Annotated in this window: 60 protein-coding genes (2 of these 60 running past the window's edge); 30 read left to right on the top strand and 30 right to left on the bottom strand. The window is 38.5% G+C overall.

The features are described from left to right. From DRF61_RS05800 to tpx (DRF61_RS05780), 5 genes are all read right to left on the bottom strand, one after another. Window positions 1–824 carry the 5' portion of a DUF763 domain-containing protein gene (locus DRF61_RS05800; protein WP_111954967.1) on the bottom strand. Its footprint begins 388 nt before the window's first position, so the window shows 824 of its 1,212 coding nt (coding positions 1–824); the start codon lies at window positions 822–824; its stop codon lies beyond the left edge, outside the window. 131 nt (window positions 825–955) lie between these two features. Next, complete coding sequence (locus tag DRF61_RS05795) at window positions 956–1,360, bottom strand: glyoxalase superfamily protein (RefSeq protein WP_111954965.1); 405 nt, start codon at window positions 1,358–1,360, stop codon at window positions 956–958. Between the two features lie 45 nt (window positions 1,361–1,405). Then, window positions 1,406–1,753 carry a VOC family protein gene (locus DRF61_RS05790; protein WP_111954963.1) on the bottom strand — a complete coding sequence of 116 codons (348 nt, stop codon included), beginning with the start codon at window positions 1,751–1,753 and terminating at the stop codon, window positions 1,406–1,408. Window positions 1,754–1,789: 36 nt separating this feature from the next. Next, window positions 1,790–2,497: a hypothetical protein gene (locus DRF61_RS05785; protein WP_111954961.1), complete on the bottom strand. Its 708-nt coding sequence runs from the start codon at window positions 2,495–2,497 to the stop codon at window positions 1,790–1,792. Between the two features lie 156 nt (window positions 2,498–2,653). Next, complete coding sequence (gene tpx / locus DRF61_RS05780) at window positions 2,654–3,151, bottom strand: thiol peroxidase (RefSeq protein WP_111954959.1); 498 nt, start codon at window positions 3,149–3,151, stop codon at window positions 2,654–2,656. A gap of 331 nt (window positions 3,152–3,482) precedes the next feature. Between tpx (DRF61_RS05780) and DRF61_RS05775 the strand changes: the two genes are divergently transcribed. Next, complete coding sequence (locus DRF61_RS05775) at window positions 3,483–5,702, top strand: NADP-dependent isocitrate dehydrogenase (RefSeq protein ID WP_111954957.1); 2,220 nt, start codon at window positions 3,483–3,485, stop codon at window positions 5,700–5,702. Window positions 5,703–5,809: 107 nt separating this feature from the next. Here DRF61_RS05775 and DRF61_RS05770 read toward each other — a convergent pair whose 3' ends face one another. Next, window positions 5,810–6,148, bottom strand: coding sequence for a winged helix-turn-helix transcriptional regulator (locus DRF61_RS05770; RefSeq protein WP_040994435.1), 339 nt, complete (start codon window positions 6,146–6,148; stop codon window positions 5,810–5,812). A 102-nt stretch (window positions 6,149–6,250) separates the two neighbouring features. Here DRF61_RS05770 and DRF61_RS05765 point away from each other — a divergent pair, with 102 nt between their 5' ends. The 7 genes from DRF61_RS05765 (at window position 6,251) to DRF61_RS05735 (ending at window position 11,906) form a co-directional block, all read left to right on the top strand. After that, window positions 6,251–6,997, top strand: coding sequence for an SDR family oxidoreductase (locus DRF61_RS05765; protein WP_167409399.1), 747 nt, complete (start codon window positions 6,251–6,253; stop codon window positions 6,995–6,997). 180 nt (window positions 6,998–7,177) lie between these two features. Further along, complete coding sequence (locus DRF61_RS05760; protein ID WP_111954955.1) at window positions 7,178–8,158, top strand: heme-binding domain-containing protein; 981 nt, start codon at window positions 7,178–7,180, stop codon at window positions 8,156–8,158. After that, entirely contained in the window at window positions 8,158–8,604 is a 447-nt protein-coding gene (locus DRF61_RS05755; RefSeq protein ID WP_111954953.1) for a hypothetical protein, read from the top strand. The genes DRF61_RS05760 and DRF61_RS05755 overlap by 1 nt, the downstream gene beginning before the upstream one ends. 206 nt (window positions 8,605–8,810) lie before the next feature. Next, window positions 8,811–9,827 (top strand): sensor histidine kinase, encoded by a 1,017-nt coding sequence (locus tag DRF61_RS05750; protein WP_111954951.1) that lies wholly within the window; start codon window positions 8,811–8,813, stop codon window positions 9,825–9,827. Then, window positions 9,808–10,569 carry a LytR/AlgR family response regulator transcription factor gene (locus tag DRF61_RS05745; protein ID WP_111954949.1) on the top strand — a complete coding sequence of 254 codons (762 nt, stop codon included), beginning with the start codon at window positions 9,808–9,810 and terminating at the stop codon, window positions 10,567–10,569. Before DRF61_RS05750 ends, DRF61_RS05745 begins: the two co-directional genes overlap by 20 nt. 116 nt (window positions 10,570–10,685) lie before the next feature. Beyond that, window positions 10,686–11,459 carry a DUF1223 domain-containing protein gene (locus DRF61_RS05740; RefSeq protein WP_111954947.1) on the top strand — a complete coding sequence of 258 codons (774 nt, stop codon included), beginning with the start codon at window positions 10,686–10,688 and terminating at the stop codon, window positions 11,457–11,459. 54 nt (window positions 11,460–11,513) lie between these two features. Next, window positions 11,514–11,906 carry a DoxX family protein gene (locus tag DRF61_RS05735; RefSeq protein ID WP_111954945.1) on the top strand — a complete coding sequence of 131 codons (393 nt, stop codon included), beginning with the start codon at window positions 11,514–11,516 and terminating at the stop codon, window positions 11,904–11,906. A gap of 304 nt (window positions 11,907–12,210) precedes the next feature. On the opposite strand, the gene DRF61_RS05730 is transcribed toward DRF61_RS05735, so the two are convergent. The 4 genes from DRF61_RS05730 to DRF61_RS05715 form a co-directional block, all read right to left on the bottom strand. Beyond that, on the bottom strand, window positions 12,211–13,203 hold the full coding sequence (locus tag DRF61_RS05730; RefSeq protein WP_111954943.1) for an MBL fold metallo-hydrolase: 993 nt from the start codon (window positions 13,201–13,203) through the stop codon (window positions 12,211–12,213). Window positions 13,204–13,267: 64 nt separating this feature from the next. After that, window positions 13,268–14,269 carry an aldo/keto reductase gene (locus DRF61_RS05725; RefSeq protein ID WP_111954941.1) on the bottom strand — a complete coding sequence of 334 codons (1,002 nt, stop codon included), beginning with the start codon at window positions 14,267–14,269 and terminating at the stop codon, window positions 13,268–13,270. A gap of 87 nt (window positions 14,270–14,356) precedes the next feature. Next, the gene (locus DRF61_RS05720) at window positions 14,357–15,262 is read right to left on the bottom strand and encodes a helix-turn-helix domain-containing protein (RefSeq protein WP_111954939.1); all 906 of its coding nucleotides are present in this window, start codon (window positions 15,260–15,262) and stop codon (window positions 14,357–14,359) included. 112 nt (window positions 15,263–15,374) lie between these two features. Further along, window positions 15,375–15,803, bottom strand: a complete 429-nt coding sequence (locus tag DRF61_RS05715) for a hypothetical protein (RefSeq protein ID WP_111954937.1) — start codon at window positions 15,801–15,803, stop codon at window positions 15,375–15,377. A gap of 424 nt (window positions 15,804–16,227) precedes the next feature. Between DRF61_RS05715 and DRF61_RS05710 the strand changes: the two genes are divergently transcribed. Continuing rightward, window positions 16,228–16,515, top strand: a complete 288-nt coding sequence (locus DRF61_RS05710; protein ID WP_111955085.1) for a GNAT family N-acetyltransferase — start codon at window positions 16,228–16,230, stop codon at window positions 16,513–16,515. Here DRF61_RS05710 and DRF61_RS05705 read toward each other — a convergent pair whose 3' ends face one another. Further along, window positions 16,516–17,610 (bottom strand): MBL fold metallo-hydrolase, encoded by a 1,095-nt coding sequence (locus DRF61_RS05705; RefSeq protein ID WP_111954935.1) that lies wholly within the window; start codon window positions 17,608–17,610, stop codon window positions 16,516–16,518. A 166-nt stretch (window positions 17,611–17,776) separates the two neighbouring features. On the opposite strand from DRF61_RS05705, the gene DRF61_RS05700 reads away from it, so the two are divergent. Further along, window positions 17,777–19,309, top strand: a complete 1,533-nt coding sequence (locus DRF61_RS05700) for a S41 family peptidase (protein ID WP_111954933.1) — start codon at window positions 17,777–17,779, stop codon at window positions 19,307–19,309. A 36-nt stretch (window positions 19,310–19,345) separates the two neighbouring features. Here the strand turns inward: DRF61_RS05700 and DRF61_RS05695 are convergent, their stop codons facing one another. From DRF61_RS05695 to DRF61_RS05685, 3 genes are all read right to left on the bottom strand, one after another. Continuing rightward, window positions 19,346–19,942 (bottom strand): hypothetical protein, encoded by a 597-nt coding sequence (locus DRF61_RS05695; protein WP_111954931.1) that lies wholly within the window; start codon window positions 19,940–19,942, stop codon window positions 19,346–19,348. A gap of 17 nt (window positions 19,943–19,959) precedes the next feature. Beyond that, window positions 19,960–20,460: an RNA polymerase sigma factor gene (locus tag DRF61_RS05690; RefSeq protein WP_111954929.1), complete on the bottom strand. Its 501-nt coding sequence runs from the start codon at window positions 20,458–20,460 to the stop codon at window positions 19,960–19,962. A gap of 173 nt (window positions 20,461–20,633) precedes the next feature. Then, window positions 20,634–22,262, bottom strand: coding sequence for an NADP-dependent glyceraldehyde-3-phosphate dehydrogenase (locus DRF61_RS05685; RefSeq protein ID WP_111954927.1), 1,629 nt, complete (start codon window positions 22,260–22,262; stop codon window positions 20,634–20,636). A gap of 176 nt (window positions 22,263–22,438) precedes the next feature. Between DRF61_RS05685 and tpx (DRF61_RS05680) the strand changes: the two genes are divergently transcribed. Beyond that, entirely contained in the window at window positions 22,439–22,996 is a 558-nt protein-coding gene (gene tpx / locus DRF61_RS05680) for a thiol peroxidase (protein WP_174772306.1), read from the top strand. A 111-nt stretch (window positions 22,997–23,107) separates the two neighbouring features. Here the strand turns inward: tpx (DRF61_RS05680) and DRF61_RS05675 are convergent, their stop codons facing one another. Further along, complete coding sequence (locus tag DRF61_RS05675; RefSeq protein WP_111954925.1) at window positions 23,108–23,674, bottom strand: HMG-box domain-containing protein; 567 nt, start codon at window positions 23,672–23,674, stop codon at window positions 23,108–23,110. Between the two features lie 128 nt (window positions 23,675–23,802). Here DRF61_RS05675 and DRF61_RS05670 point away from each other — a divergent pair, with 128 nt between their 5' ends. Further along, window positions 23,803–24,327 carry a hypothetical protein gene (locus DRF61_RS05670; protein WP_111954923.1) on the top strand — a complete coding sequence of 175 codons (525 nt, stop codon included), beginning with the start codon at window positions 23,803–23,805 and terminating at the stop codon, window positions 24,325–24,327. 273 nt (window positions 24,328–24,600) lie between these two features. Continuing rightward, complete coding sequence (locus tag DRF61_RS23095) at window positions 24,601–24,777, top strand: bacteriocin-like protein (RefSeq protein WP_157963365.1); 177 nt, start codon at window positions 24,601–24,603, stop codon at window positions 24,775–24,777. A 32-nt stretch (window positions 24,778–24,809) separates the two neighbouring features. Here DRF61_RS23095 and DRF61_RS23010 read toward each other — a convergent pair whose 3' ends face one another. Further along, complete coding sequence (locus DRF61_RS23010) at window positions 24,810–24,941, bottom strand: hypothetical protein (protein ID WP_262510821.1); 132 nt, start codon at window positions 24,939–24,941, stop codon at window positions 24,810–24,812. Window positions 24,942–25,252: 311 nt separating this feature from the next. On the opposite strand from DRF61_RS23010, the gene DRF61_RS05665 reads away from it, so the two are divergent. After that, window positions 25,253–26,542: a DUF6119 family protein gene (locus DRF61_RS05665; RefSeq protein ID WP_111954921.1), complete on the top strand. Its 1,290-nt coding sequence runs from the start codon at window positions 25,253–25,255 to the stop codon at window positions 26,540–26,542. A gap of 504 nt (window positions 26,543–27,046) precedes the next feature. On the opposite strand, the gene DRF61_RS05655 is transcribed toward DRF61_RS05665, so the two are convergent. Then, window positions 27,047–27,760, bottom strand: a complete 714-nt coding sequence (locus DRF61_RS05655; protein WP_228452599.1) for an XRE family transcriptional regulator — start codon at window positions 27,758–27,760, stop codon at window positions 27,047–27,049. Between the two features lie 80 nt (window positions 27,761–27,840). Between DRF61_RS05655 and DRF61_RS05650 the strand changes: the two genes are divergently transcribed. The 6 genes from DRF61_RS05650 to DRF61_RS05625 are packed head-to-tail and all read left to right on the top strand — an operon-like array spanning window position 27,841 to window position 32,692. After that, complete coding sequence (locus DRF61_RS05650; RefSeq protein ID WP_111954917.1) at window positions 27,841–28,035, top strand: hypothetical protein; 195 nt, start codon at window positions 27,841–27,843, stop codon at window positions 28,033–28,035. Window positions 28,036–28,066: 31 nt separating this feature from the next. Continuing rightward, window positions 28,067–30,118 carry a hypothetical protein gene (locus DRF61_RS05645; protein WP_111954915.1) on the top strand — a complete coding sequence of 684 codons (2,052 nt, stop codon included), beginning with the start codon at window positions 28,067–28,069 and terminating at the stop codon, window positions 30,116–30,118. Between the two features lie 24 nt (window positions 30,119–30,142). Beyond that, window positions 30,143–31,081, top strand: a complete 939-nt coding sequence (locus tag DRF61_RS05640; protein WP_111954913.1) for a TniB family NTP-binding protein — start codon at window positions 30,143–30,145, stop codon at window positions 31,079–31,081. Further along, window positions 31,081–31,707, top strand: coding sequence for an AAA family ATPase (locus tag DRF61_RS05635; RefSeq protein ID WP_111954911.1), 627 nt, complete (start codon window positions 31,081–31,083; stop codon window positions 31,705–31,707). The genes DRF61_RS05640 and DRF61_RS05635 overlap by 1 nt, the downstream gene beginning before the upstream one ends. Window positions 31,708–31,714: 7 nt before the next feature. After that, complete coding sequence (locus DRF61_RS05630; protein ID WP_111954909.1) at window positions 31,715–32,011, top strand: hypothetical protein; 297 nt, start codon at window positions 31,715–31,717, stop codon at window positions 32,009–32,011. Window positions 32,012–32,032: 21 nt separating this feature from the next. Further along, the gene (locus tag DRF61_RS05625; protein ID WP_111954907.1) at window positions 32,033–32,692 is read left to right on the top strand and encodes a DUF3164 family protein; all 660 of its coding nucleotides are present in this window, start codon (window positions 32,033–32,035) and stop codon (window positions 32,690–32,692) included. 252 nt (window positions 32,693–32,944) lie between these two features. Here the strand turns inward: DRF61_RS05625 and DRF61_RS05620 are convergent, their stop codons facing one another. From DRF61_RS05620 to DRF61_RS05595, 6 genes are all read right to left on the bottom strand, one after another. Beyond that, entirely contained in the window at window positions 32,945–33,292 is a 348-nt protein-coding gene (locus DRF61_RS05620; RefSeq protein WP_157963364.1) for a DUF2750 domain-containing protein, read from the bottom strand. 38 nt (window positions 33,293–33,330) lie between these two features. Beyond that, window positions 33,331–33,912, bottom strand: coding sequence for an SMI1/KNR4 family protein (locus DRF61_RS05615; protein WP_111954903.1), 582 nt, complete (start codon window positions 33,910–33,912; stop codon window positions 33,331–33,333). Window positions 33,913–33,974: 62 nt separating this feature from the next. Next, entirely contained in the window at window positions 33,975–34,358 is a 384-nt protein-coding gene (locus DRF61_RS05610; RefSeq protein ID WP_111954901.1) for a DUF2750 domain-containing protein, read from the bottom strand. Window positions 34,359–34,372: 14 nt separating this feature from the next. After that, complete coding sequence (locus DRF61_RS05605) at window positions 34,373–38,038, bottom strand: DUF6443 domain-containing protein (RefSeq protein ID WP_167409398.1); 3,666 nt, start codon at window positions 38,036–38,038, stop codon at window positions 34,373–34,375. A 10-nt stretch (window positions 38,039–38,048) separates the two neighbouring features. Further along, window positions 38,049–41,348 (bottom strand): hypothetical protein, encoded by a 3,300-nt coding sequence (locus DRF61_RS05600; protein ID WP_146897014.1) that lies wholly within the window; start codon window positions 41,346–41,348, stop codon window positions 38,049–38,051. A 10-nt stretch (window positions 41,349–41,358) separates the two neighbouring features. Beyond that, window positions 41,359–42,945 carry a T9SS type A sorting domain-containing protein gene (locus DRF61_RS05595; RefSeq protein WP_111954895.1) on the bottom strand — a complete coding sequence of 529 codons (1,587 nt, stop codon included), beginning with the start codon at window positions 42,943–42,945 and terminating at the stop codon, window positions 41,359–41,361. A gap of 484 nt (window positions 42,946–43,429) precedes the next feature. Between DRF61_RS05595 and DRF61_RS05590 the strand changes: the two genes are divergently transcribed. The 4 genes from DRF61_RS05590 to DRF61_RS05575 are packed head-to-tail and all read left to right on the top strand — an operon-like array spanning window position 43,430 to window position 44,711. Then, window positions 43,430–43,702: a hypothetical protein gene (locus DRF61_RS05590; protein WP_167409397.1), complete on the top strand. Its 273-nt coding sequence runs from the start codon at window positions 43,430–43,432 to the stop codon at window positions 43,700–43,702. Continuing rightward, window positions 43,671–43,946, top strand: coding sequence for a hypothetical protein (locus DRF61_RS05585; protein WP_111954891.1), 276 nt, complete (start codon window positions 43,671–43,673; stop codon window positions 43,944–43,946). Before DRF61_RS05590 ends, DRF61_RS05585 begins: the two co-directional genes overlap by 32 nt. A gap of 3 nt (window positions 43,947–43,949) precedes the next feature. Continuing rightward, window positions 43,950–44,474: a hypothetical protein gene (locus tag DRF61_RS05580; RefSeq protein ID WP_111954889.1), complete on the top strand. Its 525-nt coding sequence runs from the start codon at window positions 43,950–43,952 to the stop codon at window positions 44,472–44,474. 24 nt (window positions 44,475–44,498) lie between these two features. Continuing rightward, the gene (locus DRF61_RS05575) at window positions 44,499–44,711 is read left to right on the top strand and encodes a hypothetical protein (RefSeq protein WP_111954887.1); all 213 of its coding nucleotides are present in this window, start codon (window positions 44,499–44,501) and stop codon (window positions 44,709–44,711) included. Here the strand turns inward: DRF61_RS05575 and DRF61_RS05570 are convergent. From DRF61_RS05570 to DRF61_RS05540, 7 genes are read right to left on the bottom strand one after another with little or no spacing between them, the layout of a single operon-like run. Beyond that, a complete protein-coding gene (locus DRF61_RS05570) occupies window positions 44,701–45,246 on the bottom strand; it encodes a hypothetical protein (RefSeq protein WP_111954885.1) in 546 nt (181 codons plus the stop codon). The genes DRF61_RS05575 and DRF61_RS05570 overlap by 11 nt on opposite strands. Continuing rightward, window positions 45,243–45,752 carry a phage virion morphogenesis protein gene (locus tag DRF61_RS05565; protein ID WP_111954883.1) on the bottom strand — a complete coding sequence of 170 codons (510 nt, stop codon included), beginning with the start codon at window positions 45,750–45,752 and terminating at the stop codon, window positions 45,243–45,245. The genes DRF61_RS05570 and DRF61_RS05565 overlap by 4 nt, the downstream gene beginning before the upstream one ends. Beyond that, window positions 45,745–47,661, bottom strand: a complete 1,917-nt coding sequence (locus DRF61_RS05560; RefSeq protein ID WP_111954881.1) for a tape measure protein — start codon at window positions 47,659–47,661, stop codon at window positions 45,745–45,747. The genes DRF61_RS05565 and DRF61_RS05560 overlap by 8 nt, the downstream gene beginning before the upstream one ends. Further along, a complete protein-coding gene (locus DRF61_RS05555; RefSeq protein ID WP_111954879.1) occupies window positions 47,658–50,108 on the bottom strand; it encodes a phage portal protein family protein in 2,451 nt (816 codons plus the stop codon). The genes DRF61_RS05560 and DRF61_RS05555 overlap by 4 nt, the downstream gene beginning before the upstream one ends. A 21-nt stretch (window positions 50,109–50,129) precedes the next feature. Next, window positions 50,130–50,564, bottom strand: coding sequence for a phage protein Gp36 family protein (locus DRF61_RS05550; RefSeq protein ID WP_111954877.1), 435 nt, complete (start codon window positions 50,562–50,564; stop codon window positions 50,130–50,132). 12 nt (window positions 50,565–50,576) lie between these two features. After that, window positions 50,577–52,127, bottom strand: a complete 1,551-nt coding sequence (locus DRF61_RS05545; RefSeq protein ID WP_111954875.1) for a hypothetical protein — start codon at window positions 52,125–52,127, stop codon at window positions 50,577–50,579. Then, window positions 52,127–52,558, bottom strand: coding sequence for a phage terminase small subunit-related protein (locus DRF61_RS05540; protein ID WP_111954873.1), 432 nt, complete (start codon window positions 52,556–52,558; stop codon window positions 52,127–52,129). The genes DRF61_RS05545 and DRF61_RS05540 overlap by 1 nt, the downstream gene beginning before the upstream one ends. 167 nt (window positions 52,559–52,725) lie before the next feature. On the opposite strand from DRF61_RS05540, the gene DRF61_RS05535 reads away from it, so the two are divergent. The 6 genes from DRF61_RS05535 to DRF61_RS05510 form a co-directional block, all read left to right on the top strand. After that, complete coding sequence (locus DRF61_RS05535) at window positions 52,726–53,886, top strand: head maturation protease, ClpP-related (protein ID WP_111954871.1); 1,161 nt, start codon at window positions 52,726–52,728, stop codon at window positions 53,884–53,886. A 2-nt stretch (window positions 53,887–53,888) separates the two neighbouring features. Further along, entirely contained in the window at window positions 53,889–54,827 is a 939-nt protein-coding gene (locus DRF61_RS05530) for a hypothetical protein (RefSeq protein ID WP_111954869.1), read from the top strand. Window positions 54,828–54,838: 11 nt separating this feature from the next. Continuing rightward, a complete protein-coding gene (locus DRF61_RS05525; RefSeq protein WP_111955079.1) occupies window positions 54,839–55,294 on the top strand; it encodes a CHAP domain-containing protein in 456 nt (151 codons plus the stop codon). A gap of 108 nt (window positions 55,295–55,402) precedes the next feature. Then, window positions 55,403–55,942 (top strand): hypothetical protein, encoded by a 540-nt coding sequence (locus tag DRF61_RS05520; protein ID WP_111954867.1) that lies wholly within the window; start codon window positions 55,403–55,405, stop codon window positions 55,940–55,942. After that, a complete protein-coding gene (locus tag DRF61_RS05515) occupies window positions 55,911–57,167 on the top strand; it encodes a DUF2586 family protein (RefSeq protein ID WP_111954865.1) in 1,257 nt (418 codons plus the stop codon). The genes DRF61_RS05520 and DRF61_RS05515 overlap by 32 nt, the downstream gene beginning before the upstream one ends. Window positions 57,168–57,171: 4 nt before the next feature. After that, window positions 57,172–57,409, top strand: the 5' portion of a protein-coding gene (locus DRF61_RS05510; protein ID WP_053326930.1) for a hypothetical protein. Its footprint extends 197 nt past the window's final position; the window shows 238 of its 435 coding nt (coding positions 1–238); its start codon is at window positions 57,172–57,174; its stop codon lies off the right edge, out of view.

The raw sequence follows: 57,409 nt of genomic DNA, 5'->3' as shown, positions 1-57,409 counted from the left end.
CCTACTCCTTCCAGCATTAAAAGGTCTTCAAAATTCTGAGGCTGCTGCTCACGGGTCACATATAAGAGTGCTCCAAGGCGTTTTAAATCAACATCTGAAGCCTGCACATCATGATGAGCCGGAAGAATTAATCTTGAAAAATCTTTCATTACATCAATAGAATCAGTATGGGAAATATCCAGAATTCCCTGGCGGTTTTCTGAGGCATGGGCATCCGTAAGATTGAGGATTCTTCCTCGTGAGATACCATTGATTCCTGTGTGCGGCTCTTCTATAAATGATTTGATATTCCCTGAATGCCAGTGATACCGCCTTGCAGTACCATCAGTTTCATGCATTCCCTGCTGCACTACACTCCAGCTTCCGTTGTCTGCCAAAATAAAATTATGGAGATAGAGCTGGTAACCATCCTGAATAGCCGTATTGTCTACTTTTGCAGAAAGTTTACTGGCTCTTACAAGTTCATGGCCATTCAGGCCTGTTTTATCAGCAATCTGAAGAAGCTCTGACGGAGTTTCTCGTGAGAATTTACCCTTTCCACCACAGATATAAAGTCCCAGTGATTTTGAATTGGGATTAATGGACCGTTTCAAAGCGCCCATGACAGAAGTTGTAATCCCTGAGGAATGCCAGTCCATGCCCATCACAGCTCCAAAACTCTGGAACCAGAACGGATCTGCAAGCCTACGGAGAACCTCATCTTTTCCGTAATCCATCAGGATCACTTCAATCATGGAAAGCCCGAGCACAGACATACGTTCGTAAAGCCACGGCGGGACTTTTCCGTAATGTAAAGGCAGATCTGCTGTTCCTGAACGTTTCATTCTACAAAGGTAGTTATCGTATTATTATCTTTTGATGATTAGGATCATCTGTTTGATTAAGTTTTTGGCTAAAGCCACAGGAAGATTATTTTTTTAGAACGGGCTGAAGCCCGTCCCTATTGATAAATTTATTAGTGTATTGAAAAGAATTCCAGATTCTGATGCTTCTTTTCGTCAAATTCTTCATTGAAGATTATTTTATTTCCAAAAGGGTCGTCTACAGTAAATGAAACTGCTCCATAAAATGTTTTCTCCAATCCGGGACGATTGTATTTATACTTCTTATCCAGGAGCTCTTTATGGTATTCCGCAACTTCCTGCCCCCAAATAAATACCCGGCTTCCGGGGGTTCCGTCTCCGTGATGTTCACTTAAGTGAAAAACTATATCTCCTTTTTCCACTTCCATGTAAACAGGGGTATTTTCTTCAAAATAATGTTCCCATACTATTTTAAATCCTAACCAGTCCACATAAAACTCTACGGCTTTTTGATAGTCGAAGATTCTGAGAATAGGAATAATCCGTGTTGCTTTCATAATAAAATTCTATAGTGAAAATGATAATTTCTGCTGACAAACAAGCTATTGATGCGAGAGTATATTGATTAAATTTCCAAACGGATCTTTTACAAAAAACCTTCGTACTCCCCAATCTTCATTGGTGATCCCGTAAGTGATTTCAAAACCGGCCTGCTGCATTTTTTCGTAGAGTTCATCTACATGATCAACTTCCATCGAAAGTAGCGGAACCTCCGTATCATTTCCGCCCTGGGTGGCAAAACTTACCTGAACCTGCGCTTCTTCATAGTTTCCGAAAGTCTTGATCCAGCCATGATCCATCAGGATTTCGAGACCCAAAATATCTTTATAAAAGCGATCTGCATCAGCTAAATGATCTGTTTGTATGTTGGCTACAATTCTCTTTACCATTTTATACAAATTAAGAGTTTACAATATAGATTACTGTTAATAATAAGTGATTGTTCTTACAATTTTCTGTATAATTTCTTTATCATCCGGAGTTTCTGAATCATAAAACTCTTCAGATAAGATACGCTCTACCCAGTTGCCTTTTTCATCATATTTATATGCAAATTTAAAATATCTCGGGGCTTCATCTTTTCCGGCAGTAATGATATAGTCCTGCAAGTCACCATATTTATTATAGTAATATTTAATATATTTATTTTCAGCAATAAGCTTATTGGTCCCGGGATCTACCTTTGATGAATAAGCCAGATAGTCAATACTTATGTCCTCAATAGATGAAGATGTTAAAAGGATTACAGGTTCTTTCTCATATACTATATTTTCTATTTTATTATCACGGGGCTGCTGATAGGCTTTTATAGATTTACTTACAAGTTTCACCAAAAAGGGTTCTCCTTCTTTATTGAAATTTAAATCAATCTGGTCAGTATATCCCTTATAATAATATGTATTCGTATTTCCTGAAGTATCATAGTTGAAAATTTCCCATTGGGTCGTTTTAACATTACCAATCAGATCATAATTTTCATATTTCTTGTTTTGAAATTTTTTGGGTGTACTGGTTTCTGAACGGAATTCTGTCTTCTTTTTCTCCTGCCCGTTGCAGGCAATAAAGAAAAGTAAAAGCAGAAGCGTTGAAAAGCGTAAGTAGTAAACTCTCCTGTTAAATTTAATTATTTTCATGGTATTAATTTTTTAATGCGGTTAATAAGATAACTCGAAGCTCAATTATTCAACCATGGGTTAGAGTTGTTGTAACTCGTTTATTTATTCTCCAGAGTCAAAAAAAGCCTTGTGAACGGGTTTTCCACAAGGCTTTATACAATCTTACTATTATAATTACTTCAATGCATCAATTGCTGCGCTGTAATTAGGTTCGGTCGTAATTTCCGGAACCTGCTCTGTATAGACAACCTTGTTGTTTTCGTCCGTAACAATTACGGCGCGGCTCAGCAGTCCTTTCATAGGTGAATCTGTAATAGTTACTTCATAATCATCTCCAAAACTGCTTCTGAAATCTGAAAGTGTTTCTACATTGTTTAAGCCTTCAGCTGCACAGAATCTTCCCAATGCAAAAGGAAGATCTTTGGAAACATTAATCACTACCGTATTATCAAGTTTTGAAGCTTCTTCATTGAATTTTCTTGCAGATGCGGCACAAATCCCTGTATCAATACTCGGGAAGATATTGAATACTTTCTTTTTTCCATCAAAATCTGAAAGAAGTTTCACGTTCAGACCGGAATCCACCAACGCAAAATCTCTTACGGTGGTTCCTACTGATGGAAGGGTTCCTATTGTATTTACTTCGTTTCCTTTAAGGGTAATCGTTGACATAATTTTATTTTTTTAGTTTTTCAAATTTACTTAAAATAGAAAGTCTTCTGAGTCAAATAAAGGTTAAATAATTCTTAAAGTGAAAAATAAACATCCTAGACTTAGAAGCATTATTTAAGTTCCTATTCCGGAATTATGAAGCTGATTGGAAACACTATTACATTTTTATTCTCTGTTTAAAGGTAGTATTTCGATTACAAAGTAAAATTAGAGATAAACAATTGTTTAAAAAGAGATGCTGGCCTCTTTTTTTATTTAAAATACCTTCATAAAACAATCATATTTAGTAAATTTGTGATTCTTAAAAATCAAATAATAAATACACAGTATAATGTCAGACAAATCAAAAATCTATTACACTCTTACGGATGAGGCTCCAATGTTGGCAACACACTCGTTTTTACCTATTGTAAAAGCTTTTACAAAATCGGCAAACATTGAAATTGCAGTTCCGGATATTTCTTTGGCTGGAAGAATTTTGGCCAACTTCCCTGAGTTTTTGAAAGATGACCAGAAAATCGGTGATGCATTGGCTGAATTAGGTCAATTGGCAACTCAACCCGATGCAAACATTATCAAATTACCCAATATTTCAGCTTCAGCTCCTCAGCTTGATGAGGCTATTGCTGAATTACAGTCTAAAGGTTTCGCAGTTCCAAACTATCCTGCAGAGCCTAAAAATGACGAAGAAAAAGCCATTAAAGCCAAATATGCCAAAGTTTTAGGAAGTGCCGTAAACCCTGTGCTAAGAGAAGGAAATTCTGACAGACGTGCTCCAAAAGCTGTTAAAAACTATGCAAAAGCCAACCCTCACAGAATGGGTGACTGGGCTTCTGACAGCAAAACTGATGTTGCTCACATGGAGGGAGGAGATTTCTACGGAACTGAAACTTCAACCACTGTAGAAAACGCTACAAAATTCAAAATTACGTTCAAAGGTAATGATGGTGCTGAAACTTTATTAAAAGATTTCGCAGGTCTTCAGGCCGGAGAAGTAATTGATTCTTCTGTAATGAATTTAAACTCTTTGAAAGCATTTGTTCAAAAAGCCATTGATGAGGCTAAAAACAAAAACGTACTTCTTTCTGCTCACCTGAAAGCGACGATGATGAAGATCTCTGATCCTATTATTTTCGGGGCTATCGTAGAAACTTATTTCAAAGATGTTTTCACTAAATATGCAGAGACATTCAAGTCTTTAGATGTTAACCCAAATAACGGTCTTGCCGATCTTTTCGAAAAAATTAAAGGCAATGCTCAGGAAGCTGAAATCAAAGCTGATATTGAAGCGGCTTTAGCTAACGGACCAAGAGTGGCTATGGTAAATTCCGATAAAGGTATTACCAACTTCCACGTTCCTTCTGACATCATTGTTGACGCATCTATGGCTGCACTGGTAAGAGGAGGCGGTAAAATGTGGAACAAAGACGGAAACGAAGAAGATACAGTTTGTATTATTCCGGACCGTTCTTACGCAGGTTTCTATCAGTCTGTTATTGATGATATGAAAGCTCACGGAAAACTGGATCCTACGACTATGGGTTCTGTTCCAAACGTAGGTTTAATGGCTCAGAAAGCTGAAGAATACGGTTCTCACGACAAAACTTTCCAGGCAACAGCAGACGGAACTATCGAGGTTCAGGATGAAGCCGGAAACGTTCTTCTTTCTCAGAAAGTGGAAAAAGGAGATATCTTCAGAATGTGTCAGACTAAAGATGCTCCCATCCAGGACTGGGTAAAACTGGCAGTAAACAGATCAAGATTATCCGATACACCTGCTATTTTCTGGTTAGACAAAGGAAGAGCACATGACAGAGAGATTATCAAAAAAGTAGAAAAATACCTTAAGGATCACGATACGGCAGGTCTTGACATCAGAATTCTTGATGTAAAAGATGCCATGACTGAAACGCTGAAAAGAGCAAGAGAAGGAAAAGACACCATTTCTGTTTCAGGAAATGTATTGAGAGATTATTTAACGGATCTTTTCCCTATCCTTGAATTAGGAACTTCTGCTAAAATGCTTTCTATCGTTCCATTGATGAACGGAGGAGGTTTATTTGAAACAGGTGCCGGAGGTTCAGCTCCAAAACACATCGAGCAGTTCCTGGAAGAAGGTTATCTGAGATGGGATTCTCTAGGGGAATTCCTTGCACTTCAGGCTTCTTTAGAACATTTGGCTCAGACACAGGGAAATACAAAATCTCAGGTTTTAGCTGATGCACTGGATGAAGCTAATGCTAAATTCTTAGCTACCGATAAATCTCCTGCAAGAAAAGTAGGCCAGATCGACAACAGAGGCTCTCACTTCTATTTAGCAATGTACTGGGCAGAAGCTTTAGCTAACCAGACAGCAGACGCTGAATTGGCAGCTCATTTTGCTCCGGTTGCAGCAGCATTACAGGAAAGTGAAGCTGTTATTAACGAAGAATTAATCAGCGCTCAGGGTAAACCTCAGAATATTGACGGTTACTACAAAACGGATACCTACAAAACGTATGCAGCCATGAGACCAAGCACTGTTTTAAATGAAATTATTGACGGAATTTAATTTCTGAATTGATATAAATAAAAGCTCCTTTCTATAAGGAGCTTTTTTTATTTTAAACACTTTTCAATACAGATAGTATTAATTTTTTTAGACTGAATGTCAATTTTTTAAATTTTATCCTCCACAATCACCCTCCTGTGCTCTCTTCCCCAATTGATCATTTCTGCAATGATTTTTCCAAATGTTCTGCAGTATTCTGTAGGTTCATATTCTATTAAAACCGGAGTATCGGGGTAAACATTTCGTTTGACCAATTTATTCAGCTCCATGTCTTTTAATTCTTTTGAAAGCATTCTTGTGGTAATTCCCGGTATACTACGTTCGATCTCGCGAAAACGTCTGTGTCCGTTACAGATTGAGTTGATCACAGGAATTCTCCATTTTCCTCCAATAAAATAGAGGGTATCCTGCAGGGCTCTTAGTTCTTCGGTTTGGTCTCTTTCCATAAATGCAAAGTTAAATGATATCATTAATGATACTGATATACTCTGTGATACTGATTACAAAAGTATATCAATTTGAAATAACTTTGTCAAAAAATTTTAGAAATGAATACATTTAAGAACAAGCTAGCTATTGTGACCGGAGGAAACAGTGGAATTGGCTATGCAACTGCAAAGGAATTAATAGCAGAAGGTGCAACAGTGATTATTACCGGAAGAAGAAAAGAGGCTATTGAAAAAGCAGCTGAAGAATTGGGAGCCATCCCGTTTGTAGCAGATCAGGGAAAATTAGAAGATATTGAATCTTTAAAATCAAAAATCGACAGTCAGTTTGAAAAAGTTGACATCTTGTTTATTAATGCAGGAATCACAGGAACATTAGGCTCAATTGAAAATATGAGCTCAGAGAATTTCGACCAGGTAATGGATATCAATTTTCGGGGAGCTTATTTCACATTAAGCAAATTCATTCCTTTATTAAATACCAGTGCTTCGGTTGTTTTTTTATCATCGGTTGTCGCATCCACTTACAAACCCAACAGTTCGGTTTACCAGGCAAGTAAAGCAGCTTTAAATTCAATTGCAAAAACAGCTGCTGCAGAACTAGCACCAAGAAAGATTCGTGTCAATATGGTAAGCCCGGGACCTACGAAAACAAACATCATGACCAAGGCAGGTCTGGATAAAAAGACATTGGAAGGACTTGATGAATGGTTGATTGATCAAATTCCTTTGAAAAAAATGGGAACTGTGGAAGATATTGCAAAAGCCGTCCTGTATTTATCAGACAATAATTTGGCAAGCTTTATAACAGGTACGGAAATTATCATTGACGGAGGAATGGCGCTGTAGTTGGAAGTAAGGAGGCTGGGAGTTAGTATTAAAACATCATAAACTTTCAGCTTCCATCATCCAACTTTCTTTTTACCCTTAAAAATTCCATTTTCACCTTTTGATTTGTCCGGTTCACCCAGCTTTATATTTCGATTCTTTTTTTAAGCGTATACTTTTGAGCCATAAAAATAAATCATTATGGACTCAGTACATAAAAAAAGGAATGTAAAACCTATTGCCATAGTATTTCTGGTAGTTTTAGGAATCTTTGCAGGATTGCAGTTTTCCAATCAGCCTTTAGAAGGACAGCCTGTTTCTAAAAAAATTGAAGCACCGCGCGAAGTTCTTGCCATTTTGGAAAACTCTTGTTTTAATTGTCATTCCAATCAGCAGAATTTAAGCTGGTACGACAAAATTGCTCCGATTTCCTGGGCGGTAAACAAAGATGTAGAAAGAGCCAGAGAAGTTTTAAACTTTTCAGAGTGGAATTATTCGCCGGCTGAACATCAGGGAAAGATGTATGCCATTTTGAACATGATGCAAAGTGGAAAAATGCCCCTTAATGAATATACACTGCTCCATCCAACAGCCAAAATCACGAAAAAAGATATTGAAACGGTTAAGAAATACACCCTTTCCTTATCCGGATTGTCTCCTGTAAAACAAGAAAAAGATCTTCATCAAAACATTCAGACTAATCACAGCCCTGATCCGGCAAAATTTCCGGTTTCCCCCAATGGGATCCGATATACAGACGAGTTTAAAAACTGGAAAGTGATCAGCATGAGTACTCTTTTTGACAAATCAATTCGTGTAATTTACGGAAATGATATTGCAGTAAAAGCCATTGAAACAGAGAATTTTCATCCGTGGCCGGATGGAAGCATCGTTGTAAAGTCAGTTTGGAAGCAGGAAAATTTTGCAGACGGAGAAGTGAGAGCCGGAGAGTTTATCAATGCTCAGTTTATGGTCAAAGATTCTAAAAAATATACAGATACAGAAGGTTGGGGATTTGCCAAATTTTCAGGAAACGATCTTCATCCCACAGGAAAAACAGCCTCTTTCGCGAAAGAATCCTGTATCGCCTGCCACCGTCAGTTAGCCGAAAAAACAGGTTATTTATTTGATGTCCCAATGAAAGCCAATACCGAAAGATTAATTAAAAACCTTGAGAAATAATGAAAAAAATACTGTTTATAATCCTGTCAGTCTGTGCCTTATTCACTGCCTGTAAAATTGATGAACCGGACAAAGATCTAAAACGTCTTGTTTTCGATCCTGGAGATTTAAAATTTATTTCCACATCACTCAATACAAAAAAAGAAACTTCATCTGCTTTGTATGGAAACCGGGAAGCCTTAATCTCTCTGCCAGGTGAAAATAATCAACTTCAGAATGGCTCTGTTATAAAATTAGTCACGTGGAAATACCATGATAATCCACAATACATAGGAGGAACCATTACAGGTGAACTATTAAGTATAGAAACCATTCAGACTGATCATAACGGAAATGTTTCCTATCAGATAAAAAACGCTTCAGAAAATCAAAACATTAACATCAATAAAAATAAAGAAGAAAGAATACAGTATATCATGAGCTATAAACCTGTAAAAAGACCTTAAAAAAATACTCAGAAGCTGATTTTCAGTTTCTGAGTGTTTTTTGTGAATGATCCATTTTGCTACGCAGAGTCAATAGTCAATTTATAGGAAAAATTCACCGGCAAAGTAAATTCACAATTGACGATTCACCTTTTCACTATTCATCACCAATACCATTCTTTTTACAAATAAAAAACCTAATTTCACTTCTCAAAACCACTGTTCCCATGCAACAGCAAAAAATAAAAATTTCACAGGCCACCATCTGGATAAGCTCTCTTTTTCTGGGTATTTTATCTTCTGTACCTCAACTGGCCTCCCATGAATTCAACTGGAAAGAGGCCACTGTAAATTCAGCAATAACAGCCGCATTTTCCGTGATCATGTGGTACCTCAACATTTATTTGCTTAACCGCAGTGCAGGAAAGCGGAAACAGAATATTTCATATTCAAGATTATTAACTGCTCTGGCATTCGGAATGGTGATTATGTTCGGGTTGGCCTGGATCCAGCAGCTCATTTTATCTCACATCAATTTCGGTCCGGTTATGCTGATGGTGGAAGTCCGGGGAATCCTGATCAACCTCGTTTGTTATATGTTCCTGACATTACTTCAGAATAATTATGCAGGACAGCAGGTACAGTTGGAACTGGAAAAGGTAAAAAGTGATAATCTGGGGGCCCAATACGAATTATTAAAACAACAGGTGAATCCCCATTTTCTTTTCAACAGCCTGAATACTTTAAAATCGATGGCGGAAACCAACGATTCTGAAACGGTTGATTTCATTATCAAACTTTCTGACTTTTACAGATTTACACTTGAAAGCAGAAAACTAGACCTCATTTCAGTTCAGGAAGAAATGAAGATTATTGATGCTTATCTTTTTCTTCAAAAAGCCCGTTTCGGCGAAGGAATTACATTTACCAACGAACTCAAAAGTGAAGATCTTAAAACACTTATTCCACCTTTTACCATTCAGCTTCTGGTAGAAAACTGTATCAAGCACAATATTGTATCCCGCAGTAAGCCCCTGCATATCAGAATTTACAGTTCTGAAGACAGGATCATTATAGAAAACCCTGTCCAGCGAAAAATTGCCACGGAAGAATCCCTTGGCGTAGGCCTTGACAATATTAAAATGCGGTTCAGGCATCTGTTGGAACAGGAAATAGAAATGTATTCAGACGAAAAAATTTTTCAAATAAAACTACCTTTAATCCATGAATATCATCATCATTGAAGACGAATTCCGAGCAGCAAAGTCTCTTCAAAACCTTATTTTAGAGTTAAGACCTGAGTCCAAAATCATGGGCGTCTATGACAGTATTGAAACCAGTGTTGAAGCTTTATCAAAAGAAATAATGCCGGATCTTATTTTTATGGATATCCAGCTTTCGGACGGGCTGTCGTTCGAGATTTTCAAAGCAATAGATATCACTTGCCCTATCATTTTCTGTACAGCTTTTGATCAGTATATGCTGGATGCATTCAAAAGCAAGGGAATCGATTATATTCTGAAGCCTTTTTCGCGAGATGATATTTCCGAAGCGCTGAAAAAAGTGGATGAACTAAGAAAATTCTTCCGTAAAAATGAGCTTCCTGATATCGAATCTCTTTTGCAAAAGATCAGCCAGCCTGCCGGAAAAACCAGTTTTTTAGTCTTTAAAAATCAGAAATATACCACGATCCCTACAGAAAGTATCGCTTATTTTTATATCCACAATGAAATCACGCATCTGGTTACTTTTGATAAGGAGCAATTTCAGCTTTCACAGCCACTTGGCCAGGTTGCAGAACAGGTTTCCGGGAAACAGTTTTTCAGGATCAACAGACAGTACCTGGTGAGTTTTAAGGCTGTCAAGGAGATGGAACATTATTTCCAGCGGAAAATTCTGGTTAAGCTTGTTATTGAAACTCCTGAAAAACTGTTGATCAACAAAGATAAAACGCACAGTTTCTTCTCCTGGCTGGAAGATCGTTAATATATAAATTTTCAACCTTTATATTTTCCGGGTTCACCTTTCAATTTGTCCGGCTAACCCTTTTTTATATTCTTTTGCGCTTACGAGGTTCCTACTTTTGAATCAAAATTAAAGACATGATTCTAAAAAATCTAACCATCGTAAGTGCCTTCACGGCTTTTATATTCGCAGTATCTGCATTTATGCAGAAAGATAAGATAAACACAAGAAACACTGCTGTTTTACCTGACAATGGTTTTGCTGTTCTGGAACTGTTCACTTCAGAAGGTTGCTCAAGCTGCCCACCCGCAGATGAACTGATGGGACAGATTGAAAAAGAGTACAAAGACCAACCGGTTTACATCCTCTCCTACCATGTAGATTACTGGAACCGGCTCGGGTGGAAAGACAGATTCAGCAGTGCTGAAAACTCCCGGCGGCAGCAGATGTACAGCAGTCTGCTCAGATCACAAACCTATACTCCACAATTGGTGATCAATGGGAAAACAGAATTGGTAGGTTCTGACAGAGATGCCATAGAAAATGCCATTCAGAATGTTATTCTCAGCTCTAAAACCGCCTCTATAAGACTTTCAGCTGTAGCTTCACAAAAAACAATCACCATCAGTTATAAAACGGCTGAAACTGATCCTCAAAATCAGCTGTTTATCAGCTTAGTGGAAAAGAAATCATCTACTCAGGTGGCAGGAGGTGAAAATGAGGGTCACCATTTGCAGCACTGGCAGATTGTGCATAAGCAGAAACAAATCTCAGTGAAAGATCATCCGGAAGGAACTGAAGATTTTAAACTCCCGGACAATTTCACCAAGGACAATTGGGAGGTCATTGGATTTATTCAGAACTCAAAGACAGGAAAAATGTACGGGGCCTCTAAAGCTGTCATTCAATAACATTTAGAGGAATAGCTTATAAAAAATTCAACAAAACTTTAAATAATAAAAACAATGAAAACAAAAACAACAAAAATCATCTATTGGTCAGGAATCATTTTTATATCATTATGGTTCGGAGCGAGTGGCTTCTTTGAACTTACTAAAAATCCAGTGGTATGGGACATTACCCAACAGCTTGGTTATCCTCCTCACTTTATTTACATTTTAGGTGTTTTTAAATTATCCGGAATTCTGGTACTTCTTCTTCCCAACCGTTTATTACGATTAAAAGAATGGGTGTTTGCAGGAATGTTTTTTGATATCATCTTCGCCTTCTTCTCAAAAATTGCAGTGTTGGGCTTCGCTGCCACTATAGATGCAGTGATCGCATTTACCATTCTTTCTGTAACGTATATCATGTTCAGGAAGCTGTATTCTTCTGAACTTATTTTTGGAAAAGCGTAGCAGCAGCCGGTCTTGAAGTGTTTAATTGGAGGTTCGAAATTCTGAATCCCTTACATGTTCTGTTTCTAATTCAGTAAAAATATAATCACCTTTGCAAAAAAAAAATTCAGACGATCAATTTTTATGATCTGATCCTATTTAAAAATTCTATTTATGTTTCCCCCAATCAGGTAATATTATTTTTCATTTTCTACGATTGTATTCCTTTGATTGGGGATTTTAATAATAAATCCTCCCGGAAATGAGAGGATTTATTATTGAAACTATGTCGTAGAAAATTTAAGGTGTATCCGTTAGCAAACCGTTAATTCATAAAACTTTCCGGAATCCATTCATAGGCAGCATCTTTTTTCCTTGTAAAGCCAAGGCCCGGCCATGGAAGATGATAAGCAAAAGCTTTAGCCTTGGTTTCTGCCAGCTGATTAAGTAATTTCTTACGGGATTCTGTAGCAATATCCAGGTCTGTATCCCCTGAAAATCCCCATTCGGGGTGTGGAAAGAGAATAACATCGGAATGGATCAGATCTGCAATATACATGAGTTTCTCGTTGCCCGATGAAATTGTCGTGACGGTAAGACCTGGCGTATGCCCCGGAGCCAGCTGAAAACTGAAATGATCAAAAAGAGGTTTTTTAAAATCATAAAATTTCAGTTTCGGGCGGATTGTTTTCAGAATATTCTGGATAGGCGGAATAATCTGGTTAAGAAATTCCGGTTGGTTCTTCAGAAAGCTGTTTTTAAAATCTTTGATGGAAGCCTGCAGCCAGAAGTCATGCTCGATCTTTGAAATATAAATATCCGCATTGGGGAAAACCAGGTTATTCTGTTTGTCGACTACCCCACCAATATGATCCGGATGAGCATGAGAAATGAAAACATCTGTGATATCTTTTGGAGAGAATCCGGCTTTCTGTAAGCTTTTCAGAATAAATCCCGTTCTTTCATCTGCAAAAATCCCCATTCCGGCATCCAGTAAAACAAGCCTGCTTTTGGTCTTGACAAGCATCAGGTTCATTGCCATATCAACATAATCATCCGGACGGAAATTGTCTCTGAGAAGAGCCTTTAATTGAGTGATGTCCGCTCTCGGAGCAAATGTATCGATGTTTTTCTCATGAATATATCCGTCCGTAAGAATGAACAGCTCCAGTTCTCCAAGTTTTATCTTTTTGAACCCTGCAAGGTCTTCTCCAGAACGTAGTGAAAATGTTTTGGCACCGGCAAAAACATCAGTAAACGGAACGAAGCTTAATGCTCCGGCCATGAGTCCGCTTTTTAAAAGCTCTCTTCTGTTCATAATCAATATGTGTTTTTTATACTCCGGATTCCTACTGACTATTCGGGATCCGGAATATGATTTTTTAATTGTTTACTAATTTCATAGAACCTTCAGTATACCTTTCGCCTACGTTGGGGTACTTTTTAAGAAGCGAATCTATTGTTTCCAGATCAGAAGGCGAAAGATCAATATTCACGGCAGCAATATTCTCTTCCAGATACTTAATACGTTTAGTGCCCGGAATAGGAATGATATCGTCCCCCTGGTTCAATACCCAGGCTAATGCTAGCTGAGTTCCTTTTACGCCTTTAGACTGTGCAAATTCATTAATTTCTCTCGCCAGGTTTTTGTTATTTTCCAGATATTCTGCCTGGTAACGCGGCAATGTTTTTCTAAAATCTTCATCCCCAAAATTCTGCACTTCATTGATATTGGCAAAAAGTCCTCTTGCCAGTGGAGAATAAGGCACCAGGGTAATCCCCAGCTCTCTGATGGTTGGAAGTATTTCTTTCTCTACATCTTTAGTTAAAATAGAATATTCTGACTGCAATGCTGTAATGGGGTGAATTTTATTCGCTTTTCTGATGGACTCGGCAGAAGCTTCTGATAATCCAAGGTATTTTACTTTTCCTTCTTTTACCAGTTCTGCCATTGCGCCAACTGTTTCTTCTACGGGAATATTTGGATCTACCCTGTGGGCATAATAGAGATCAATTGTATCGATCTTAAGTCTCTGAAGACTCAGATCGACAGCCTGTCTGATCCACTCCGGTGAACCGTCAAAATAAGTTCCGGGAGCCCCGCTGTGACTTGGTTTTCCATCTTTAAACCTGAATCCGAATTTGGTGGCAATAAAGATTTTGTCCCTGTTCGGAACCAGAACTTTAGAGATCAGCTTTTCATTTTCTCCGGCAGCATACATATCTGCGGTATCCCAGAAGTTAACTCCCAAGTCCAATGCTCTATGTAAAGTATTGATGCTTTCCTGTTCGTCGGCCGGACCGTATGCAAAGCTCATTCCCATACATCCTAAACCTACTGCAGATAACTGCTCTCCTGTGTTTCCTAATTGTCTGAATTTCATAATTGCTGTGATTTTTAATTGATAGAACAAAATTAGAACAAGAATTGGCCGGATACTCTATAGAATTCAAACTAAGAATTATAAAATTCAAACAATTTCTGTTCTGACTGCATTGGGAGCTATACCGGTCTGTTTTTTAAAGAAATTGGTAAAATAAGCAGGTTCTTCAAATCCTAATCCATAGGCAATCTCAGAAATATTCCAGTCCGTATGTTTCAGTAAAGCATTGGCTTCCTGAATGATCCTGGAAGTGATCTGCTGACTTGTTGTTTTTCCGGTCATTTCTTTCACTGCACGGTTTAAAGAATTTACGTGGATAGAAAGATTCTGTGCATAGTCATTAGGTGTTTTTAATTTCAGGAATGCTTCGGGGCTGTCGATGGGAAACTGCCTTTCCAATAGCTCCATAAACAGCGATGCTACCCTCTGAGAAGCGTTCTGATAAGGCTCAAAGCTTTCTGCAGGCTGCATTTTCATCGTTTCATGAATCAGAAGATGGAGACATGCCCGAAGCATATCATATTTATGCATATATTCCGTTTCAATCTCTGTCATCATCTTGGTAAAGAGGTCCGAAATGGTTTTTTGCTGTTCTTCGTCCACAAAGAAAACAGGGGTTCCACCAATTTTAAAAAGCTGGGAATCCTGAAGGTTTCCAAGGCGTATCCCGTTTTGAAGGAACTGGTCTGTAAAAAGGCAGAACCAGCCTTTTTGGTCTTCATCATCCGTTTCCCAGGAATAAGGAACAACAGGATTGGAGAATAACAGTGCAGGACGGTCTACATAGATCCATTTGTCTGCATAATGAAGCTTTCCTTTTCCTATAATGAGTGAAATTTTATAATAGTCTCTTCTGCTGTAAGGTGATATCAGTGCACAATTTTCGCGTGAAAAAACATTGAAATGTCCCACGCCGGGAGCTGTCACAACATCCTGTCTTTCCATAGATGCATTCCGCAGATAAAATCCGTTTATTGTTTCTTTAGATTCCATATAGCTAAGTTATAAAATTCAAACAAATAAAAATAATCTGATTATTGATAAAATAAAAATGGCCGGCAAATGCCGGCCATTTAAAATTGAATATATAGTTGATATTTGAGACTTAGTGATGTCCCTTTTTGTGTTCTTTTTTATATTCCTTTCTATACTCTTTGTATTGTTTGGACTTGTATTTCTTGTAATTATTTTTGTTACGGTTATAAACTGCTACAGGGTTCTGACCTTTATAGTATTTAGTTTTAAACTTAGTATACTTTTCACGTCCAAGTATTCTTTCTATTTCATAATATCTGTCTTCTCTCCATCGGTCGGGATTACTTACGTATACCCTGTTCCAGGAATCATAATCACGGTATCTGTCATTTAAAGCATTCAGCTGGTTGGTCTGTGCCACAGAAAGCAAAAGATCTGCAGCTACTGTTTGCCAGTTGACATCTGTTATACTTCTTCTGTAATCGTTATAATAATCTGATTGTGCATATGTGAGGCCAAATGTGCCTGCAAGCATTAATGCGATTAATATTTTTTTCATCTTTTAATTTGTTAAGTTAAACTGTTCTAGTATAGCCAATTAAAATGCCAAGCTTTCTACAGCTATTCACAATTTTTGTTAAATAAAGCATAACTAGTTGATAATCTGCACCAAAAAATTACATTCATCTACCTGTTTTTACAAAAAAATATTTATTTTGAGATGTTTTTGAATAATGGATTATTAATTATCTGTTATAAAATAATACGATTTAAACCTATTTCACCGCCATTTTCCACTTTTAAACTTCAAAATAGCTTAAAATTCGTTAAGTTTCGGAAAACTCATGTTTCGTATTATTTTAATTTGTAATTTTAAGAGTGGGAAGTATACATCCGGAAGGATTTTATGTCGCCAGATTGTTAAATGCTTTATGGATTGAATGAAGCAGGTCATTAATATAACTCATCAAATCTTAATTATTATGGAAAATATAAAGTTTGAAATCTCGCCATATCAGGACGAACTACAGCTATTAATTGACGGGGAAAAAGCAGGATATATGTCTATAAAAATTGACGGCAGGTTGCTGATTGTATATTACACTAAAATTATTGAGGAACGTGAAGGCCACGGATATGCAAAAATGCTTCTTGACGAACTAGTCCGCTATTCCGAAGAAAAAGACCTTCTGGTAGATCCCGAATGTGATTTTGTACGCCAGCAATTTGAAAACCATCCTGCAAGATATAAGGATATCTGGCACGCCTGATTATTCTTTCCACCATTCTCCGAACTGATGCTGAGAACGGTTCATATCTACCACTTCTCCAATCATCGGAGTGAGTATACTGAGTCCTTTTTCTTTTCCCAAAGTTGTTATTTTCTGAAGCGGTTCATCCCAGGGATGGAGAGCCAGGGCAAATTTTGAGGAGTGAACAGGAATAATATGTTCAGCTCTAAGATCAACAGCCGCCTGAATGACGTCTTCCGGCAGAGTGTGGATGTACCGCCAGGCTTCGCCATATTGCCCATTCTCAAGAACAGCATAATCAAAGGGGCCAAACTGTTCGCCAATTGTTTTAAAATGGGAATCGTAGCCGCTGTCACCCCCCAGGAATATTTTTTTTGTGGGAGTTTCCAGAACATAGGAAGTCCACAGCGTATTATTCTGTTTTATTTTTCTTCCCGAAAAATGCCTTGCCGGGGTAAAGGTAATTTTCAGACTGTTTTTTAAAAGGACCTCTGTTCCCCATTCCTCTTCAATTAAATTTTCTTCACGATAGCCCCATCTTTCTAAATGTGCCCCCACTCCTAATGGAAGAATAGCCATTGCTGTCCGGTCTCTGATTGATTTCACTGTTGGATAATCCAGATGGTCAAAATGATCGTGTGTAATCACCAGGTAATCCAGATCGGGAATATCTTCCGGTTTGAATATATCCGAGCCTTTAAAAGCTTTATTGAAATATTTAAACGGGGAACCATATAAGCTCAGGACAGGATCTACGAGAAAAGAAACACCATCCGTCTGCAGATAATAGGATGAATGCCCCAGCCAGATGAAAATATCCTGATCTTTCCGAATCTTTTTTAAATCTGTATGAATGGACGGAATATTTTTCAAAGGTTTCAGCAATGGGTGTTTTTTACCTAAAATGAAATCGCAGGTAACTTTTATTGTACTGTAGCCTTCAGCAATAGGTGGGGTATGGCTGATGTTCTGGAATTTCCTGTTTTTATATAATTCAGACTTTCTGATACGTTCCAGTCTTCTGCCTTTTGGGTCTGCACCAAAAGCAGGCATATTCATTACCATCAGGTAAACTGCCACTAAAAGTCCAGCCAATAAAATCAAATATATCATCTTCAGTAAAATAGGCAGCAAAGGTATTGACTTTTAATCTGGCATAGAAAATTCAGTATTTTTTTTAACTTAATTTATAAAGCTTTCTGAATATTTTATTATTTATTTAAATCAGAATAATTTGAAACTTTTTAACTTAGCCGATTGAAAAAAAATTCAAAGTACGTTGAAAAATTATTCGATCATACTGCTGGCTGCAGCACTCTCTTCATGTACATCTATCAGAAGGCATAATGAGCAGAGTACAGCATGCATAAGCCCTGAAGAGCTTAAGGAAGACATAGACTATGCCTACTTAAAGCTCCAAAAGATGCATCCCCAGCTTTACTGGTATATTTCCAAAAAGGATCTTGACCATAAATTTGACAGTCTTAAACAAACGATCAACCAGCCTCTAACTTCGCTTCAGTTTTATTTTAAACTCCAGCCTGTAATTGCAGATATTCGTGAAGGCCATCTGGCATTGAGAATTCCCAGAAAAAAGTTTTCTAAAAAGGAAATTAAATCTCTTGAACATAAAAAGGGGATGTTCAGCCGTTTCGAATATTATATAAAAGACAATCGTCTGTTTATTGTTCAAAATAAAGATTCTATAGCCCATATAAAACCGGGAACTGAAATTTTATCAATCAACCATATTCCTGTATCCGAATATATAAAGAAATACCGTTCCCTGATTAGCAGTGACGGATATAATGACACTTTTCAGCCTTATTTTTTAAAGGATGTTTTTTTCAATTTTTATACGGCAGAAAACGGCTTTGCAGACAAAGCCTATTTAGAAACCCTTTACAACGGCAAAAAACAAGTATATATTCTCTACCGGGAATCTAAATCCAAAATTGATCTGGAAAAAGATAAGGAACAGGAAAAGCGAAGTCCGGAAAAGAAAGTCAATGATTATGTAGCCTTCACTGATTCTTATAACCGGAATTTTAAATTTCTGGATAAAGACAGCACAACAGCTTACATAAAGATAAAAAGTTTTTCAAGTGATTATTCAGATAAGTTTTACAGGGAAACATTTGCAAAAATAAAAAATGCAGGATCTAAATATTTAATCATAGATGTCCGCAATAATTACGGTGGATCCCTTCACGAGATCAATAACCTGTATTCATACCTCGCACCGGCACCGTATGTTCTGATCAAGCCATCACAGCTTACCTCAAGGATTACTCCGCTTAAAACCAACTATTTCAGGAAAAGTTCTCCTTTCCAGTATGCTTTTAAAAGTCTTGCCTATCCCACTTATGTTTTTGCACAGACTTTCAGCACTTATAAAAAGGATGGAAAAGTGTATTACAAAATGAAAGCAGCTAAGCCTACAAAACCTAATAAGGATGCTTTTCAGGGAAAAGTATTTGTCCTGATTAACGGTGGAAGCTTTTCTGCGTCGTCGATTATTACAGCAAAGCTGAAATATGATAAACGGGCAGTCCTGGTTGGCGAAGAAACAGGTGGTGCCAATGACGGAACTGTAGCCGGATTTTATTCTTATCAGAAGCTTCCTAATTCGAAAATCAACCTTCCTATCGGGCTCCTGCTGGTACAGCCCAACATCGATTTTTTAAATACAAAAAGAGGAGTTGTTCCAGATGTTACTGTCACGGAAAGTATGCAGGATATTATGAACAAAAAAGATCCGCAACTGGACTGGGTGAAAAATAAGATTGCAGAAGACAGAAAAAATAAATAATTTATAAGGTTTCGGCGGGCTGAAAGCCCGCCGAAACTATTTTGATTCTTTTAATTCCTTTAAAAGATCTTCTATATGTACGATGTATCTTCCATAATAACGGTAAAACCAGAATTTCCCACTGATAAAGAGTACGAACAGCCCTACTGTAACAGAGCTTATCAGGATCACGGCGATTTTCATCTCACTCATTGGTTTAGGCCACGGTATAAATTCTATAACGATGATCATTTCGCAGACAATAAAAGGAACAAAGCTCAGATAATAGGACAAATAGTACTGCTTATTGAGATTGAACTGCATAACCATATCTTTTAAAGAATCATAGGTTTTGAGCATCGGATCGCTGATATCCTTATAAAGCCTGAAAAATTTACTGAAAAAGAAGATGGTGACAAGAAGCATTGAGGCGATAAGAACTGTAATATAAAACTGGAGTTTAAACGGCCTGCAGAAAGCACATACTATAAATGAAAAAATAAAGACCCCGATCATAAACCAAAATTCCATACGCATATTTTTGCGGACTTTTTCCAGCGGCAGATTAATCTTATTTCTTTGTTCAATACTTATTTTCGGGGTGTCTTCCGAAGTATCTTCATTCCATATATTTTTTAATTCATCTATATTCATTGGTATTGATTTAAAAATTATGATTTATTTGAGTTTAAAACATCCTTCAGCTTATTTTTAGCGCGGTTCATTCTTACTCTTGCATTGCCTTCAGAAATACCCATCTGTTCTGCAATTTCTTTTCCCGAAAAATCTTCCAGATAATAAAAAATGAATGCCTTATCGATGGAGTTTAGCTTTCGGATTGCTTCATACATCTGGATTAATTTCTCTTCCTTTTCATCGTCATAATCATCCTGAATGATTTTATATCCGGAGAAATCTTCATTAGAAATAAAACTTCTTTTTTTCTCTGTTTTCAGAAAAATAATAGCTGTATTAAGTGCAATTCTGTACAGCCACGTAGAAAATTCACTTTGCCCTCTGAAATGCGGATATCCCTTCCAGATTTGGTAGGTTATTTCCTGGAAAAGATCGTCGCGGTCATCTTTTTCGGACATATACATTTTGGAAATCTTAAAAATGATTCCTTTATGTTTTTCAATTTTATTTAAAAATTCCTGCTCTAATGAGTTCATGATTCCGGGCTCTATAGAGTTAGTTTGAAATGCAAAGAAATGTTACAGATTTTTAATACAATTATATTTCTGACTCAAAGTTTACTCAATCAACTTTACTACTCATATAAAATCCTCAAAAAACAAGAATTTCTTGAGGATTATTATTTTATTTAAATAGAATTAAAAACTGTCTAAAAAATGTAATCAGTGCTTAAAAAGTTAGAATCATGTTCTCTTACAATTGTATTTAATAATTTTTTATTGGAATCTGTCAGTTTTGCAGCTACCAGAGACCTGATTGAAAATGAGCGGAGCGCATCAAAAACAGAAAGCGTTCCCTCTGCACTGTCTTTTCTTCCTGTGAATGGGAAAACATCCGGCCCACGCTGTGCCTGGCAATTGATGTTGACACGGCTTACGAGATTCACAAAAGGATCAATTAATCTGGAAACTTCCTGCGGATCTTCACTGAAAATGCTCACCTGCATTCCATGAGAGGCATTTACCTGATAATCTATAGGCTCCTCAATATCTTCAAATGGCACCACAGGAATCACCGGTCCGAACTGTTCTTCATGATACAACTTCATATCGCTGCTGACAGGATAAACCACTGCAGGAAAAACAAAAGATTCCTCAGTAAAGCCGCCGTTTTCATTTAAAACTTTCGCACCTTTTGCCAACGCATCTTCTATACATTCTTTAAGGTAAGGCGGCTTATTAACTTCCGGCAGCGGAGTCACTTTTACGTCTTTTTCCCACGGAAGGCCTGGCTTCAGTGCAGAAACAGCGGCACTTAATTTCCGGGTAAATTCTTCGGCTATTTCTTTTTGCACAAATATAAGCTTCAGTGCCGTGCACCGTTGCCCGTTGAATGACAATGCTCCCAGGATACATTCGCTTACTGCGACATTCAGATCGGCATTTTTAGTAACAATAGCTGCATTTTTAGCATCAAGGCTGAGAATGGCGCGAAGACGGTTCACTTTAGGGTGCAGCTTCTTTAGTCCGTTAGCTACTTTACTGGACCCGATAAAGGCCAGAACATTTACTTTTCCGCTTTCCATGATCGGGGTAATGATTTCCGAACCTTTTCCGTAAAGGGTATTGACCGTTCCTTTCGGGAAAGCTTCTTTAAAGGCATTCAATAATGGATAATGAGCAAGAACCCCATGCTTAGGAAGCTTAAAGAGAATGGTATTTCCCATAATGAGAGCCGGAATCAGCGTAGTGAAAATCTCATTTAAAGGGTAATTGAAAGGTCCCATGCTCAGAACCACCCCTAGTGGAGCTCTTCTTATCTGTGCTATGGTTCCTTCCGCCTCCTGGAAACGGGAAGATTCTCTATCCAGGTCTTTCAGCGCATCAATGGTTTGATTGATGTAGTCTACAGTACGGTCAAATTCTTTGGTTGAATCCGCTAAGGTTTTCCCGATCTCCCACATGAGTAATTTAATCACCAGATCCCGCTGTTCGATCATCAGGTATACAAATTTCTGCATACATTTAATTCTTTCTTCCACAGACATGGTAGGCCATTCTCCCAGACCATTATCATAGGCTTTAACGGAAGCTTCAAGGACATCCATCGCTTCTTTTGGGCCAATATTAGGAACACTCCCCAGAAGTTTTCTTTCCAACCCATTTTCTGTAGGAATACAGACGGGCGAATAGATATTCTGAACTTCCCCCTTCCACTCTACCAGTTCTCCGTTCAGAAGGTAAACCTTCTGGTGGATCTCGGGAACTTTATATTCTTCAGGAATTTCATTTTCACTTTTAAAGATATCCTGCAATGACAGCTTGTTTACTGAATCCATAAATTTTATTTTTTTGATAATTTGAATGTAAAATTGCCTTTTACAGAATAAAGGTAGATGTTACAATTGGTAAAAAAAATAGGCTGCCGATAGATTTGCTCTATTTGACGGGTATTTGAATTAAAATTAATGAACGAGTACTAAAAAAAGAATAATTTTGTTTAAAAATAAAATTCATGGTATCAAGATTAATTTTCAGCACAGTATTCCTTTTCTCAGTATTCAGTTTCGCCCAGAATACTGTTCTGATGGGAGGAAAGCCTGTGCACACGTACTCCAAATTACCTGCAGTGAATAAAGCTGCACCCAAGTTTACGCTTACGGATGTGACGATGAAAGATCAGACTCTGGATTCGTATAAAGGAAAATATGTTATTCTTAATATTTTCCCAAGTGTTGATACAGGGGTTTGCTCGGCTTCTGTACATCATTTCAATGAAGATGCAGGGAATATTCCGAATACAGTGGTTCTTTGTATTTCCAAAGATCTTCCTTTTGCCCAGAAAAGATTCTGCGGTGCGGAAGGGATCAAGAATGTGGTGATGCTTTCGGATTTCCGTTCAGATTTCGGGAAGACGTATGGAGTAGAGATCACAGATTCTGTAATGAAAGGCCTTTTGAGCAGAGCTGTAGTGGTTATTGATCCTTCGGGAAAAATCATTTATGAAGAGCAGGTGGATGATATTTCACATGAACCTAATTATGAAGCCGCTATTGCAGCGGTGAAAAAATAAGACTTTCTTTTTAGATTCATATAATAGCTCCGGCAATCTTCGATTGCCGCAGCTATTATTTATCACTCACCCTGTAAGAGTTTTAAGGAAATATTTTAAAATGAATACTTCTCAATTTTTACCTTCAATAACAATGACTCCGTTTTCGCCTTCCTTTCCATAAAGCTTTACGGCTCCTTCTCCTGAGAGAATATTAATCCTTTTAATTTTATCTGGGTTTAGCTTCTGCATTTCAGCCTGGGAAATCCTCTTCTTATTAAACAGGATAATAGGCTTTGCTGCCGGTTTTGAAAGCGGCGCTCCCAAACGGATGGTTTTATTCCTGTATATGGAATCATCTGTCTGCTGATTTATATTAAGCCCTCTCAGCTTATCAACGCTTTTCATGTTTTCATTTTTAACCTCCTGGGCATTTGCTGTTGCCAAAATTCCACTGACGCCCAATAGGCCTAATGCAATTTTACCGGTAATTGAAAAATTCAGGTTCAGCCCCAGCTGATCATCTCTGAATCTTCCACAAATCTTATCACCAGAAGTAAGGCCGCCGATAAGCTCTTCATCTGAGGAATTGGTAAAATCGTGGACTGTCTTGGAACAAACGGAGCAAAATCTTCCTTTTTCGTCAGGAGTCATGGTTTCCCAGTTTTCATGACATGGCTTTGGTATGGTAATTTTCATAGGGATCTTTTATAGTAAAGATGCTTTGTTTTGGAAAAAGGTTGGAAACTCTTTGATTATGGTCTCCGCCGTTTATAATTATCTTCCTTTTTTATATATATTTGGTCAGTAATTTTATAAAACAAACCATGAAAATTTTCAGATTTCTTTTACTATTGGCAGCAACAATTGCTTTAACAGCTTGCGGAACATCCCACAATTACACGAATAACAGTTTGAACAAAAATTTCTATGCAGAAAAACCTATCTATTTCAAACTGAATCCTAAAAGCCAGACCCTGATCAACTTTACGGGAATGCATGGAACTGTACTGGGCGGTGTGGTTCAGCCCAACGTAAAAGAAACCTTCCAGTTATCTTTGAATGAACTTGCCAATGAGACCAATGTAAAACTAAAATTCATTGAAAATTCCGAAGAAATCACGGATAAAGATGCTCTGGTATTCGATGCTGATATTTCGGAAATAAACTGGCATTTCGGTTTTTCTGTAGCGACCCTGAAAACAGTGGTGAACTATAAAAACATCAGCAACAACAAAGAAATACAAACCACAGGAATCCGTAAAAGCGGTGGCGGAGACGAAAAGAATAATCTAAAAAAATCTTTAAAAGATGCCACGTATAATTTTCTGAAAGAATACGAGAAATTATAGAAAATAAAAGCTTTAAACTCTATTTTGAACCATTAAGAAGGTTTAAGGTGTTAAGAATAGTAAGCAGTAGGCTTCACAAAACATCAAAGAGGTTTTCTTAACTACTCTTGATTACTTAAATCCTCTTAATGGTTCAAAAAATAAACTCGGCGGTATGCTGAGTTTTTTTTGTGATCAGGCCTAAAAGTTAAGGTTTACTTAAAAAGTAAAAAAATAAATCTTCACATAGGGAATATTGTTATATTTGAAATTCAAACAAATTAAACAATTACTATGAAAAATTTAAAAAAGGTTTCGAGAGAACAGTTAAAGCAGGTAAATGGAGGTAGCGGTACCCCAAGATGTAAGATTGGATTCATTTACAGATGTGACGCAATAGGGGTATGTGATGAGTTGTCCGGCCTTGAAGACTGCTTATGTGGATGTAAACCTGTAATTTCTAATCCTTAATGATATAAACCCTCTTTTTAGAGGGTTTTTTATTATATGTATTCTCTGCCAATCCGGGACTGTTCAGGTAATAACAGATATTTTCCGGTTTGGGAATTGGCAATAATTCTCTGAGCCAAAGTCGCAAAATCTTTAGTACTCAGTTTCGTGAGTGCAATTTTCATTTGTTTGTGTTTTAGTTAATTAAGAACCAAATATATAAAAAAGTTGTTTACTTACAAACACCCTCGAAATAAATCTCCGAAGCTATACGGAAATCCCCCGCAACTTGTAGGAGACTTCCGGAGATCTCTGGAAGTGGTAAACAATAGTGTTTGGAACCACTGGAGAAGTCGGGAGGTTTGTTTTGCAAATGTTTTAGAGGTGCGGAGGTGTTGGGGAGGTTGTAAGCAGGATGTTTGAGACTACGGTTTCCCGTAAGTGTGAGTAAATCCTTTTTTATATATTTGGTTCTTAATTAACTAAAGCCATACAAATGTCAGAAAAAATTCAAAATAGCATTTATTTGTTAAAGAAACAAATAAGAGAAAAACATCCAAGAACAAAAAAAGTATTAATAAAAGATGTAGACTTTACATATTTATCTAAATTCTTTAAATCTAGGAAATTTAAAGAGCAAAAGGTAAAAAATGATATTAGCGATTCATTTGATATAAAAGTATTTTATAAAAAAGCAACTAGCGATGTCAAATGGAAAGATTTTATAAAGAATGTTGTAGAAGCAGAACAGGAAATATTAAATTTAAATAAATCAACTTCGGAAAGTTATATTATTTTATTCCAAAATATTAAAACAAAAAAAATATTTGCTTCTACAGGAGGATATGCACATGTAACTGTTCAGGAAGTTGCAACAAATGATTTTGGAATAGAAATTTTAGCTAGAATAGTAAAGGTTGATGATAAGGCTTTAAAATCAACAAAAGAAAGAAATTTAACGGGGGGAATTCAAGGAGAAGTTAAATTTTTTAGAAATGATTATAATTTATATGAAAATGATAATTTTGGAAAGATATATAATGAACTAAATGCGTTACTCACTAAAGAAAGTTTAATAAAAACATTTGGATTCAAAGCAAAAGATCTTAAAAATGATAGTATATGCATCGCAAAAAATTCATTTTCATTAAAAAAATCTATTTCTTTCCAAGAGCTTTTAAATATTATAAAAAAATGTGAATATTTATTGACAAAGGATTATACTGTTGAAATAAATAGTGTTAATAAAGTTCCGAAATCAGAAAATATTCTAATAGAAAACTTGTTTGAGGACTTAATAAAATTAACATATAAAAATTATTGTGATACCAAGGATTTCTACAGCATCGAAATAAGTAATAAGGAATTTGATAAATATTTTCAAGCTTCTACCTCAAAACTAAGCTTTTATTATAAAAGAAAATTACAAGAAATTTCGTTGGATGGTACGATTAGGGAAATACAACAAGTAATATTAACAATTGTAGAAATATGTGGAGGTTTGTTAACATTCGAAGAGTTTAAAAAAATAATAGATTCTGCAAATCTAGAAACACTTGATGAAAACGAACAACTACTAACCAAAGATAAACTGTTAAATCATTTTTGTTCTGAAATAATATATAATAAGGAAACATATTTCTTAATTGAGAAAGACTGGTATCAGATAAAAAAGACTTTTATTGATAACATCAATGATCAAACTTCTTATTTTCTCAATGAAAATATTTATACTGGACCAAAACTTGAAAAATGGAAAGACTTATCAGAAAATTACTCCCCTTAAAACGAAAATGCAAAATTAGTTAGAAGTTAAAAAAGGTCCAAAACGCCTATTAATAAAAGGTTTTCTAATATAACATTAACTCGAAATAAGAAAAAACGAAACGCCGAAAATTACCATTTATTACCATTTTAATACTATCGAAATAAGATTTTAACTATCATTCAGCCCCTTTTCGGGGCTTCTTATTTCCCTAAAAATGAAAAATTACCATTTCACTTAAAAAGCTTGCTATAAAGCGTTTCTGGATATTAGAAAAGGTTTTAAAATTATACAAATAAAAAAAAGACAACGGATTTTCTGTATTCCATTCTTTTACATCTAAAAATGCTATTTTTTGATTTGGAGTCGCATTTGGGGTCGCATTTGGGGTCGCAAATCTATGTTTTTGATGTTCGATCCATGCATATATAAGGGCTAAAAAACACCTAAAAAGCATCAATTTGAATTATTCAGGTATATATAGGGACATCGGCACATTAGCTCACTCTACTGGATACCAGCAGTTTAAAACATTGTGTTGAATCGAACACTTGCTTTCACCAAAGCTATGGCTGAAATTTCGCTTACTTTAAAGTCTCTTGGTTGGTGGTGTTGGTTTTGGCTGACAAGCTTTACATATTCATTTCCCAAATCAGATTTGTGTACATATTTGACAGTGACATACTCTTCACGCCCCTTAGTCAGAATACTTAACAAATACATTTCACCAAAAAATATATCGTCAACGGTGATCTGTTTATATAAGATAATGTCCCCAGACTTTAACAACGGATACATACTGTCACCGGTTACATTAATGGCTCCGTCACATTTTGGAAGGTTCGGAATTTTAATGGTTTGTAGCACCTTATGTGGAGTACCACTGTCAAATAATTCCTGAAGGCCAGCCACGGCTGAAAAATCATAAAACGGAACTTCCTGACTTTCAATAATACCGTCTTTTGTTTTCCGGTTAATATTGAAAGGGATTATGACAGTGTTGTGTTTCAGCATTTCACCTTTCCCTCCTATAACCCATTTGTATTCGAATGTGTCAGAATATTCTGAATTCTCAAGCCTGTGAAAGAAGTCAAAGCTTGGTTTTGCTTTACCGTTCAATATATCATAGATGGTCTGGGGCCTGTTATACTCTAATTTTTTAGCAAACTCAGGGGCGTTAACGCCTAAATGATCAAGCATCATCTGTAATCGTGACGAAATTTCTGTATTTTCTTGCATTTTTATTTTGTAATTAAGAAAGTTCTGTATATCTTTGTCAGGACATTTGAACAAATTTAGAATAAAAAATTGATTCTGACATGGAAAATAAAGAAAAAGGGAAAATTAATTATGGTGATTACCAGCTGCTGGGAGAATTATTAAGTGTCTCTTCTGATGCAGCCCGCAAGAGGTACAAGCGTAACGAAAAGGAAGCCTTGAAAGCAATGGAAAAAATACAAGAAAACAGGAAACGGTTTGTTCTGGACTACAGAAAAAGCTTACAGACAGATTAGAATAGATTAATTAACGAGTTAAAAAAAGATTATGCCACACGAATGGGGAAATTTATTAGTAGTTACGAAAGACGAGCTTATCCCAAAATATTACAATTGTTTAAGTACACTTAAAAACGAAATTAGTAGATATAAAAATCTGCCTTACGGAATCAAAAAAGTTCAGAAAGGAGGCAATGGAAGGCAGATGTATATTGATTTTGACAGCCTTTCAAAAAATGTACAAGACAGCATGGGTGATCCCCGTAAAATGAGACACCCTTTACTATCATTTTTTGAATTTGATTCCACTGCTGTACGTTATTATACTGATTTCAGGTTTGAGGACGGATCACCATTAAAAGAAAGCTTCAAGGAGGAATACATTACCAATGCCAGTGTACTTATTGCTGCCGAGAGGCTAAGACAGGCCCGCTTAACGGAGTGGAAAAAATTAAGAAAAACATCGGGCCGAGGATTAATGCCTTCTATTATAACAGATATTATCACCTTTAATGAGTTCCTGCCTAAGGTATATGACAGAACCCACACCATACCTTCCTCTCAAAGAGGGTTTGACCGTGTCTGGAAACCTTTCTTTCATTCTTTTGATAACGGATACAATTTTGAGAGCCTTATTTCCGGTAAACTGAAAAACCAGAACCGGAAATTAATGACAGACGAAATGATGGCCTTATTGAATGATATGTTCGCAGGACAGGATTATAAACCTTCTCGCACCGAGGTTGCTGATCAATATCAGGCTTTTTTAAACGGTGAGCTTGATATTATCAATAAAGATACCGCAGAAGAATATGACCGTACTAATCCAAATTTCAGGGAAATGGCAGACAATTCCATTATCGCATGGCTTGGGAAATGGGAAAACAAGATTGGAACCTTTGCCAAGCGTTCCGGTGACCGCCAGAAACTAATGCAAGAATTTACACCGGCACATAAGCTGACCAAAATTAAGGAAGCAGGTACACTCATCTCCATTGACGACAGGCAACCTCCATTTATGTATAATGAAAACAGGAAGCGTGCATGGTTCTATATGGGTATTGATGTAGGGTCGGAAGCGTGGACGTGCTGGGTTTGGGGAAAGGATAAAAAAGGGATCATCATCGATTTTTATCGTCAAATGGTCAGAAACTACTCAGAATGGGGCTTTAACCTTCCGTTGGGGCTGGAATGCGAGAGTTCATTAAACAGCGGATTTAAGGATACTTTCTTACGTAATGGGGCAATGTTTGACCGGGTGAACATTTATAAAAACCGGGCAAGGTCAAAAATTATTGAGCGAAAGTTTGAGGAATTAAGGTATAGGCATGAAAAGAGCCGTTTAGGATGGATGGCAAGGCCGCACGCCCTGAAGGAAGATAACCAGAAAAGCGGAGAAGAAGAAATTATTATCCCTTTTGATACGATTGTTGACCAGTCACTCAGCGATATTGAAACATGGAACAATATGCCTCACTCTGTTCATAAGGATAAAACCCGCTGGGAGGTATTTTGTGAAATGCAGAACAAAAACACACAGGCAACCAACTGGACAGCTATACTCCCGCACATTGGCAAGGTTGAAAAGTCAAGCTGCAATGCCGGAATTATCAAGTTCAGAAATACAACTTTTGTATTGGGGATGGATGGTGAAATTGCACTCCACGATGATTTAATAAGGCTTCTGAAATATGTCGAAGGTAAAGAGTTTACGATTTACTGGCTTGATGGGAACGACGGGAATGTTTTAAAAGCGATGATCTATTATGACGATATTATGCTTTGCGATCTGGTTCCAGATCCGGAATATTCAAGATCAATCCATGAAAGAGATGAACAGGGCGAGTTGAATCGCCAGTTAGCAAGTGCTTACTCAAATACGGTTAACAAATTCATGGCCCAGCGTAAACGTGAAATTGATCAGGTCCTTGTTATTGACCACCGTAAAAAAACACTGAACAACAAATTCCAGATTGCAGGCCGTAACAGATACACGGCTAACAATAATACACCGGAGGAAGTTTTCTCCGAGGCTGAGGAAACTGCTTACAACCACAACCGTGATACATCAAACGTGAGAAGCTGGGCCTCAAATTTTTAAAAAAACCAAAATTACAATAGAAATATGACTACAAAAGATTTAATTACAACAGAGCAAAAACAGAAGATCCTTTCTTCTATGTTTAGCGGAAGGGACCAATTCAAGGGGAATGATACCGCTTATGCCAGATCACTCGGAATAGATTTGAGCGTTTACAAATCTTTACAGGATGGAAAAACGGAAGATATTTTGTCATTTGGCCAGTGGCTTAATATCGGTTCAAAATTCCAAACGGCAAAGAACGATTATGAAATGAAATTGGTGAGAACCGAAATCTACTGCGCCTTAGAAGACAATTTCAATTTCTGTCAGGCGACCAGAACATCAATGATTTTGGTAGACGACTGTGGGATCGGGAAAACACGCTGCGCCATAGATATTATTTCTAAAATGAAAAATGCTTTTTACGTGGATTGTTCTCAGTCTCAAACTAAAATACGCTTTGTAAAACAGTTAGCTGCCTCTTTAGGCTGTGATACCACCGGAAAGTATTATGATATTCTGGAAACGGTAAAATACGCCTTAAATATCATTGAAAACCCGTTTGTCTGCGTGGATGAGTTTGGGGACCTTGAATACAACGCTTATCTGGAATTAAAAGGAATAATGAATGCCACTAAGCATAATTGTACGTGGTATGCAATGGGAGCCGATGGACTGCGCGCAAAAATTACGAAAGGCATCAATAATCACAAGGTAGGTTTTGCAGAGATATTCAGCCGTCTTTCTGATGATTTTGTGACGCTGGTTCCTAAAAATCCTGAGGAGCGTAAAGAATTTTACTTAAAGCTTTTCGGGGACGTTGCCTACATCAATTTGAAAAATAAAAATGAAGTGAATGAGGTGGTTAAAAAATGTATGGTAAAAGTTGCGAATCCTTTTGAAGGAAAGCAGAAAGGGGAACATGGCGGGCGTATCAAATCACTTAGATATTTAGAAACACTTTTAAAAGTCAGGGAATAATGAAGGCGCTATCAGTAAAACAAGCGTTTTCCATTGTGTTTAAACTGTTTGAATTTACTGGACTTTGGCTTCAAGCTTTTGGAAAACCGGAAACCACCGGTTTTTGGTACTTAGGAGGAGGAGAAAAGAACGGGAAATCAACTTTTGCCATGATGCTGGCTAAATACCTTACCACATTTGGAAAAGTGCTTTATATATCCGCAGAAGAGGGATTATCAAAGGACATTATTGCCGCCATGAAATTTGCGGGGTTATCAGACAAAGACAAAAAATTTCACATCATAGATTACGAGCCGTGGCCAGACCTTTTGGCTCGTTTTAGCTCCCGAAAATGTGCTAAGATCATTTTCATAGATAATTCAACAATTTACAGGGACGAGATCACAAGGAAGATGGTATCAGAATTAAAACAGAACCATCCCAACAAATTAATCATAATGGTTTGTCACGAGGTAAAAGGTTTGCCGGACAATGCGCTGGCAACAACATGGAGAAAGCTGGCAAAAATCATTATTCAGGCAGAAGGATTAAAGGCCATTATTTCCGGGAGATGTCCGGGAGGTACACTAATGATCAATGAAGAAAAAGCTAATCTTTATTGGGGAACAGAAAATAATACAAAATAGAAATACAATGAACAACAATATATTACTAAAGGTTTTACAGCTGGACAGCCTTGTCCGGTTTTTAAAATGGGGAGAACGTGTAAAAATCCATTTATACATGGAAGAGAAAGCCAATTCTACAACACCAAGAATTTTGGCAGCGTATGAATGGGTGGAGAATGAAAATTGGGAGCCACCCGTGATGCATTACGGGGAAGACCGGTTCCAGTATTTTCATGATCCGGATCTGGATCTGTGGGTTGAAACAGAAAATTATCTGAACTACTTTCCACATTACAGGGAAGAACTAAATGAACTAAAATAAAACAACTTTAAAACCACAATTATGAATATCAATAAACTTTTAGAAAAACCTATTAATGAATTATCTGCGAAGGAAATGGAAGCTGTTTTAAATTATAAAATAGAGCTTGAGACTGATAAGCAGGAAAAAGAAAGACGGGAATATGAAGCCGAGCGCGACAGTGATATGGGAGAATTAATTGCCCTGGCACTTGAAGTTGAAAGTAAATCGTATCTGCTTAAGAAATTAACCCATTCCAAGATGGAAAAGCATCAAGAGAAACTCAATGAGTACGGAAAAATCCGCAGTAATTCAAAAGGGGGCTTCTCTTTAATGCACAGTGATAAAAAGCTCAGGATTAAACGCCGCCGGGATACACAGCCAACATGGGATGAAAGAAGCACAAAAGCTCTGGAGCTGATCCACGCATTCCTGTATGATACTGTAAAAAAAAGGGACAAAGATTTATTTGAAATGTTAATCGGGTTCTTAGTGAAAAATAAAAAAGGTGACCTTGATTATGCCAGTGTAATGAATTTATTAAGCCATGAAACCCGTTTTAATGATCCAAGATGGAAAGAAGGTTTAAGGCTCTTAAAACAGAGTTACAGTAATTTTCTGAAGGGTTATCAATACGATTTTGAAAAGCAGAATGAGGAGGGTAAATATGAACGGATAGAGCTTAATTTTTCGGCACATTAGCCACCCACAATTTTTTTCGTTAATTATCTATCGGATAGAATCCGAATTCTTTTAAAATCATAACCATACAAACAATACAAAATAATGGTTGAACTAAATTAAACTCCCTTATTAGACTAGACTAATAAGGGAGTAATTTTTTGAGGCTATTTGTAGATATTCAGAATTAAAAAGAGCCGTCCGAAATTGGGCGGCTCAAATATCAATTATAAAATGTTATATATCATTAGATAATAAGATTCTAATTTTTATCTATTCATATTGTTCTAATTCTTCTTGTAAATCAGAATTAAGATCATCTGGTGATATAACAGTTCCTTTTGTATTTGGAGTTAGAAAAACATTGATTAATGTTTTGTCATTTGTCATACCAGGAACCCATTTTTCTATAAAATTATCTAATTCTATTACTTCAGCCTTATGATCTTTCCATTGATCAACAGCACACAACTCGGCAAATTCTTTTTCTGGCCATAATGGAAGTATTCTGTTTCCATCATTATCACCAAGTAATGCCCAGCCTTCATCATTAAGCCCCCAAATTTGTTCAAAATCTGCCACTTTTCTAATGAAGTAATCATACCTTTCTTTTTCTGACATTTTTAAAATGTTCTCAATTTTATTTCCCATTTTAGTATTCAATAAGGTAATGTTGAAACATCTTCATCAATTTCTCTTCCTTCCTCATCAAAGAAAGTATATAAACGCTTCAATTCAGATAATAACATTTTTTCAAAAGATGCCCACTGAACTTTTGAAGTAGCATCATCTGGTGAACCACAATGTACTATATTAGTATCCTTGTCTATATATAAGAGTGAACCATCCCATTGATATCCTCCAATAAAAAAATAACTATCTTTAGCATTTTCTGGTCTCTCATATTTGTTTGGTGTGAGAATCGAAAATGGCTGTCTTGAATTTGCTTTTGGATCACGAGTTAATTGTCTTCTTAATCCATAAAGACTTAAATTAGAAGATAAAATATTGCAACCATTACTAAAATTCATTAAAAAATCTTTATACTCTTTTGGAATGGTAGTTCTTAAATCTTCCTCCAACAAAGCTACTTCTTCATTATTTAATTTCGGAAATATAATGTTTAACCAAGCTTGCGGGCCCTTAAATGGTACATGGCCAATTAACAAAGCTCCGTCACTAGAATTTGCAATGCCTAAATTTTCAAACTTATAAATAAGCCCTTTTATTTCTTGATTCATTACTCATAAGTGTTTAGTTAAGAATTAGCGTATCATTTTAAAATGATACGCTAATTCTTATTTTATTCAATCTTATCTAATTCTTCATTCAAATCTCTACTAAATTCTTGAAGATCCACTACAAAACCAGATTTTCCATTTACTGGAAATACATTTATTAAATAGTTTTCAGAACTAATAATATCAAATATATTTTCTCTCAAATCATCTAAAGTTAATTTAAAGGGTTTGCAATCTTCCCAACCTTCTTGCAAATCTAAAGAAACAAACTCTTCAGCAGGCCAAAATGGGATGAGACTAAAATCATCAACCTCGGAGATGGCATAATCTCCCTCTTCATCAACAATTGTCCATAATTGTTCAAAATCAGCAACTTTCTTAATAAAGTATTCGTACCTTTTGAAAGGCTCTAATTTTAAAACATTTTCAATTTCTTTATTATTCATAATATTATAGTTTATTAATTCTTTTTACCATCTTCCACCGGTCTTTCCTTATTTTTCCTCCCTCCATTATCATACTTATGTTGTCTTCTATGTAAAGATCTATCTTGCAAGTGGGAATACTTATAAGAATAGCCTTTAGCCGCCTCTCTGCCTCTTTCATGTGCTAAATCTTTTCCCGGAGGATTTCTAACTGTCGTTCTCTTTCCTTTTGCAACTTTATTGATATCAGATTTTAGCCATCCTTTATCTGCTTTACCTAATTTTGGTTCATTCGCCAATTCTCTTAATCTTGCTTGTTTCCCACTTCTACCTTTATTTGAGTTTGATGAATCAGTGCCTTCGTCACTCTTCATATTATCATGAGTGTTCTTGAAAATGGCGGCAGCACCGGCTACTTCAATTGTTCCTTTCAAAATTAAACCACTACTAACAGCTGCACCCGGTCCTCCTGCCACAGCACCTACACCAGTAGATGAAGCTGCAGTAGATAAAGCTAATCCACCTGTTCCTCCTCCAATACTTCCTATGCCATCTGTCGCCATTAGGGCACCTAATACTAAAGATGCTCCATGTCCGTTACTCACCCCATTTCTATAGGATTGAGAATTGGAGCCGTACTTATTCCTCAAATTAGACCCCGCTACATTGTCAATCATTGTAAGGGCAAATCCTTTTAAATGTTGGCAACATTCGCCATCTACTGCATCCACAGCGGCATTTCCGTCAGGATCGGTAAATCTTATAGGATTGTTTAACGCATAACTGTAAGGCGACCAGTCTGAAAATTCTTCACTCAGTGGGTCTGGGCTCATCCATCGTACCCCGTCGTTCATATACATACGGCTTCCAAAATCATAGAAACCTGTTTCCTGTAACTCCTTTTTCCCGAACTTGTAATTTTTATAACTGCCCGCTCCGAAATAGGCATTCCCTGTTTTCAGGTGGTTCATCCCGAAAGGATAATAATCATTGCTGTCAACAATTTCCAGAGCGCCTGCGCTGTTTCTGGCGAAACTTACCCTTACATTTCCTAAATGATCTGAGTAATTGTAAATATATTGATTTTTTGTATAATCATAAAAGCCCTCAGCCGTAGGAAAAAATTGCAGGTCGGGTATTTTGGCAGATGAATCCATAGCATCGAACAAATCCAGTGAATAAGCTTGTGGCTCCATTGCTCTTGAAAAGGATTCTGATGATCCCGGATCACCATTCCCTCCTGTACTGCTGGAAGTAGATTTAAAATACTGAAATCCATCTAAATAATCTGTCACCTGTGTGGTGGTTTCGGTTCCCGAAAAACCTATTGTGGTTTTAACAAATTCTTTTCTGAGCTTTACACCATCTGCCCGGTATTTTGTACTGATCTGCGTAGTGATCTGGTCAGAACCAATGTTCATCACATCTGGAAGATTCAGGTGATTATAGCTGATATTGGTAATTTGCTTATCCAGCATAACTTTAATATTCCCGTTGGCGTCATAAACTATTGGTCCGCCTGCTGCACCTTCATACCCTGTACTATTTGCTTTGTTATCCTTAATTTTTACAGCCTGATTACCAACATTGGTATACACAAGATCATCTATAACCGTTGGGGTAGTATTTCCATATTCCATTACGGATGTCCTGTACAGATTAGTGATGTTTCCATTCAAATCATAGGTCAATGATTCCGTATTTTCTATGCTGTTCGGGTTGTTGGGGTTTTGATAATATCCTGCGGTTAATCTGTCTAATTTGTCATAAACATAACCGTATCTCTTTGGAGTAAGGGAAGGATAAGCTCCCAATGTTTCTATACTTCTCCAATCTATTTCGGCTATATTCCCATTGTATCTGGGAATTACATTCTTTCCAGAAAATAAAACGGAGTCAGGATTTTCAATACCATCTTTGCTGTTGTATTTTGCTTTAAAAGCAAACAATTTTCCTCCCAAATCAGGCAGACCCATCTGGTTTTTGTTAATGGCAGTCAGCCACCCCCTGATATTGTAATCGTAATCTATACTTTGTAGATTATCACCTACCTTCTTGTTGACAAGCTGCGAAAGTTCATCATAGGTATTTTCAGCCAAAAGCTGTTCAGGTTTATCATCTACCTGATGGTAATGCTGCTTCAGTCTGTTCTGGTCATCATATACAAACCTTTCCTTTACTATGACTTCACCTTGGTCATATCTCGATTTTTTATGAGCGGTAACCTTCTGCTTTACCACTCCTGCAAAATCATATTCTGTTTTTGTATTGGTAAAACCGGCCAGGTGATTAATAGAATTAGTTCCTATTACCCTTCCTTTTGTATCGTACCAATTGAAATTCATTGTCCATGAGCCATCTTCTATATTTTTCAGGTATGAGGCCAAAGGAAGTCCGGATGTATTTTTCGATTTTCCCTGACCCGGCTGAGTTAATACCGGATGTCCTAATATAGTCGTTGGAATTTCAACCTGTATATTCGTTGGATAGCTATCATAATAATTAACCGTAAGAATGGTCATGCTTCCGGTAGGAAATGCATTTTTTGTGTAATAGATAACCAGGTTGTTCAGCATGAAAGAAGTCTCAGTTCTTGTTTCATTATTCCCTGGGTTAGCAGCCATATTATTAACAGCAGTCTGCATCGCTATCCTTGTAGCGGTATTGCTGAAAAATCCTGTATAAACAACCCTATCGAACTGATCATACTTTGTGAATAGCCAGCCTCTTGCTCCAAAACTGTTTATAGTTGTTCTTAATACCGCATCCTGGGTAAGTATCAGGCGGTCTTGTTTGTCATAAACCATCAAATCCCAGCCTTTTCCCGGAAGCTTTTTTTCTGCCAGACGGTAACGGCTGTCATATCTGTACTGGTAGCAAAGGTTGTCCAGCACTGTATTATCTGGTGTGGCAATAGCAGCAGCGGGAGGTATAATGTAGGCCAACTGTTCATATTCATTATAAACATAGTAGGTATCTGCATTTTCAGAATCACTCAAAACCTTTCTTGACAATACGGTTTGCCCTCTGCCGTTTTTAAATTCTACGGTCTTGTTTCCGTCCTCATCTGTTGTAGTATTTTTATACAATTGACCTTCTGTAAAAAATGAAGATTGAGACACGGAAGAAATGTATATTTTATTGGTTGCATCCCACGAAGTAACCGTCTCGTATTTCTTTACATTGTCATTCTGCCTGTTGGTCCCTTCAGCATACTGAACAGGTTTTGTGCTCCATGCGGTTCCTGGCTGGGTCAACTGCTGGATTCTGTCTAGCGGGGAGTTTTCAAACTGTTTTTCAGAGAAGATTTTTTCCCCTGCATAAATGCTCCCCGGGTCAGCTACAGGATAAGGAACTGCTCCCGAAGCCTGCTGGTACATGGCACCACCTGTAGACGAATTCTGAGGAATTGGAAAATATTCCCTTGCCTGTCTTCCTATATTGTCATAAATAAAAGGAGTTACAAGATCCCTACCTAACGGAGATGCTTTGACATTAACCGTCTGCTTGAGTCTGCCCAGCCCATCAAAATACTGAACGGTTTGTGATTTCTTTTTAGATGGGTCAGATACTTTCGTAGAATCAAGATAGCTTATGGACTGTACATAATTCTCTGTATCTGTTGTCTGGGCATAAGACATCCCTAACGAGCTACAAAGCCAATACAGTAGTAGTATTTTTGTTATTAAGTATTTTTTCATAAGAGTGTTTTTATGGTTTGTAGTTGTATTTGAATTCTTTAAGGATATTTCCGGTTTTATCATTTTCTCTTACTTCTTTCAGTCTTCCGTAGGTATCATACAGATAAACTTCTCTTATCCCGGATGGAGGGGTAATACTGGTTACTCCTTTCAGAAGGTCATAAGTAAAGGTGGTGATCCTGTATCCTTTAAGCGCACTGTTATTTCTGAAAGCATCAAGAGCACTGATCAAGGCTGCTTCCGTATTTGGATCAGAGGCATCATTATCGGACGCAGTGACAATGGATGAGATCAGTCCTAAACCTGCAAGCTGATCATAAGATATGCCTTCGATCTGGGCAATAGGCTGAGTATTACCGTATCCCCATACAGTTGCAACAGGGGTTCCTGTCTTTTCTGTGTACTGAAGGATATTTCCATTGGTATCATATTTATCATATTTCAGCTCAGAGGTGGCTGTTCCGTTAGGAATATCATATGATTTTACTAACTGTGGCAGGATCAGGTTTCCTGTCTCAGAAGTAGGTAATGATGCCGGATAAACCGTTTCTGTTTTTGATAATGTTTTTGTGGCAGTACCTATAGTCTGGCTTGTGACAGTTTCCAGAGGAATCCCTACCATATTTCTACCGATCATTAGCTGGTTGCCTTTTTCATAGGCATAACTATAGCTGGTTTCATTGATTCTTCCATCGGCAAAGGTCGTCTTCTGGCGGCCTAGCTGATAATGGGCAGGGTTATTATAGAAATATTCTGTTTCGGTCTTTACCGGAATACCTTCTAAATAGTCTGTCGTCTTTTGGGATTTTAAATAATGCCAGTAAGAAACATTCCTGTATTCATTGATATTGAGATTTCCAAGACTGGCAAGATTAACCGAAGTTCCTTCTGCTAATCCGGTACATTTGTTATTAGGCATGCCTACATCAGCTGCCGTACACGTATAAGGATGCGAAAAACTTCCACACGCGGGATCATAGAGTTTTTTACCAATAAAATTTTTAAGCTCAAACGTGGCTGCATCATTTTTTTCATAAATATTCTCTTTCTCCTGGATAATATCTAAAACTGAAGAACCGGAATTTTTTCTTAAAGTTAATGATCTCCGCTCAGTACCGTTATTCCAGCCTTTATTGGTCCAGGGACCACTGTTTATGCCCCCGGGACCCCATATATTGGAACCGGGATCATCCCTTTGAACGGTAAATTCTTTCATTTCACCACCGTTTTCAAAGTTGTCTCCCCCTTCGCTGATAGTCACAAAAGGATAAAGACAGGTCATTGTTCCTGTATCATACAATGGCATTAGGCTGCTTGAAGAAAGGACAATATCAGAGTTTTCTACTATACCGTTACATGCTCCGGGAGTGCCAGATCCAGGACCACCGTAACAAACGGTTTCCCATTTAACCAAATCCGTATAATACGTTTTATTGCCTTTAAGCCCCGAGGAATGGTTAATATCATCTTTATGAGCATAATAATATCTCTTATAAACGGGGATGTTTGAAGCGGGATCAATGTCTTTCGTAGATTTTACCCTTACCCCTCCGGTATCAAGGTTGGTAAAAAAGGTCTGTGGAGCAGTCTGAAAATAGGATATATTAGCAGATACATTACTGCACATAAAATCAGCATGTAACTTAATGGTATAAGTTTCTCCGGCAATAGCATTGAAAGAAATATTCATTGTCCTGCTATCTCTTGTTAAATGGTAGATATTTCCCTGGTTGATCTGTACTGTCCCTGAAAAATGTCCGGATCCTGCGAAGCTACTGCATTGAGATATTGAATTAGCTGTTAGCATCGCATTAATTGTAACGGGCTGATCCATTACTGAAACAAAGGTATGTTCAACAGTTTGGTCATCAATTTGGGTATCGGTTTCTACTTCGAGATAGTTAGTATAGAGATTAGGTATAATGGTTTTCTCGCCCCAATAGGTATTTCCTTCGTACTCTAGCTCGGTATAACCCTTAGTGGGATAAGTCACTTTCTTCAGCATTCCCAGTTTTGAATAAAGAGGATTAGGCTCCTTATCTGCACCTCCATAGGGTATTTTTGACAGCCCGTAATCAGGGATATTCCTGGGAACAAGATTGCCATTATACGCTTTGTTATAATACCCCCAATGATCCTGTGCTTTGGAAAGTCTTTCTGGAAAATCCTGCGGGTTATCATATTCAAAGCTGTATTTTTTCTGGGGATCTTTAAAGGTGATGCCGGTGAGGAAATTTCTTTTATTAGCAGTATTGAGATAATCAAACCCAGTACTTTCTACAATTTCCCCGTTTCTGCCCAGGAGACGGATTGTTTTTACTTTTACATTTCCATCCACATCAAGGACAGAACTATTAGCTTCATATTCAAATGTAACAGACCCGTCAGCTGTATTATTACTACTGATAGAAGTAATTCTTTTTCCGGACACCTGCATGGTATTGCTAACTATTGGGCTGGTAGATGGAGCAAGGGCATAGCCTGACGACTGACAGGAAGGTTGTGTCCCAGGATACCCCACAGAAACTCTTAAAGTCTGTGACTCCGAGGAAGTATATTCGGCAAGTGTACCAGCTTCGTAATTGAAATAAATTTCATCTCCGTTTGGATTCGCAATTTTGGTAAGATACCACGCAGTCACGGCACCAGAAGGTATGGAATGCCCGTCTCCTTGACTTCTATAAACAGTCGACTCAGTTTCGGTAAAATAATATTTTTCACCATTTTCTACAGTCAGTGTAAAGCCCTGGCCTGTTTTTTCGATCTTTATAGCTTGCTGGTCTACAATATGTGGCTGCCCAGCCTGATCATAAAAAAACTTGCCGGAGTAACCATTAAAGTTAAAAGAATATAGGTCAGCTTCTGTATCTACAGCATCGGTGGCATTTCCTACCGTATACAAAAATTGATTGGTTACCGGGTTAGTGTAAGCTCCGCTAACCGTTTCAGGTGTTGTAATATGGGTTGATGCTTCATCTGCCCGGTCTCTTACCATTCTGGTAATGACACCTCCAAAATTTAGGTTCCATCCTAAACCGACATTGGTAGAAAGTTCATCTACCTTGATCCCGTTGGATGAGTAGGAAAGACTTAAAGGCAGATCAATATTTCCTGTTTTATAGGTAAATAAAGGAACTGATATATTGGGTGATCCTGTAAAAAGTCCTACAGGCACATTCCCATAATTTCCCAGTGCATATGCTGTAGGGGAAGGCGGGATGATATTAGGTAGGGTTGCATTGGTAGTAGACTGCTGTGCCTGCATAAAATTGATCAGCAACAAAGCAGCCGGGATTAATATTTTTCTCATTTGATGTTTATTATTTCTTTATTAGTTTAGCACTTGCCGTTTTATTATTATCCGTTTTTATCGTCACCAGATAAGCCCCCTGAATTAGATTCTGAGTGTTTATCTTAGTCACCTTATTCTTTGTTTTCAAACTCTGTAGCTGCCTTCCTCCCATATCATACAGCATAATATCAGCTTCCTTGAATTGGGAGCCTATTTCTACATAAGCATAATCTGAAACTGGATTCGGATAAATCTTGATGTCCTGCTTTTCAATCAACTGGTCAAGTTGCTTATCTCCTAACTTTACGATCTTCCAGTTCTCTTTTCCAAGCTCTTCTGCACTGGTTCCAGCTAGAATGATAGAGCCGTCTCTATTCAGTTTTATATCAGATAGTCTTTCCTCTCTTTTCCTGGATTCTCCTTTTACATGCTTTCTCCATTGTTCTTCCCCGCTTGGGTTCAGGTAGAGCATCCAAAAAGTTTCATCATCAGTCTGTATCTTTCCTTCTGCCTGGGTGTAACCTCCTAAAAGAATTCCTTTGGAAGATTTATCATCCGCTGAATGAAGGACACTGGTTCCCATCAGAATATCCCTGTTTCCAAAATTGTAGGATTTCTGCCAAAGTTCCTCACCTTTTTCATTTAAGGAAATAAGCCACAGATCAGTTCCTTCTTCTATTCCTACCGATTTATTCCCTGACCTTTCGGATCTGGATTCTCCACCAATTAAATAACCGGAGGATGTTAAAGAAAGTGTTCGTATATGGTCATCTCCTTTTCCTCCATAGTTCTTTTCCCATTCTACTTTTCCTTCTTTTGAAAGTTTGATAATCCAGTAATCTCCTTCACCGTAATTCTCTGTATTTTTTGAAGTAACATTGGCTGCCGATGGGGCGGGAGCATTACTTTTATACTTAGTAATTCCGCTTCGGGAATAAATTCCCAATAATGCTCCGCCGTCCATCGTAGGGATGAGTTTCTCAACTTCATCCAAACCAACACCACTTATAATATTTTCTCCGGTTGTTTTCCCGTTTTTATCTAATCTTACAATCCAGACGTCTTTGGAACCTAACCCATTTTTAGGGTTTTGAATATTTCCGGCAATCATATAACCGAGATCAGTAGTTTGTATGACTGATCTGGCTTCATCATCCTGCGGGGTACCAATGGTTCTCTGCCAAAGTTCGTCCCCGAATTCATTAAGTCTTATGAGCCAAATATCAGAACCTCCTTTGGAATCTTCTTTTTTATCCAAGCCTTTACCTGAATAGCTGGTTCCTGCAATAAGACTACCTCCATCCTGAGTGGTAACGGCTGCCGATAAATAATCATGATTATTCCCGGATACATATTTCTCCCAGACCTCTGTCCCTTGTTGGTCAAGTTTTACCAAATGAAAATCATAGCCATTGTTCTGCTTACTGCCTTCTGTCTGAAGCTTACTACTCTGAATACTGCTTCCAGTTATTAAATATTGTCCGTCAATGGTTGTAGTAACCTGGCTTAAAAAATCCTGTGTATTGGATCTGATGTCTTTCTGCCATTGAACCTGTTGGGCAGAAAGATGAATTAACGTGCATAAGGTAAGTGCACTGAAGTAAGTTTTTTTCATACGCATTTGAAATTTGATGTGAATTTAAAAGTAAGTGGTAAATCACAAATCAGGGAATACCACATTTTTAGTATGGGGTTTTTACGGTAGGCTTATTTAGCCTGATAAATCATGTCTTTTCATAAGGTTAGCAGTGTATTTATTTTTATTATTCTATTACAAATTTTCACACCTTAAGAATTTCAGGAAATGCAAAAGGTGCGGGACCGAAATCAATCTGCTACAGAGGTACTGCGAAGAACCAAATGCCAGAAAGACTCAGCCCGCACCCGTATGAAGGCACGGGCGTAAGTCTATCGATCTGGGCATTAAAGAAGATTCGCAGTTTTCTGTAGCCAAATGATAGCTTACGCTTGTGTTATCGTAAAATTATGGGTCAAATGTAGTGATTTTTTGAAATAAAAATCCCCGTATTTTTACGGTATTTCATAATGCTAAATTTTAGTTACTTTTGAGAATGGATTATCTGAAACATATAAATGACTTGGAAGCATTGCAGAAAAATGACAGGAGGTGGATGTATCTTCAGCTAATTAATATTATAAAGGAAATAGGAAGAGAGACTGAATATAAAGAACTAAAAGTAGGATTGAGGTTACTATATGAGAAGGTTATGAAAACACCTAATCCGATTAGAATGAATGATGGCGAAGTAAGCGATAAAAAAGCCCTAATTATATTAGATAGTATTATTATTTCAATAATAGATTTGCTTAACGATTATTATGGGAATTATAAATATATTGGCCGGAAATAACGCCAACTTGCACGTAATGAGATTACTTCCTATTTTTGTAATTATGGCAGAAGTAAAACAAACAAAACAGGACAAAATTATTAAGCGAAACGAACGAATTCGCAAGCGCTTCGCTTATTATACAGACAAAAAGCATTATGACAGCAATTATGCTTTAGAATTATTAACAGATGAGTATCTTCCATTGGAAAAAGAAACGATCTGGCTTATTATAAGAAGAACAGGGCATTATAAAAACCTTTAACCTATGAAAAAATTATTATTCCTTTTATTGTTCCCCATTACAATTTTTTCTCAGACTTCATTGACCACTGATGACATTTATGCCGCTGCGGGAAATGATTATGAGACCTTAATAACCAATATTGAAGCAGGTGATAATTTCCAAGCTGTATCAGATTTACTTTATAAAATAGGATTGGTAGATGATGAAAGTTATAAAACAAATTTTGACGTTTTAAATCAAAAGTGGAAGTATGTAGAACAGATTACTTCGGGAAATACTAAACCTGCGGTTGTTTATATACATTGGAGTGGAAAGAGGGCTAAGGGGTATGTGCAACCAATCATTACAAAATTAGAATTGTTAGGCGATACAGAAAATATTATCAAATTTTATGTAAATTTCTGGAGCCGTGCGATTAACTTTAAGGACATCAAACCCGGAGAAACTGTTACCACCCGTTTCTTATCTGATGTGGCTGCGCTATCCGTTGGAACCAATGGCCAGTCAAAAATTGTAGTCACTACTTCAAAAGATTATTATAAATAAGATTAATTACTAAAAAAAATACAAATGACCTTTGATGAAGCTTTAAGAGAAAAAAAAGAAGCGGAGATAGAGTTTGCAGAAAGTAAACAAGCTGTTAGACTTATTGTTGTACCGGAACTAATTAGTGATCAGGAAAAATTCATGGATTTTTATACCGAGGATAATTATAAGGATGACCTTTGTTTATTATTCTCCAGTAACGATCAATATACTGTACTGATCAGTTTTATAAGATAAAATCCGACTGAATATTAACCTGCCTTTCCGGCAGGTTTTCTTTTGTAACATATTTAACAACCGGCTCCGCATCTACCTTTACCATTTTAGAACAGTTGGCCTTCGTATCGTCGATAATGGTGGTTTCATATTCATAAACCGTTACTATAATGTTATTATGATCCAGATCGTCCTCGTCAGAAACCTTTTTCATTTCCCTGAAATGGGTACCGCTGAACCCTTCCAGAGCAGCATCCACTTTTTCATTCAGGTCAAAGAAAGCCAGTGCCTGCTCCTGGTCTATACTTCCGGTGTAACTTTCCGCATAATTCTCACAAATTACACGTACGCGAATGATTCCTTTTCCCTCTTTAATTCCGTTCCCGATGTCTGACCACTCAAAACGCATAAAAGCGATTAAAATGGCAGGTTTTGGCACCATGACAATGTTCTCCTTTTCAACCTGCCCACGGTCTTTATCAATATAGATCAGTTCCTCCACCTGTGCTTCCAAATGGCCGGATATTTCTTTGAATACAATTCCTTTTATGCTCATTCCAATATTTTTCTAAGTTCTGCTACGATCATACGGTCCAGTGTTTTTTCAAGCGCTTTTGATTCGCCGATAAATTTTCGTTGCGGGATTTCAATATGTGTTTTTTTAGTAAGGGCAAGCCATTTCCAGTACTCCTTTCCCGATTCCTTATATTTGGCCCAGAAGAACCTTCTCATTTTCGGGGTTATGAAGATTTTCCCGCCCTCATTATGGATTTTTGCGTGATGGTTATGGTTGCCGATTCCCACCACTACACGCGACTCGGAAACCTGTATTTTTTTGATTTCGCGGCGTGTATTCCCGGAGCGCACCATTGTGGTTCTTGCTCCGGGATAGGTGCTTTTTTTCCATCTCTGAAAAGGAACATCAACGAAGCCGCCCACGTTAAAATTCCGTTTAAAAAAATTTACCATTGTAATTGCGGCTTTCTGTGGGACCGTTCTTTTAAAATTCCTGTATTTTGCACGGAGCCTGTCAAGCTCCTGGGCATTGTTCGCTCTACGCATTGGCTCTAATTTCTATGTCTGCAATCATTTCATTAAATATCTGCTCCAATATCCTGCGGATCTCCTGCGGATTCTCTTTTAAAGTAGTTGTTTGAATGGTCAGTTCCTTTACAAAAGACTGAATATTGAATATCATTTTTTTACCTTCCCCACCGGTTCCGGTTCCTGATAAGGAATTTCTGGATTTATCCTTTTTCCCTTTTACATCTTTTCCTCTTGCGGGGTCCAAAGCGGCAGAAGGTTTTCCGCCCGGAGAAGCCAGACCGGCAGAAGGATAAACTCCGGCGGGAGTTGTTACCTTATTTTGAGTGGTGATCTTAACCGCCTTATTAATCGGTTTTTCCAGTTCTTTGTTCCAGCCTTCATACGCCCCTTTCATGGCTTTGGGAATCATCAATCCCGTATCTTTTACCGCATTAAACCCTTTAGAAAGTGCAGATTTTATTTTATCGGTATCAAGAGTAAATATTCCCACCAGCAAATCTCCCACACCGCCTAAAATATTAACCGCGATATCCTTAATGCTTTTGAATACGGAATGAACCACCCCCACAAAAGACTGTAACAACCGCTGTACCCAGACTGTTTTTTTGCCCCATTCCAACACAGCATTGATAACGCCGAGAATTGCGTCTACCGCTTTAAAAACGACCCCGATCACAACACCCAGTATTTCGCCTGCATAACTGATCGCCGGAGCCACAAGCTCCCAAACCCATGTTAGAACCCCTATAATATTAGAAAGAAACTGAGCCACATTTCCCGACTCATACATTGCTGTAATATTTTCCATTAAAGCTTTACGGACATAGTTAAATGCCGATTCCACACCGCCGATAATTTTGAAAAGCAATTCCAGAAGCGGGGTTAAAAACCTGATCACCCCGGCGATACCTTCCATTGCCAATTTTGCAAAATTGGCATCTCCTGAAAACTGAATAAAACCGTTGTTTTTAATGGCATTTAATACTGGCCCGAAAGCTTCTGCCACTCCTGAAAGTGCATTTCTTACCGGCTCAGTATAGTTCATCATATCAGAGAGAAAGCCAAAAAGGAAATTTCCGGCATCCAGTACCCCGATAATCAGGGGGCGGAATGTTTCACCGGTTTTCAACTTGAACTGTGTTAATGCATTTTCCTGCCTGTTAATAGCAGATTGCATAGAGTTCATCGCTGCCGGCAGACCGCCCTCAAACGTATTTTTTAACTCTTTTGAAAATTTGGGCAAAAAATCCTCTGCCATAATTTTACCGCTGTCTAACATTTCATTAAACTGAGCCTGTGTCATTCCCATAGAGCGGGCGGCAATTCCCAGTGCCCCCGGAATCCTTTCTCCTAACTGTCCCCTGAGTTCTTCGGCCGAAACTTTCCCTTTGGAAGCCATTTGTGAAAGTGCCAGAAATGCTCCCTCACTTTGTTCTGCTGACAGGTTCATCACAGAGGCTGCTATTCCAACGGCCTCAAAAATATCACGGGTAGCCTGTCCTTCCAGCGCCGTGCCTTTAAGTGATCCTGTTAACGTCTGGAATCCCTTATAGGAGGATTCCATATTGAGATTAAGGTCTTTTATCGTAGTATCCAGAAAAGACATGTTTTTTGCCCCCTCCTGACCGGAGGCAAAGACAATGGCATTTTCCATCCCCTCAAATTTGGATGTAATGCCGGTGATTTCTTTCCCGAAATTGATCACCGCACCCACCGATAAGGCCGCCAGAATAGCAATTCCGGCGGTTTTGGCATATTGAGCCAGACTGCTGAAGGTATTTTGTCCTGTGCCGCGCAGCCTGCCGATACCATTGTTAGCCGAATTGACAGCATTATCCAGCCCCCGCGTTTCATTTCTTGCGCGGCTGATTCCTCCTGAGAAGGTGCGGTCAATTAAATCTAAAGCATACTGTAAACCGTTCATTGTTTTGTCTTATTTTTTGGAATATTCACCAGCAGACCTTTACGCGCGGTATCCGCATCGGTGATCAATTCAGAGCTGATTACCCTGACAGATTCGGTGGCCACTTTAAGAGCCCCATCCTCATAAAACCTTAGAAATACCGTTTGCGGAACTTTGCCGGAATCACTCCAGTAGACTTCATCCGGATTCATTAACGTTTCCCTGATCTGGGTAAACTGCATATCATCCAGCTTTGAAACTTCAGCATCTACCCAAACCGGCAGATTTTCAGAAGTGATTACCCTTGCCATTCCGGTTTTATCCATATGGCTCCTGATCGTTACAGCTTTTTCGGGGTATGCATTTTTTTTGACTTTTGCCCATTCTGCAAGCCCGTAATCGGTAACTCCCAGATCGTCCACATCAACTGGCGTAGAATCTTGCGGTAATTTTCTCAGGTAACTTTGTGAGCGGGTAAAAATTTCGTCACTATCGCCCCAGTTGACATCAAATCCCTGCTTTTGCATTCGGGCCCAACCATCCGGGTCTGTTTTGACTGCATCTTCAAAGCCGGTAATTTCCCCGTCGTAATCATCAAAAATATCCTCTGCATCCGTGCGGCATTTCCAATGCAGCGGGGGTAGAAATTTCCACGAATCCGGATCTTTTTTATCAAATACTTTTCCGTCCAGACCCCGGCAGATCACTGTTGTTCCATCATCAATAATGGCATTTAATCTCCAATAGGGGGCGATCTCTACATCGTCCATCATTTCAAGGTACCGCGCCGCCATATTGGAGGAGGCATTGGCGTGATCCCATTCCGTTTTAAGGTAGAATTCTTTATAGTTTGGAAATATGGATTTTGCCTTGTTTCTGAAATCGTTAAAACTTTTAACCTCCGGATCTTTCAACATCTGGTTGAGTTCGTATACTTCCGCCTGTGTTTTATCCACACCAAAACGGTGTATATTATTCATCCAGGCTCTCATCCTGCGGTGGTCGGTTCTGTTAAAGTCAAAGTCTATTTTTCCGAAACCCTGTTTTATGGCATTGATGAGCGGAGTATGTGATGCTTTAAATTCGTTATAGCTCCAATTGATCGTTCCGGGATTTTCATACAGTTGCCGTAAAAAATTTTCTTCTGCAGGAGTTATATCCCTGACATTTTCTGGTAAACTGAAAACAGTATTATTGATGTATGCCGGGGCAGCCAGCCCCGGATTAAAATTTACGTGACGGTTTTCTGGAGCTGCCGGCGGTGGTGTTTCACCGCCTGAGACTTCCCCGACAATTTCAACATCCAGCTCCGTTTCGATCTGTTCCTTTTTGATTTTATACCCCAAATCTTTAACCCCCTTAAAAATTTCCAGTCTTTCTTTTGGGGTTAATTTTTCGTTGTCATTCCAGATACAAGTGTCGGTTTCATCAAAAGGATAACCCAATCCGCGGAGCCAGGGCAAAACATCGTCATTGATAAAAAACATGACAAAGGTTTCATCGTCCATCGTGATCAGCTTCTGGGTTCCATTAATAATTTCCCCTGTTTTGGCGCGGCTTCCGGTATCTTTTGCCGTTTCTGAATTCCCGTCAAAAAGATTGGCCAGCTCTTCGTTACAGGCTTTTCTTTTCTCGTTAAATACATTAAAGCTGTCGCGGCTGTTGGATTCCTTGATATCAATTTCCACCCCTTCCGGGAATCTGGCCCATCCGGCAGAACCCAGATCCTTTAACCATTTATCCACCTCATTTTTAACGCGCGGATCAGTAGAAGCCACTTTTGCGGTACGCATGGGGATTCCGAACATTTCCTCGAACTCGTCCCAGTTCTGCCATGAATGCTTTTTAAAAATCCACAGCGGGATTGTTTTATTTAAAATCCCGATTGAATGCTCATGATTCACCCACAGCGTCCACTTTTTAAGATTTCCTTCCGTAAAATTTTCACCCTGTAAATCATACGGGTTTATAAGAAGCTCTGTTGTTTCCGGCACGATATGATCCCGGTAAACAAAAGAAAGTTTTTTGATAAAACCGTTTTCGTCCAGCTCTTTCGGGTACATGAGGGTATAACTAAAGTATATGCTGTCAAGGGTGTATTTGATCAGGTTTTTAAACCATAGCTTTTGGATAAGATTGGTTTTTTCTTCATTAATTTCCCCTTTCTTATCAACAATCGCAGCAGATTTATTGGAAACCCTGAGTTTTCGGGTTTCGCTGCGCCCATAAATAAACGGATCGTCCAGAACTTCCTCCATAATATCAACCAGCATTTTCCGGCGTGGCAGTATGGGGTCCATTGCCAGTGCTTTTGCGAGTTTCCAGTCTTTAATTTCTTTATTATATAAGGTACGCTGTCGTTTAATGGCATCCACCATCTGGGTGACTGCTCGCTCATAGTTTTTATCTCTTGCACCGCCGAAAGTATTGGTTAAAAAATCGGCGACTGATGATATTTTTAATTTCATTTAAATACTGTTTAAAGGGGATTAATAGCGTTCTGAATATTTGGGGTTGCTTCCAAACTCAATAATCTGGTTTCCTGTTCCGCCTTCACTGTTTTCTCCTTCGTCCGGTTTTTCCGGTAAGTCCGGTGAAATTTCACCTTTGGCTACGGCTTTTAACCAGTCTTTGGCGGCATTGTAGCGAATGATCCGCATCTCAGGAATCACATCTCCCGCCGTGTTAGCATGAAGGTGATAAATGGCGATATCCACCATATAGAGGATAATGAGCGCGTTTCTACCGGCTCCGGTAGCGGAAAATATCCTGGCCACATCGTACCGCTGTCTCAGGTAGCTTTCCATTTCCGCCTGCGCAGCCAGTTCGGCCTGATGCTGGACATCTTCTTTTCTTTGAATAATAATCTGCCTGATCCAGTTGCGGATCTGTACTTCGTAGTCGGTTTCAGTTAAAAAAGGCATTGTTAAAAATTTTTAATAAGCGTTATCTTCATTTCTTTCATGTTTTCCCATACCGAGGGAATCTTCTTCCCAATCTTCAGAATCAGACACGATAAACTGATCTAAGAAGAACCACGCTCCCTCGTCGGCATCGGGCGCATCATCCGGGGTATTGTACCCCGGTTCTATTCCCTTGACCTGTAAATTGCCTTCCACCATATCCGGGTCGTTTTCATCTTCTACATTGTAGACCACATTACCGGAGGAATATTCCGGCTCCATCCTGACCATACGGGTGTATTTATTGGGCTTTTGCCTTTCGTCCGTTAAGACACTGAGTGGGTATTTGTATTTTTTACAGGCGCGTCTGAGCGCTTTTTTTACGGGCCGGGTATAAAATTGTTTTTCCATGTACCAGATAATCCCCACACCGGGCGGAAGGTTTTTCTCTACCTTGATCATCCACTGGAAAACATCCTCCAATTCACAGCGACGGGTAAACCTCTTAATACAGTAGCGTTTAAACCGGTCCTGTCCCCATACCGCTACGGCTTTAAAATCCGAGGTCTGGCTGTTTTCAAAGCTGGGGTCAAAATACCCGATAATGATATCCATTTTGGCGAGGTGCGGAAGCTTTGCGAAACGGAAATATTTGTTTTTAAAGATTTTTCCTTCAATATCCGTTTCATGAAAAAATTCCTGCTTGGCGAGAACAGGTCCCGCCTTCATGATTTTACGCAGGAGCTCCTGTAATGAATACCGCTGCCACCATGCCGGCTTTCCGTTTTCAATGGCTTTAACTTTGGAATGGTAAATGCCTTCTCTTTTTTTAGCACCGGGTTTGGTATCACCCACGATGTTGGCAAGGATTGAATTATGGTGGATACGGTTGCCACCCATCGCAAAACGGGCTCCTTTGATGCTCAGGGCAAAATACATGGCACCCAATATTTTTTTAACCACCTTATCCACCCGCTTAGGATTATGGACGATATCATCGTCGTCCACATCATCCACCACTCCGTAATTCGGACGTTTTTCGTTTTCTCTTGCCCCACGCGGGGACTGGTCACGCCCGAATGCAAGAAAACGGATTCCGTCTTTTGTTGTAAAATCTCCACTTTCCCACGACCCGAAATTATACTGCTCTCCAAAATCATGGGCAAAGAGCTTATTATATTGTAATTGAGCTTGTATATCGGACAAAAGGTTACAGGCGTCATCCTCATTTTTACCCATTAAGAGCATCCCCGTTAAAGCACCGTGAGCAATGAGCCACATAGGTATAATAATAGTCAGGTGAACAGATTTTGCGTGTTCCCTTGGCCATTCTGCAATTCCAAAGAAATTGGGATCAGCAAGGCAGGCATTGGCAAACTCAATATGAAAGTCGGCACAGTCGGCATCGGCGTAGATTTCAAAATACGTTTTAACAAAATAATTGTAGTCCATTAACGCTTTTTTGATCCTTAATTTCTGTAACTCTTCCGTGTCGTTAAATGCAACCGAAGCGCTGTTCTGGACCTGTGAACAGAATTCCAGCCACTCGTTATAATCCCTTTTTGTGATGGTAGGAGCCGACATTATTTTTCCCCGATTTTATAGTCTACGTATTTTTTTTGCAGCAGGTTGATGTCCTTGGCCAGTTCTGCATCCTGAGTGAAAGCGTAGGTCGTAAAGTCCTTAAATACATTGATGATCTGGCTGATGGTTACTTTTTTGTTTGACAGCTTTTCAATGCTGTTGGCAATCTGGATGATATCATTAGGCTTGCTTTTAGGGTCCTCGCTCAGGGCGTGTGCCTTTTTATAAAGGTTTTCAATGATCTTTCTGGCCGTAACTGTGGAAGCACTTTTAAGCATATCCCATTCCCCCTCGGCTTTCCATTTTCCGAGTGTCTTTTCCGTGACATGCACGATCCCGGCAATTTCTTTTTGTGTTTTGTCTGTTTCCAGATAAAGATCTTGTGCGATGGCATATTTCTCATCACCTGACAGCTTTTTCTTCCCTTCCATTTCCTTATATATATGTACAAAATTGCTCTATATAAGGACCTTACCGAAGCTGGCAGTTAGTGACTGCAAAAAAATATACAGCCACTACATGAAAGCATTCAGCCCCTAACGGACAGCTTTTTTCAGGGAGTTTTTAAGCCAATCTTTGTCCTATCAAAATCAAAGAAATGTCTAAAAAACCCTTTCATTATGAACTCAAAAATCAGGTTTCCGGAGGCAGTGAAATCAGGATGTACGGGTATATCGGAAAATATGATGAGTTCGACTATAAAAGGTTTCAACAGGTTTTCAGAGATGCACTAACGGCCCATAATGATTTAACCATAAGAATGCACTGTGGAGGCGGGTCCGTGTACGAAGGTCTCGCCATTTATGACCTGATCCTGAATTCAGAAGGGCATACCAAAGTCATTGTGGAAGGAATGGCAGCATCAATGGGCGGGGTAATCGCTCTTGCGGGTGATGAAATTGAAATGAACGAAAATGCCTTTTTTATGATGCACGCCGTAACCTCAGGATGTTTCGGAAATAAAAATGATTTTAAAAATGGAATCCAGCAGATTGAAAATTGCGAGGATAGGCTAGGAAAAATATTTGGAGAAAGAACGAAGGCAGATGAAGAAACCATAAAGAATTGGTTTGATTCCGGGCAGGATCATTGGCTGAGTTCTGATAAGTGTTTAGAACTCGGAATCTGTGACAAGGTTATCAAATCCACAAAAAAAAGAAAGAACCAGGAGGATGCCGAAAATATCCAGAATAAAACCCCGGAGGAAGTCTTTGACTACTTTAACCTGTACCCGGACCCTGCTTTTAACAATACTATAAATCAACATACAGAAATGAAAAAAGAAGCAATTTTCGCCGCTTTGGCTGCAGCAGGATTGGCGGGAACATTAACCGCCTTGTCTTCGGATAAAGAATTTGAGCTGCATCTGCAAGATGTACTTGGCAAGGCAAAAAAAGCCGAATCGCTCGAAAATGAATTGAAAGAATTCAGAGAAACGCAGGCGGAAGTACTTATTTCTTCGGCCTTGAAATCAGGTAAGATTACCAGTGCGGAAAAGGACGAATGGAAAAAAGATGCTGCTGAGAATTATGCATTGGTGGCCAAATCACTCGAAAGAATGTCTGGCAAGCCTGATCCCAATGCAGCATTGGAAAGACAAAAACCGGTTGTGGATAAAGACAGGCACGAACTGTTAAACGGGCGGGAAAAATGGAGCTTCTCCGATTGGCAGGAAAAAGACCCGAAAGGTCTGGAAAGACTTAATGAAGAGGCCAAAGAGGAATTTGAAAAATTGTTTAACGCTGAATTTGACTTATAAAAATGGCAGAATTAATAGACGGGTTATACCTGAATAAATTTGTGGCTCCGCAATTACTGAAGGAATTTAAAAACTATAATGATAAATTTCTGGTGGCACTGGAACCGGCACCGGAAGGAGCAAAAACAGCAGACGGCCTGCGCCAGAATAAACTCATCAATAATGTGGGTTTTTATGTCAATAACACGGCTCCGTTCACGGCTAAATCAATGACCGGAAAAAACAGCATTATTCCTTGGGATAAGCTGGACACGGACCCGACAAAAGTCAATGATGCCGAAATAAGGGCACTCGCTTTTGACAAGAGATCCGAAGTCCGCGTTAAGCATTCCCAAGGCTTTAGAATCGGAATACGTGATTATGTACTGAACAAGCTGGCACCCTCTGAGCATGTTTCCGGAGCTATGCCGGTACTCAGAACTACAGGCCCCGTTTTTAACGGCAGAAAAAGGCTTACGTTTCAGGACCTCATTAATTTCTATAACGAAATTGAAGTATTGAACCTCATAGATGATGATACCTCAGAATCACCCAATTTCTGGAATATGATCCTGAATGCCGACCACCGGTCCGACCTTAAAATTGACAAGGCGGGAACGGCCAACCACAGGGATAATCTGGAGTTCGATAAAGACACGGGAGAATTCAAAAGGTTCTATAAAATAAGAATGTGGGAAAATAACGCGGCTCCGCTGTATTCTCAGTCCGGGGAGCTTAAAGCAAGGGGTTCTGTAAAAGAAGACGGCGATCAATATGCCTCTACATTTTTCTACACCCCGAATACGGTCTGGCACTTGGAAAAATTAAAAATCTTATACAAACCGGAATATCAGGACACCACCAATGCCGACCCGGAATCTGAATTCAGACTACAGGGTTACGGGCTTTGCGATAAAAAGCAGGAGTACGGGTTTGGAGCCCTCATTTCTGATAACGCTTAAAAATGCACATTATGAAATTATCTATTAAAGCATTAGAGGTGGCGGTATCGCAACTTGGAAAACAAGAAAGCCCTCCCGGTTCTAACTGGGGTGAGCCTGTTAAAACATATCTATCCAGTGTAGGGATAACCTTTCCTGCCCCGTGGTGTATGGCTTTTGTATATTGGTGTTATGAGCTGGCTTCCAATCAGCTTAATCTTAATAATACGGCAATCAAAACAGGCGGTGTATTAGCCGCTTGGAATAAAGTCACTCAAAATATAAAATCCTCTACTCCCCAAATCGGGTCTGTTTTTATTATGGATTTCGGCAAAGGGCAAGGGCATACCGGTCTCGTTGAGAATTTCGATAACCAATTTATTTATACCATAGAAGGAAATACCAATGACACCGGTAGCCGTGAGGGGTTCAAAGTAAGCCGGAGAAAACGCCCAAGAAGCACTATTAAAGGCTATCTAAATTATTAGAAGAAATCTTTTTTTTAACTCTATATCTATTTTATTTTCTGGCAGCACCGGTTTCCCGTTTCTACGGGAAACCCACGCCGCCAGTTTACTCTTAAAAAAAATCAATTCATGTCTCATATAAAGAAATTTCAGGAAAAAGCGAATGCGCTTTTTGAAAAATACCCTGAAGCTAATAAAATTTTTATTTCAGAAAATGGACAGTGTTTCTTTGAAGAAAAAGCGGCCCAGGATTACCACGATTTAAAAAGGTTTGAAACTAAGCCGGAGGTCTTTTTTCGTGAAGGGACTCAGGACGAGGACGATCCGGATCTACAGGAAGCTTTGCATCATTCTGAATCGGCACGAAAAGTTTTAGAAGGAATTATTCAGGATGTACTTTCTGTCTGTGATCTTGATCAGGATTATGAACCGGCCAACGCCGACACTGACGATACCGTTACTGCCGTTATTTCCCTGCGTGAAAAATACGCTGAAAAAGACCGCCTGCTTACCGAAATGGGCGGCGAGCTGGAGAAACTTTCGGGCGCTGTTCAGGAAAACGAAAGCCTGAAACAGCAACTTGAAGCGGCGAATAAACAGATTGAAAATTTAACTCAAACCCCTAAAACCAGAAAAGATGCGTCCCAGACTGATCGTACAAAAGCTTAACGGCGGGCTTGGCAGGAGAAATTCTTCCGCCGATATGGTTACGGGCAGCGTGATGAATGCCGTTGCCACCCCTGAAATGGTGCTGGGAAATATTTATACACTGAAAAACATTCAGGAAGTAGAATCATTAGGCATCACCCAGGAATATGACCGGACCTATAAAGTTCTGGTATATGAAAGACTAAGAAGGTTTTTCGTTCATAACCCGTCCATTACCGTGTATTTTATGCCGGTGGCTCAGGGCGTAACCCTGACGCAGATGGTGGATAAGGACAATAATTATCTGGCCAAATTATTACGGGACAAAGCCGGAGAAATTGTTCAGGTCTCGGTTTCATTAAATCCTGAGGAAGATTACACGCCCACCATAGAAACTGGACTTGATAAAGACAGCATTGATGCCATTTATAAAGCCCAGGGGTTGGCAGACGCCGAATGGAACAAAGACCGTTATTCAGAAATTTATATTGAAGGCAGAAGCTTTTCAGGAACATCGGCGGCGGCTCTTAATTTAAGAACGCTTTTAAATGAATGTCCTGATATTTCCGTAGTGATCGGTGCCGATTATGCAGTGTCAACCCGTGATGAGCTGTACAAAGGATACGCAGCTGTTGAAGATTATACGGCAATGATTTCTAAGGCGGCTGTTTCTCAGAATGCAGGGGAACAGGTTAATGATTTTAATCTTACTAATGCCGGTGAGAGCACCTTTATTATTCCCGCTTTAAGTTCCGGTAATAAGCTGAGTGATTATTCAGATACGGATCTGGATAATCTGGACGAAAGAGGCTACATCTATTTTGCCCCTATTGTTAACCTGGGAGGGATTTCTTCAACTGCCGGAATATTTATCAATGATACGCATACGTGCGCTAAAATCACCTCAGATTTTGCTTATGGTGAAAACAACCGGACGATAAAAAAGGCCATCAAACTCGCCAAGGCGGCATTAACCCCTAAAGTAAAGGGCCGTATATATGTCGATGAAAATACCGGGTTTATGGCACCGGAGACGGTTAAGGACTTAGAAACCATTACCAAGGTCTCTCTTGATCCAATGGTGGCCAGCGGTGATATAAGCGGCGGCGTGGATGCCTATATCAACCCGGAGCAGAATGTACTGGCAACGAGCGAGTTTATCGTACTGTTAACCTTTATTCCGGTGGCTATTGGCAGAAGAATTACGCTGAAAGTAGGTTTCAGAAACCCTTTAAACAATAATTAAAAAAATGGTTACTCAGACAAGAATCAACGGAAAATACAGGAATTACGGAAATGTCCGTATTACTGCTTTAGGAGCCACCTTTATGGGGGTTACCAAAATAGAATACAAAAGAACTGACGCCATCGATCCGGTCAAGGTCGTGGGAACCACCAAATCAGTCGGGTATACACAGGGCGATGAAATCTGCGAAGGAAGCATTGGCCTTTTGAGTGAAACGGTAGATGCCATTCAGGCGAAGCTTC

The organism is Chryseobacterium lathyri, assembly GCF_003290185.1.
GTDB lineage: Bacteria > Bacteroidota > Bacteroidia > Flavobacteriales > Weeksellaceae > Chryseobacterium > Chryseobacterium lathyri.
This window is presented reverse-complemented; position numbering and strand designations above follow the sequence as displayed.

Coding starts and splice junctions, on each gene's coding strand:
- DRF61_RS05795 (WP_111954965.1), bottom strand. CDS start 1,360: ATGAAAGCAACACGGATTATTCCTATTCTCAGAATCTTCGACTATCAA.
- DRF61_RS05790 (WP_111954963.1), bottom strand. CDS start 1,753: ATGGTAAAGAGAATTGTAGCCAACATACAAACAGATCATTTAGCTGAT.
- DRF61_RS05785 (WP_111954961.1), bottom strand. CDS start 2,497: ATGAAAATAATTAAATTTAACAGGAGAGTTTACTACTTACGCTTTTCA.
- tpx (WP_111954959.1), bottom strand. CDS start 3,151: ATGTCAACGATTACCCTTAAAGGAAACGAAGTAAATACAATAGGAACC.
- DRF61_RS05775 (WP_111954957.1), top strand. CDS start 3,483: ATGTCAGACAAATCAAAAATCTATTACACTCTTACGGATGAGGCTCCA.
- DRF61_RS05770 (WP_040994435.1), bottom strand. CDS start 6,148: ATGGAAAGAGACCAAACCGAAGAACTAAGAGCCCTGCAGGATACCCTC.
- DRF61_RS05765 (WP_167409399.1), top strand. CDS start 6,251: ATGAATACATTTAAGAACAAGCTAGCTATTGTGACCGGAGGAAACAGT.
- DRF61_RS05760 (WP_111954955.1), top strand. CDS start 7,178: ATGGACTCAGTACATAAAAAAAGGAATGTAAAACCTATTGCCATAGTA.
- DRF61_RS05755 (WP_111954953.1), top strand. CDS start 8,158: ATGAAAAAAATACTGTTTATAATCCTGTCAGTCTGTGCCTTATTCACT.
- DRF61_RS05750 (WP_111954951.1), top strand. CDS start 8,811: ATGCAACAGCAAAAAATAAAAATTTCACAGGCCACCATCTGGATAAGC.
- DRF61_RS05745 (WP_111954949.1), top strand. CDS start 9,808: ATGAATATCATCATCATTGAAGACGAATTCCGAGCAGCAAAGTCTCTT.
- DRF61_RS05740 (WP_111954947.1), top strand. CDS start 10,686: ATGATTCTAAAAAATCTAACCATCGTAAGTGCCTTCACGGCTTTTATA.
- DRF61_RS05735 (WP_111954945.1), top strand. CDS start 11,514: ATGAAAACAAAAACAACAAAAATCATCTATTGGTCAGGAATCATTTTT.
- DRF61_RS05730 (WP_111954943.1), bottom strand. CDS start 13,203: ATGAACAGAAGAGAGCTTTTAAAAAGCGGACTCATGGCCGGAGCATTA.
- DRF61_RS05725 (WP_111954941.1), bottom strand. CDS start 14,269: ATGAAATTCAGACAATTAGGAAACACAGGAGAGCAGTTATCTGCAGTA.
- DRF61_RS05720 (WP_111954939.1), bottom strand. CDS start 15,262: ATGGAATCTAAAGAAACAATAAACGGATTTTATCTGCGGAATGCATCT.
- DRF61_RS05715 (WP_111954937.1), bottom strand. CDS start 15,803: ATGAAAAAAATATTAATCGCATTAATGCTTGCAGGCACATTTGGCCTC.
- DRF61_RS05710 (WP_111955085.1), top strand. CDS start 16,228: ATGGAAAATATAAAGTTTGAAATCTCGCCATATCAGGACGAACTACAG.
- DRF61_RS05705 (WP_111954935.1), bottom strand. CDS start 17,610: ATGATATATTTGATTTTATTGGCTGGACTTTTAGTGGCAGTTTACCTG.
- DRF61_RS05695 (WP_111954931.1), bottom strand. CDS start 19,942: ATGAATATAGATGAATTAAAAAATATATGGAATGAAGATACTTCGGAA.
- DRF61_RS05690 (WP_111954929.1), bottom strand. CDS start 20,460: ATGAACTCATTAGAGCAGGAATTTTTAAATAAAATTGAAAAACATAAA.
- DRF61_RS05685 (WP_111954927.1), bottom strand. CDS start 22,262: ATGGATTCAGTAAACAAGCTGTCATTGCAGGATATCTTTAAAAGTGAA.
- tpx (WP_174772306.1), top strand. CDS start 22,439: ATGGTATCAAGATTAATTTTCAGCACAGTATTCCTTTTCTCAGTATTC.
- DRF61_RS05675 (WP_111954925.1), bottom strand. CDS start 23,674: ATGAAAATTACCATACCAAAGCCATGTCATGAAAACTGGGAAACCATG.
- DRF61_RS05670 (WP_111954923.1), top strand. CDS start 23,803: ATGAAAATTTTCAGATTTCTTTTACTATTGGCAGCAACAATTGCTTTA.
- DRF61_RS23095 (WP_157963365.1), top strand. CDS start 24,601: ATGAAAAATTTAAAAAAGGTTTCGAGAGAACAGTTAAAGCAGGTAAAT.
- DRF61_RS23010 (WP_262510821.1), bottom strand. CDS start 24,941: ATGAAAATTGCACTCACGAAACTGAGTACTAAAGATTTTGCGACTTTG.
- DRF61_RS05665 (WP_111954921.1), top strand. CDS start 25,253: ATGTCAGAAAAAATTCAAAATAGCATTTATTTGTTAAAGAAACAAATA.
- DRF61_RS05655 (WP_228452599.1), bottom strand. CDS start 27,760: ATGCAAGAAAATACAGAAATTTCGTCACGATTACAGATGATGCTTGAT.
- DRF61_RS05650 (WP_111954917.1), top strand. CDS start 27,841: ATGGAAAATAAAGAAAAAGGGAAAATTAATTATGGTGATTACCAGCTG.
- DRF61_RS05645 (WP_111954915.1), top strand. CDS start 28,067: ATGCCACACGAATGGGGAAATTTATTAGTAGTTACGAAAGACGAGCTT.
- DRF61_RS05640 (WP_111954913.1), top strand. CDS start 30,143: ATGACTACAAAAGATTTAATTACAACAGAGCAAAAACAGAAGATCCTT.
- DRF61_RS05635 (WP_111954911.1), top strand. CDS start 31,081: ATGAAGGCGCTATCAGTAAAACAAGCGTTTTCCATTGTGTTTAAACTG.
- DRF61_RS05630 (WP_111954909.1), top strand. CDS start 31,715: ATGAACAACAATATATTACTAAAGGTTTTACAGCTGGACAGCCTTGTC.
- DRF61_RS05625 (WP_111954907.1), top strand. CDS start 32,033: ATGAATATCAATAAACTTTTAGAAAAACCTATTAATGAATTATCTGCG.
- DRF61_RS05620 (WP_157963364.1), bottom strand. CDS start 33,292: ATGTCAGAAAAAGAAAGGTATGATTACTTCATTAGAAAAGTGGCAGAT.
- DRF61_RS05615 (WP_111954903.1), bottom strand. CDS start 33,912: ATGAATCAAGAAATAAAAGGGCTTATTTATAAGTTTGAAAATTTAGGC.
- DRF61_RS05610 (WP_111954901.1), bottom strand. CDS start 34,358: ATGAATAATAAAGAAATTGAAAATGTTTTAAAATTAGAGCCTTTCAAA.
- DRF61_RS05605 (WP_167409398.1), bottom strand. CDS start 38,038: ATGAAAAAATACTTAATAACAAAAATACTACTACTGTATTGGCTTTGT.
- DRF61_RS05600 (WP_146897014.1), bottom strand. CDS start 41,348: ATGAGAAAAATATTAATCCCGGCTGCTTTGTTGCTGATCAATTTTATG.
- DRF61_RS05595 (WP_111954895.1), bottom strand. CDS start 42,945: ATGAAAAAAACTTACTTCAGTGCACTTACCTTATGCACGTTAATTCAT.
- DRF61_RS05585 (WP_111954891.1), top strand. CDS start 43,671: ATGGGAATTATAAATATATTGGCCGGAAATAACGCCAACTTGCACGTA.
- DRF61_RS05580 (WP_111954889.1), top strand. CDS start 43,950: ATGAAAAAATTATTATTCCTTTTATTGTTCCCCATTACAATTTTTTCT.
- DRF61_RS05575 (WP_111954887.1), top strand. CDS start 44,499: ATGACCTTTGATGAAGCTTTAAGAGAAAAAAAAGAAGCGGAGATAGAG.
- DRF61_RS05570 (WP_111954885.1), bottom strand. CDS start 45,246: ATGAGCATAAAAGGAATTGTATTCAAAGAAATATCCGGCCATTTGGAA.
- DRF61_RS05565 (WP_111954883.1), bottom strand. CDS start 45,752: ATGCGTAGAGCGAACAATGCCCAGGAGCTTGACAGGCTCCGTGCAAAA.
- DRF61_RS05560 (WP_111954881.1), bottom strand. CDS start 47,661: ATGAACGGTTTACAGTATGCTTTAGATTTAATTGACCGCACCTTCTCA.
- DRF61_RS05555 (WP_111954879.1), bottom strand. CDS start 50,108: ATGAAATTAAAAATATCATCAGTCGCCGATTTTTTAACCAATACTTTC.
- DRF61_RS05550 (WP_111954877.1), bottom strand. CDS start 50,564: ATGCCTTTTTTAACTGAAACCGACTACGAAGTACAGATCCGCAACTGG.
- DRF61_RS05545 (WP_111954875.1), bottom strand. CDS start 52,127: ATGTCGGCTCCTACCATCACAAAAAGGGATTATAACGAGTGGCTGGAA.
- DRF61_RS05540 (WP_111954873.1), bottom strand. CDS start 52,558: ATGGAAGGGAAGAAAAAGCTGTCAGGTGATGAGAAATATGCCATCGCA.
- DRF61_RS05535 (WP_111954871.1), top strand. CDS start 52,726: ATGTCTAAAAAACCCTTTCATTATGAACTCAAAAATCAGGTTTCCGGA.
- DRF61_RS05530 (WP_111954869.1), top strand. CDS start 53,889: ATGGCAGAATTAATAGACGGGTTATACCTGAATAAATTTGTGGCTCCG.
- DRF61_RS05525 (WP_111955079.1), top strand. CDS start 54,839: ATGAAATTATCTATTAAAGCATTAGAGGTGGCGGTATCGCAACTTGGA.
- DRF61_RS05520 (WP_111954867.1), top strand. CDS start 55,403: ATGTCTCATATAAAGAAATTTCAGGAAAAAGCGAATGCGCTTTTTGAA.
- DRF61_RS05515 (WP_111954865.1), top strand. CDS start 55,911: ATGCGTCCCAGACTGATCGTACAAAAGCTTAACGGCGGGCTTGGCAGG.